At 62.6% G+C, this 56864-nt stretch carries 51 protein-coding genes and 1 pseudogene (1 of these 52 running past the window's edge); 13 read left to right on the top strand and 39 right to left on the bottom strand.

All coding sequences use genetic code 11. The features are described from left to right. Positions 1-667 carry the 3' portion of a LysR family transcriptional regulator gene (locus ABI582_RS24225; RefSeq protein WP_019470164.1) on the top strand. Its footprint begins 239 nt before the window's first position, so 667 of the gene's 906 nt are visible here — the last part of the coding sequence; its start codon lies off the left edge, out of view; its stop codon occupies positions 665-667. 55 nt (positions 668-722) lie between these two features. Beyond that, positions 723-2633 carry an FAD-dependent oxidoreductase gene (locus ABI582_RS24220; protein ID WP_442120517.1) on the top strand — a complete coding sequence of 637 codons (1911 nt, stop codon included), beginning with the start codon at positions 723-725 and terminating at the stop codon, positions 2631-2633. Between the two features lie 86 nt (positions 2634-2719). On the opposite strand, the gene ABI582_RS24215 is transcribed toward ABI582_RS24220, so the two are convergent. From ABI582_RS24215 to kdpF, 6 genes are all read right to left on the bottom strand, one after another. Then, positions 2720-3415, bottom strand: a complete 696-nt coding sequence (locus tag ABI582_RS24215; protein ID WP_338744664.1) for a response regulator — start codon at positions 3413-3415, stop codon at positions 2720-2722. Next, positions 3412-6066: a DUF4118 domain-containing protein gene (locus ABI582_RS24210; protein ID WP_442120516.1), complete on the bottom strand. Its 2655-nt coding sequence runs from the start codon at positions 6064-6066 to the stop codon at positions 3412-3414. The genes ABI582_RS24215 and ABI582_RS24210 overlap by 4 nt, the downstream gene beginning before the upstream one ends. Positions 6067-6147: 81 nt before the next feature. Next, positions 6148-6705, bottom strand: coding sequence for a potassium-transporting ATPase subunit KdpC (gene kdpC / locus ABI582_RS24205; RefSeq protein WP_338744666.1), 558 nt, complete (start codon positions 6703-6705; stop codon positions 6148-6150). A gap of 10 nt (positions 6706-6715) precedes the next feature. Next, complete coding sequence (gene kdpB / locus ABI582_RS24200) at positions 6716-8770, bottom strand: potassium-transporting ATPase subunit KdpB (RefSeq protein WP_442120515.1); 2055 nt, start codon at positions 8768-8770, stop codon at positions 6716-6718. A gap of 9 nt (positions 8771-8779) precedes the next feature. Further along, on the bottom strand, positions 8780-10474 hold the full coding sequence (kdpA, locus tag ABI582_RS24195) for a potassium-transporting ATPase subunit KdpA (RefSeq protein ID WP_442120514.1): 1695 nt from the start codon (positions 10472-10474) through the stop codon (positions 8780-8782). Positions 10475-10483: 9 nt separating this feature from the next. Further along, positions 10484-10573 (bottom strand): K(+)-transporting ATPase subunit F, encoded by a 90-nt coding sequence (gene kdpF / locus ABI582_RS24190; protein WP_003251485.1) that lies wholly within the window; start codon positions 10571-10573, stop codon positions 10484-10486. 212 nt (positions 10574-10785) lie between these two features. Between kdpF and ABI582_RS24185 the strand changes: the two genes are divergently transcribed. The 3 genes from ABI582_RS24185 to ABI582_RS24175 all read left to right on the top strand — a co-directional run bounded on the left by ABI582_RS24185 (position 10786) and on the right by ABI582_RS24175 (position 14830). After that, entirely contained in the window at positions 10786-11283 is a 498-nt protein-coding gene (locus tag ABI582_RS24185; protein ID WP_338744668.1) for an RNA polymerase sigma factor, read from the top strand. Positions 11284-11337: 54 nt separating this feature from the next. Further along, positions 11338-12312, top strand: a complete 975-nt coding sequence (locus ABI582_RS24180; protein WP_442120513.1) for a FecR family protein — start codon at positions 11338-11340, stop codon at positions 12310-12312. A 97-nt stretch (positions 12313-12409) separates the two neighbouring features. Continuing rightward, positions 12410-14830: a TonB-dependent siderophore receptor gene (locus ABI582_RS24175; RefSeq protein WP_442120512.1), complete on the top strand. Its 2421-nt coding sequence runs from the start codon at positions 12410-12412 to the stop codon at positions 14828-14830. Positions 14831-14883: 53 nt separating this feature from the next. On the opposite strand, the gene ABI582_RS24170 is transcribed toward ABI582_RS24175, so the two are convergent. The 8 genes from ABI582_RS24170 to ABI582_RS24135 all read right to left on the bottom strand — a co-directional run bounded on the left by ABI582_RS24170 (position 14884) and on the right by ABI582_RS24135 (position 20938). Then, positions 14884-15936 carry an AI-2E family transporter gene (locus tag ABI582_RS24170; protein ID WP_442120511.1) on the bottom strand — a complete coding sequence of 351 codons (1053 nt, stop codon included), beginning with the start codon at positions 15934-15936 and terminating at the stop codon, positions 14884-14886. Between the two features lie 12 nt (positions 15937-15948). Next, positions 15949-16743, bottom strand: coding sequence for a DUF4892 domain-containing protein (locus tag ABI582_RS24165; protein WP_442120510.1), 795 nt, complete (start codon positions 16741-16743; stop codon positions 15949-15951). Positions 16744-16852: 109 nt separating this feature from the next. After that, complete coding sequence (locus ABI582_RS24160) at positions 16853-17707, bottom strand: alpha/beta hydrolase (protein ID WP_258653404.1); 855 nt, start codon at positions 17705-17707, stop codon at positions 16853-16855. Further along, positions 17704-18492, bottom strand: coding sequence for an alpha/beta fold hydrolase (locus ABI582_RS24155; protein WP_442120509.1), 789 nt, complete (start codon positions 18490-18492; stop codon positions 17704-17706). The genes ABI582_RS24160 and ABI582_RS24155 overlap by 4 nt, the downstream gene beginning before the upstream one ends. A gap of 93 nt (positions 18493-18585) precedes the next feature. Next, complete coding sequence (locus tag ABI582_RS24150) at positions 18586-18972, bottom strand: hypothetical protein (RefSeq protein ID WP_338744674.1); 387 nt, start codon at positions 18970-18972, stop codon at positions 18586-18588. 101 nt (positions 18973-19073) lie between these two features. After that, positions 19074-19532 carry a phosphohistidine phosphatase SixA gene (gene sixA / locus ABI582_RS24145; protein ID WP_338744675.1) on the bottom strand — a complete coding sequence of 153 codons (459 nt, stop codon included), beginning with the start codon at positions 19530-19532 and terminating at the stop codon, positions 19074-19076. Then, on the bottom strand, positions 19529-19876 hold the full coding sequence (locus ABI582_RS24140) for a DUF4389 domain-containing protein (protein ID WP_016498711.1): 348 nt from the start codon (positions 19874-19876) through the stop codon (positions 19529-19531). Before ABI582_RS24140 ends, sixA begins: the two co-directional genes overlap by 4 nt. A gap of 36 nt (positions 19877-19912) precedes the next feature. Beyond that, positions 19913-20938: an NAD(P)H-dependent glycerol-3-phosphate dehydrogenase gene (locus ABI582_RS24135; RefSeq protein ID WP_338744676.1), complete on the bottom strand. Its 1026-nt coding sequence runs from the start codon at positions 20936-20938 to the stop codon at positions 19913-19915. Between the two features lie 241 nt (positions 20939-21179). On the opposite strand from ABI582_RS24135, the gene ABI582_RS24130 reads away from it, so the two are divergent. From ABI582_RS24130 to fabB, 5 genes are all read left to right on the top strand, one after another. Beyond that, on the top strand, positions 21180-23327 hold the full coding sequence (locus ABI582_RS24130) for a TonB-dependent receptor plug domain-containing protein (protein ID WP_442120508.1): 2148 nt from the start codon (positions 21180-21182) through the stop codon (positions 23325-23327). Next, positions 23327-24217, top strand: coding sequence for an ABC transporter substrate-binding protein (locus ABI582_RS24125; RefSeq protein WP_442120507.1), 891 nt, complete (start codon positions 23327-23329; stop codon positions 24215-24217). The genes ABI582_RS24130 and ABI582_RS24125 overlap by 1 nt, the downstream gene beginning before the upstream one ends. Then, positions 24214-26145: an ATP-binding protein gene (locus ABI582_RS24120; protein WP_442120506.1), complete on the top strand. Its 1932-nt coding sequence runs from the start codon at positions 24214-24216 to the stop codon at positions 26143-26145. The genes ABI582_RS24125 and ABI582_RS24120 overlap by 4 nt, the downstream gene beginning before the upstream one ends. Positions 26146-26352: 207 nt before the next feature. After that, positions 26353-26868: a 3-hydroxyacyl-[acyl-carrier-protein] dehydratase FabA gene (fabA, locus tag ABI582_RS24115; protein WP_016488267.1), complete on the top strand. Its 516-nt coding sequence runs from the start codon at positions 26353-26355 to the stop codon at positions 26866-26868. An 11-nt stretch (positions 26869-26879) separates the two neighbouring features. Next, positions 26880-28100, top strand: coding sequence for a beta-ketoacyl-ACP synthase I (gene fabB, locus ABI582_RS24110; protein ID WP_338744680.1), 1221 nt, complete (start codon positions 26880-26882; stop codon positions 28098-28100). A 107-nt stretch (positions 28101-28207) separates the two neighbouring features. Here fabB and ABI582_RS24105 read toward each other — a convergent pair whose 3' ends face one another. Continuing rightward, the gene (locus ABI582_RS24105) at positions 28208-29215 is read right to left on the bottom strand and encodes an amidohydrolase family protein (RefSeq protein ID WP_442120505.1); all 1008 of its coding nucleotides are present in this window, start codon (positions 29213-29215) and stop codon (positions 28208-28210) included. 117 nt (positions 29216-29332) lie between these two features. Between ABI582_RS24105 and ABI582_RS24100 the strand changes: the two genes are divergently transcribed. Further along, complete coding sequence (locus ABI582_RS24100; protein WP_442120504.1) at positions 29333-30196, top strand: pirin family protein; 864 nt, start codon at positions 29333-29335, stop codon at positions 30194-30196. Positions 30197-30296: 100 nt separating this feature from the next. Here the strand turns inward: ABI582_RS24100 and ABI582_RS24095 are convergent, their stop codons facing one another. The 4 genes from ABI582_RS24095 to ABI582_RS24080 all read right to left on the bottom strand — a co-directional run bounded on the left by ABI582_RS24095 (position 30297) and on the right by ABI582_RS24080 (position 34030). Next, positions 30297-31022: a dienelactone hydrolase family protein gene (locus ABI582_RS24095; protein ID WP_442120503.1), complete on the bottom strand. Its 726-nt coding sequence runs from the start codon at positions 31020-31022 to the stop codon at positions 30297-30299. 78 nt (positions 31023-31100) lie between these two features. After that, positions 31101-33005 carry a molecular chaperone HtpG gene (htpG, locus tag ABI582_RS24090; protein WP_338744684.1) on the bottom strand — a complete coding sequence of 635 codons (1905 nt, stop codon included), beginning with the start codon at positions 33003-33005 and terminating at the stop codon, positions 31101-31103. Positions 33006-33074: 69 nt separating this feature from the next. Then, positions 33075-33557: a PaaI family thioesterase gene (locus tag ABI582_RS24085; protein WP_442120502.1), complete on the bottom strand. Its 483-nt coding sequence runs from the start codon at positions 33555-33557 to the stop codon at positions 33075-33077. After that, the gene (locus ABI582_RS24080) at positions 33554-34030 is read right to left on the bottom strand and encodes a PaaI family thioesterase (RefSeq protein ID WP_338744685.1); all 477 of its coding nucleotides are present in this window, start codon (positions 34028-34030) and stop codon (positions 33554-33556) included. The genes ABI582_RS24085 and ABI582_RS24080 overlap by 4 nt, the downstream gene beginning before the upstream one ends. Before the next feature lie 153 nt (positions 34031-34183). Here ABI582_RS24080 and ABI582_RS24075 point away from each other — a divergent pair, with 153 nt between their 5' ends. Beyond that, positions 34184-34468 (top strand): hypothetical protein, encoded by a 285-nt coding sequence (locus ABI582_RS24075; protein WP_019472034.1) that lies wholly within the window; start codon positions 34184-34186, stop codon positions 34466-34468. A 67-nt stretch (positions 34469-34535) separates the two neighbouring features. On the opposite strand, the gene ABI582_RS24070 is transcribed toward ABI582_RS24075, so the two are convergent. From ABI582_RS24070 to sdhC, 11 genes are all read right to left on the bottom strand, one after another. Further along, on the bottom strand, positions 34536-35285 hold the full coding sequence (locus tag ABI582_RS24070) for a DUF599 domain-containing protein (RefSeq protein WP_442120501.1): 750 nt from the start codon (positions 35283-35285) through the stop codon (positions 34536-34538). Positions 35286-35659: 374 nt separating this feature from the next. Then, positions 35660-36973, bottom strand: a complete 1314-nt coding sequence (brnQ, locus tag ABI582_RS24065) for a branched-chain amino acid transport system II carrier protein (RefSeq protein WP_019472036.1) — start codon at positions 36971-36973, stop codon at positions 35660-35662. A 394-nt stretch (positions 36974-37367) separates the two neighbouring features. Then, positions 37368-38252 carry a succinate--CoA ligase subunit alpha gene (gene sucD, locus ABI582_RS24060; protein ID WP_003254203.1) on the bottom strand — a complete coding sequence of 295 codons (885 nt, stop codon included), beginning with the start codon at positions 38250-38252 and terminating at the stop codon, positions 37368-37370. Continuing rightward, the gene (gene sucC, locus ABI582_RS24055) at positions 38252-39418 is read right to left on the bottom strand and encodes an ADP-forming succinate--CoA ligase subunit beta (RefSeq protein WP_008091914.1); all 1167 of its coding nucleotides are present in this window, start codon (positions 39416-39418) and stop codon (positions 38252-38254) included. The genes sucD and sucC overlap by 1 nt, the downstream gene beginning before the upstream one ends. A 172-nt stretch (positions 39419-39590) precedes the next feature. After that, positions 39591-41027: a dihydrolipoyl dehydrogenase gene (gene lpdA, locus ABI582_RS24050; RefSeq protein ID WP_019472037.1), complete on the bottom strand. Its 1437-nt coding sequence runs from the start codon at positions 41025-41027 to the stop codon at positions 39591-39593. A 93-nt stretch (positions 41028-41120) separates the two neighbouring features. Next, positions 41121-42344 carry a 2-oxoglutarate dehydrogenase complex dihydrolipoyllysine-residue succinyltransferase gene (odhB, locus tag ABI582_RS24045; RefSeq protein WP_442120500.1) on the bottom strand — a complete coding sequence of 408 codons (1224 nt, stop codon included), beginning with the start codon at positions 42342-42344 and terminating at the stop codon, positions 41121-41123. Positions 42345-42386: 42 nt separating this feature from the next. Further along, positions 42387-45218 carry a 2-oxoglutarate dehydrogenase E1 component gene (locus tag ABI582_RS24040; RefSeq protein ID WP_016498693.1) on the bottom strand — a complete coding sequence of 944 codons (2832 nt, stop codon included), beginning with the start codon at positions 45216-45218 and terminating at the stop codon, positions 42387-42389. A gap of 245 nt (positions 45219-45463) precedes the next feature. Beyond that, positions 45464-46168: a succinate dehydrogenase iron-sulfur subunit gene (locus ABI582_RS24035; protein ID WP_008091906.1), complete on the bottom strand. Its 705-nt coding sequence runs from the start codon at positions 46166-46168 to the stop codon at positions 45464-45466. Positions 46169-46179: 11 nt separating this feature from the next. Continuing rightward, positions 46180-47952: a succinate dehydrogenase flavoprotein subunit gene (sdhA, locus tag ABI582_RS24030; protein WP_016488281.1), complete on the bottom strand. Its 1773-nt coding sequence runs from the start codon at positions 47950-47952 to the stop codon at positions 46180-46182. A gap of 3 nt (positions 47953-47955) precedes the next feature. Then, positions 47956-48324 (bottom strand): succinate dehydrogenase, hydrophobic membrane anchor protein, encoded by a 369-nt coding sequence (gene sdhD, locus ABI582_RS24025; protein ID WP_016498691.1) that lies wholly within the window; start codon positions 48322-48324, stop codon positions 47956-47958. Continuing rightward, the gene (sdhC, locus tag ABI582_RS24020) at positions 48318-48704 is read right to left on the bottom strand and encodes a succinate dehydrogenase, cytochrome b556 subunit (RefSeq protein ID WP_008091902.1); all 387 of its coding nucleotides are present in this window, start codon (positions 48702-48704) and stop codon (positions 48318-48320) included. Before sdhC ends, sdhD begins: the two co-directional genes overlap by 7 nt. Positions 48705-49056: 352 nt before the next feature. On the opposite strand from sdhC, the gene gltA reads away from it, so the two are divergent. Beyond that, entirely contained in the window at positions 49057-50346 is a 1290-nt protein-coding gene (gene gltA, locus ABI582_RS24015; RefSeq protein WP_016488282.1) for a citrate synthase, read from the top strand. A 100-nt stretch (positions 50347-50446) separates the two neighbouring features. Here gltA and ABI582_RS24010 read toward each other — a convergent pair whose 3' ends face one another. From ABI582_RS24010 to ABI582_RS23970, 9 genes and pseudogenes are all read right to left on the bottom strand, one after another. After that, positions 50447-51052: an START domain-containing protein gene (locus ABI582_RS24010; protein ID WP_442120553.1), complete on the bottom strand. Its 606-nt coding sequence runs from the start codon at positions 51050-51052 to the stop codon at positions 50447-50449. A gap of 33 nt (positions 51053-51085) precedes the next feature. Continuing rightward, positions 51086-51340, bottom strand: coding sequence for a YkgJ family cysteine cluster protein (locus ABI582_RS24005; RefSeq protein WP_009684718.1), 255 nt, complete (start codon positions 51338-51340; stop codon positions 51086-51088). Between the two features lie 129 nt (positions 51341-51469). Next, a complete protein-coding gene (locus ABI582_RS24000) occupies positions 51470-51946 on the bottom strand; it encodes a hypothetical protein (protein WP_338744689.1) in 477 nt (158 codons plus the stop codon). Between the two features lie 64 nt (positions 51947-52010). Further along, positions 52011-53453: an aminotransferase-like domain-containing protein gene (locus ABI582_RS23995; RefSeq protein WP_016498688.1), complete on the bottom strand. Its 1443-nt coding sequence runs from the start codon at positions 53451-53453 to the stop codon at positions 52011-52013. A 280-nt stretch (positions 53454-53733) separates the two neighbouring features. After that, the gene (locus ABI582_RS23990; protein WP_338744690.1) at positions 53734-54546 is read right to left on the bottom strand and encodes an OmpA family protein; all 813 of its coding nucleotides are present in this window, start codon (positions 54544-54546) and stop codon (positions 53734-53736) included. Then, positions 54543-54896, bottom strand: a complete 354-nt coding sequence (locus ABI582_RS23985; protein WP_258653422.1) for a DUF4398 domain-containing protein — start codon at positions 54894-54896, stop codon at positions 54543-54545. The genes ABI582_RS23990 and ABI582_RS23985 overlap by 4 nt, the downstream gene beginning before the upstream one ends. Before the next feature lie 9 nt (positions 54897-54905). Continuing rightward, positions 54906-55727, bottom strand: coding sequence for a substrate-binding periplasmic protein (locus ABI582_RS23980; RefSeq protein WP_442120499.1), 822 nt, complete (start codon positions 55725-55727; stop codon positions 54906-54908). Positions 55728-55802: 75 nt separating this feature from the next. Then, entirely contained in the window at positions 55803-56732 is a 930-nt protein-coding gene (locus ABI582_RS23975; RefSeq protein WP_063424508.1) for an electron transfer flavoprotein subunit alpha/FixB family protein, read from the bottom strand. Beyond that, positions 56733-56864 (bottom strand): annotated as a pseudogene (locus tag ABI582_RS23970) (electron transfer flavoprotein subunit beta/FixA family protein); the annotation flags it as partial.

Here is a 56864-nt window from a genome sequence, read left to right as displayed (position 1 = left end):
GGATGCCCAGGCCCTGCAACTGCACAAGGGCCTGGAAAAACGCCTGACCATCGCCATGGCGCCCGAGCTACAGACCGGCCGCTGGAGCCAGCCACTGGAAACCCTCGCCCAAGAGTTTCCCAGCCTGGAAATCGAGGTACGTTCGGCCACCCAGACCGAAGCCATTCGCCTGTTGCATGACGGCAGTGTGCAACTGGCACTGGTGTTCGAACGGCCCGGCATCGACGAACGTGAGTCGTTCCTCGAAGCCGGCAGCCAACTGCTGGTAGCCGTCGCCTCACCACGCCATCCGGCCGGGCAGAACAGCGGCACGCCACTGCCTGAAGAGGCCTTTGCCGAACAACGGCAGATCATCGTGGCCTCGGGCAAGGCCACCGGGTCAGACCCACGCATGGTGCTGTCGCGGCGCATCTGGCTGACCGACAGCTACCTGGCCACGCTGGACCTGGTGCAATCGGGGCTGGGCTGGGCCTACCTGCCGCAGCCGCTGGTTGAACCGCTGATTGCTTCCGGTGCACTGGCCGAGGTGCGCTTTGACAACATGGCCAGCCGCCTGCGCCTATGGGTAGACATCATCTGGATAAAGTCACGCCCGTTGGGCCTGGGCGCTCGACGTTACCTGGACGTCATGCGCCAATGCTTTGAAACAGAATCGCCAAGGTCCTGATCCATCGCCGACTACGCTTCGAGCAAGCCAACGGTTACCCAGTAAGGACACTGACATGACCATCACTCGACGCGACTTTCTCAATGGCGTAGCCCTCACCATCGGTGCAGGGCTCACCCCGCTGCAACTACTACAGGCCGCGCCGTCCGGCCGCTATTACCCGCCCGCCCTCACGGGCCTGCGCGGCAGCCATCCAGGTGCGTTCGAAGTGGCGCACCAGATGGGTTGGGAAAAGAAGGTATTCGACACCACCGGCCTGAAGGTTGAAGAGCATTACGATCTGGTGGTGGTCGGCGGGGGCATCAGTGGCCTGTCTGCTGCCTGGTTCTACCGACAGCAGCACCCGAAAGCGCGCGTGCTGATTATCGAAAACCACGACGACTTCGGTGGTCACGCCAAGCGCAACGAATTCCAGATGGGCAACCAGATGATCCTTGGCTACGGCGGGAGCGAGGCCTTTCAGTCACCCAAGCACCTTTACAGCGATACGGTGAACGGCCTGCTCAAGCAACTGAACGTGGATGTGGACCGTTTCCAGACCGCCTTCGACCGAAACTTCTACCCAAACCTTGGCCTGTCTCGTGGCGTGTTCTTCGACAAGACCGGCTTTGGCGAAGCGAAACTGGTCAGTGGCGACCCTACGCCAATGGTCGCCGATGATATTGCCCCAAACAAACTCAACGCGCGTAGCTGGCGCGCGTTCATCGGCGACTTCCCACTGCCGGAGGCCGACCGCCAGGCATTGATCGACCTGCACGAGGCACCCCGTGACTACCTGGCGGGCAAAAGCCTTGAACAGAAAGAGGCCTATCTGGCCAAGACCAGCTATCAGGACTTCCTGCGCAAGGACGTCGGGCTAAGCGAAGCCGCCGCGCGCTACTTCCTCAGCCGCACCAACGACTTTTCCGCACTGAGCATCGACGCCGTGGCCGCCGCCGACGCCTATGGCGTGGGCTTCCCAGGCTTTGCCGCCATGGGCCTCGCACCGGTCAGCGAAGCGCTGAAAGCCGAGATGGAGGAGCCCTACATCTATCACTTCCCCGACGGAAACGCCTCACTGGCACGGCTGCTGGTGCGCAGCCTGATTCCGGCTGTCGCGCCCGGCAACAACATGAACGACATCGTTTTGGCGCCTTTCGATTACGCCAGGCTGGACATTGCACAAAGCCCGGTGCGCCTGCGCCTGAACAGCACTGCGGTCAGTGTCGCCAACCGCAACGGTGGCGTCGACATCGGCTACAGCCGGGGCGGCGAGCTGCACCGGGTACGGGGCAAGCACTGCATACTGGCCTGCTACAACATGATGATCCCCTACCTGCTGCGCGACCTCTGCACTGAGCAGGCCCACGCGTTAGCGCAGAACGTGAAATTCCCGCTGGTGTACACAAAAGTGGTGATTCGCAACTGGCGCAGTTTCATGACATTGGGCGTGCACGAAATCTATGCACCGAACCAGCCCTACAGCCGCGTCAAACTGGATTATCCGGTAGACATCGGCGGCTACAGCCATCCCCGCGATCCGGATCAGCCCATCGGCCTGCACATGGTCTATGTACCCACCACACCCAACGCAGGCCTGGATGCCCGCAGCCAGGCCCGCCTCGGCCGCAGCAAGCTGTATGCGATGAACTTCGAGCAAATGGAAGGTATGGTGCGTGACCAGCTACAGGCCATGCTGGGGCCGGCGGGCTTCGACTACCACAAGGATGTCCAGGCCATCACCATCAACCGCTGGCCGCATGGTTACGCGTACTATGCCAACAGTCTGTTTGATGACCAGCAACAGAGTGAAAAACTGATGAACCTGGCCCGCCAGAAAGTCGGTAATGTTGCCATCGCCAACTCCGATGCCGCCTGGGAGGCCTATGCGCATGCGGCGATAGATGAAGCGTCGCGAGCGGTCAACGAGTTGCTCTCCGCTGTGGGTGTCGCTGACAGTGAGCGAATACATGAGCCTGATCGATGAAGCCATACAGGCGCGAACCGATGCGTTTCATCACCAGGCAGACCGCGGGTGAATCCCCTCCCACAGGATGTGCGCCTGGTCCTGAGTCAGGTAGTCGGCGCCACCAACCTGTACCCCACCCCTGCCTCGGTGATGATGAACCGTGGCGCCGTGGGGTCATCGCCCAGCTTCTGCCGCAGATGCCCGACCACGATCCGCAGGTAATGGGTGTCCTCCACATGGGTAGGCCCCCAGACGTCCTTGAGCAGTTGCTGCTGGGTAATCACCCGCCCGGGGTGCCCGGCCAAAAGCGCCAGCAAGGCATACTCCTTACGCGTTAACGCCACCTCCACACCGTCCAGGGTCACCCGGCGAAAGGCAAAATCCACAGTCAGCGGCCCAAAGCTGGCTGCCACTTCCGAGCCCCCGGCCTGTGGCACCTGGCGTAGCAGGGCCCGCACCCGCGCCAGAAATTCCTGGATGCCAAACGGCTTGGTCACGTAATCGTTGGCCCCGCCGTCCAGCGCATCCACCTTCTGCACCTCACTGGCGCGCACCGACAGCACCATCACCGGCACCGCGCTCCATTCGCGCAGCTCACGCAGCACCTGCTGGCCGTCCATGTCCGGCAGCCCCAGGTCGAGCACCACCAGGTCCGGCTTGCCCAGCGCAGCCTGGGCCAGCCCTTCAGTACCAGTGGCCGCCTCAAGCACCTTGTAGCCTTGCGAGGCCAGGCTGATGCGTAAAAACTTGCGGATCTGCGGTTCATCGTCGATGACCAACAGGGTGGCGGACTGGCTCATGGCGTTTCGCTTTCGGCTTCAGGTTGAGGGGGTAGCGGCAAGCATAGAGTGATGCCGGTGCCCTGGCCATCGATGCCTTCGCCCACCAGAATCTGCCCGCCATGGGCACCGATCATGCCCTGGCAGATTGCCAGGCCCAGGCCTGTGCCCTGCCCGCCGCGGTCACCACGGGCAGCGGTATAGAACATGTCGAAGATCTTCTCGCGGTCGGCGACAGGAATGCCGGGGCCCTGGTCGCTGACGGTAAAGCGCAACTGGTCTTCATGCACGGCCACCTGTAGCTCAAGCTGGCCATTGGCCGGGGAAAAGCGTGCGGCGTTTTCCAGCACGTTGACCAGCGCCTGTTCGATCAGCGCCGCATGCACGAACAGCAACGGCAGCTCGGCCGGCACATCGGTGTGCACCCGCAGCGGCGCCAGCACAACGCGCAGGCGGTTGAGCGCACTGCCGACGATGTCGGCCGGGGCTACCCAGTCGCGGGCCAGCTTGAGGCCGCCGTGGCCCAGGCGGGTCATGTCCAGCAGGTTCTGGATATAGCGGTCGAGGCGTTCGGCCTCGTTGCGGGTGCCCTCCAACAGCTCGCGGCGGTCCTCGGCCGGTATCGCTTCGCCCAGCGCCAGCAGGCTGTCGATGCTGCCGCGCATGGCGGTCAACGGCGTGCGCAGGTCGTGGGAGACGGACGCCAGCAAGGCGCTGCGCAGTTGCTCGGTTTCGCCGTGCAGGCGCGCGGCTTCCAGCTGTTCGGCCAGGCGAGCGCGGGCCAGGGCCTGAGCCAGTGGCTGGCCAAGAGCCGTCAGCAGGCGCCGGCGTGGGTCGTTGAGCGGCTGCCCGTTGCGCGGGCGCACACCCAGCAGTGCCAAAGGCTGTTCGTCCACCGCCAGCGGCCACCACCACCAGCGGCCATTGGGCAAGGTGTCGCTGCCATGGCCAGCGGCCTGGCCGTGCTGCCAGGCCCAATCGGCAGCCGCCCGTTCGGTGTCGCTGAAGGCATGGGCTTCGCCGCTGGCCACCTGCAGCCGGCCTTCGGCATTGCGCTCCAGCAGGCACACCTGCATGTCTTGCCGGCCGTCCAGATGCTGGCCGGCTGCATTGAACACGGCCTGGCGGTCGGTGGCCACGGTCAGCCGGCGCGACAGGTCGAGCAGCTGGCCGGTCTGCGCCTGGGTTTCGCGCAGCGCCTGCAACTGGCGGCGCTGGCGTGCGGCCAGGTTGCCGGTAAGCGCGGCCATCAGCAGGAAGAACACCAGTGTCAGCACGTCTTCTTCGCGCTGGATGCTGAACGAGAAATTGGGTGGAATGAACAGAAAATCGTAAGTCAGGAACGACAACGCGGCGCACGCCAGCGCAGGCCCCAGGCTGCTGCGCACCGCCACCAGCAACACCGCAGCCAGAAACACCAGCGAAATGTTGGGCAGCGCCAGCACACTCGACACCGCCCAGGCCAGCCCCGCCGCCATGACCGTGGCCAGCAGCGCCAGCAGGTAGTGGCGCCACACCCACACCCGCCGCACCGCCGACCGCGGTGCTTGCGGCTGTACGTCGCGGTCCAGCACGTTGATTTCCAGGCCATGGCTTTCGCGCAACAGCCGCGCGGCCACTCCGGCACCGAACAGGCGACGGCGCAAACGGTCGCGGGACTGCCCTACCAGCACCAGGCTGGCCCGCCGCTCGGCGGCATGCTGGATCAACGTGCGCGCCACTTCGCCAGCCCTTAGCAGCACCACCTCGCCGCCCAGGCGCTCGGCCAGCTGCTGCGCGGCCTGCAAGCGGTGACGTGCGGTTTCGTCGCGCAGGCGGCCGTTGTCCACATGCACCAGGCTCCAGGGCAGGTGCCGGCGCTGCGCCACGCGGCTGGCATGGCGTACCAGGCGCTCCGCCTGGTCGTCCCCGTCCACGCCCACCAGAAGCCGCCCGCGCAAGGCCGGGGCCTCTTCGCCACGCTGGCGATAACCATGGGCAAGGTCGGCATCCACCTGCGCGGCGGCCGTTTGCATGGCCAGTTCGCGCAAGGCGGTGAGGTTGGTTTGCGAGAAGTACGCATCGATGGCCGCCCGCGCCTGCTCGGGCACGTACACCTTGCCCTCGCGCAGGCGTTCGAGCAGTTCGCGGGGTGGCAGGTCGATCAGCACCAGTTCGAAGGCTTCCTGCAGCACCCAGTCCGGCAGGGTTTCACGCACTTGTACGCCGGTAATGTCGCGCACCTTGTCGTTGAGGCTTTCCAGGTGCTGGACGTTGACCGTGGTGTACACGTCGATGCCGGCGGCCAGCAGCTCCTGCACGTCCTGCCAGCGCTTGGCGTGGCGGCTGCCGGGGGCGTTGGTGTGGGCCAGTTCGTCGACCAGGGCCAAGGCCGGCGCGGCCTGGAGCAGGCCGTCGAGGTCCATTTCCTCCAGGGTGACGCCACGGTACTGGCTGCGCAGCAACGGCTGCTGCTGAAGGCCGGCGAGCAGCGCTTCGGTTTCAGCGCGGCCGTGGGTTTCCACCACCCCGGCCAGTACCTGCACACCCTGACGTTGCTGGGCATGGGCGGCCTGGAGCATGGCGAAGGTCTTGCCGACGCCGGGGGCGGCGCCAAGGAACACCTTCAGCCGGCCCCGGCCGGTGCGCGGGAGGTTAGCCAACAGCGCATCTGCGCGGGCGGAATCACTCATGTTTCATCCTTTGCTATTTCCAGCAATCGGCCAATTCAGAGACAGACACCGCTCCCACAGGCTCCCTGCCAGCTCTTCAATTCATCTCACATTGGCGAGATTTTCCAAGGCCCGGTTCAACGCCAGCACATTGACCACCGGTGGGCCGATCAATGGGTGGAGGGTGGCCTCTTCCTGCAAGGCTTGCAAGCGTTCCACCGGCAGCTGCCGCGCCGCTGCCACCCGCGCAATCTGATAGGCCACGGCCTCCGGTGGCAGGTGCGGGTCCAGGCCACTGCCCGAGGTGGTCAGCAACGCCTGCGGCACAGGCCCTTGCTGCGCCTGATACAGCGCAGCCGCCTCCCCCTTCACCCGCTCGGCCAGCGCCGGGTTGCTCGGCGACAGGTTACTGGCGCTGCTAGCCACGGTCGCATAGGCACCTGCCGAAGGCCGCGCATGGAACCAGCCATCGCCCTTGAAGTCCTGGGCGATCAATGCCGAACCGCGTACCTGGCCCTGGTCATCCCGCACCAGGCTGCCATTGGCCTGTGCCGGAAAAACAACCTGGGCGATGCCGGTCACCGCCAGCGGATACAGTGCGCCGGTCACCAGCGTCATCAACAGGGCCAGGCTCAATGCCGGGCGTACATAAGCATTCATGGTGGCCTCCTCAGACCAGGTTCAGGGCGTTGAGCAGCAGGTCGATCAGCTTGATCCCGGCAAACGGCACCACGATGCCGCCCAGCCCGTAGATCAGCAGGTTGCGCCGCAGCAGGTGCGCCGCACTGGCCGCCTGCACGCGCACGCCACGCAGCGCCAGCGGGATCAGCACGATAATGATCAGCGCGTTGAACACGATGGCCGACAGGATCGCGCTCTGCGGGCTGGCTAACTGCATCAGGTTGAGCACGCCCAGTTGCGGGTAGATGGCGGCGAACAGCGCCGGCAGGATGGCGAAGTACTTGGCCACGTCGTTGGCAATGGAGAACGTGGTCAACGCACCACGTGTCACCAGCAACTCCTTGCCCACCTGTACTACATCCAGCAGCTTGGTCGGATCGCTGTCCAGGTCGACCATGTTGGCCGCCTCGCGCGCGGCCTGGGTGCCATCGTTCATGGCCATGCCCACATCGGCCTGGGCCAGTGCCGGGGCATCGTTGGCGCCGTCGCCGCACATGGCCACCAGGCGGCCGTCGTTCTGCTCCTGGCGGATACGCGCCAGCTTCTTCTCGGGGGTGGCCTCGGCCAGTACGTCATCCACGCCCGCCTCTGCGGCGATGGCGGCGGCAGTCAACGGGTTGTCGCCGGTCACCATCACGGTGCGGATGCCCAACTTGCGGAGCTCGGCGAAGCGCTCGCGGATGCCGGGTTTGACCACGTCCTTGAGGTGGATCACGCCAAGCAGGCGCTTGTCGACACACACCAGCAGCGGCGTACCACCGCTCTGGGCAATACGTTCCACTTCGCGGGCCAGCGCCGGGGGCATTTCCAGGCGTTGCATGCCGACGAATGCCAGCACGGCATCCACGGCACCCTTGCGGTAGCGGTGCTGCTGGTAGTCGATGCCCGACAAGCGCGTTTCGGCGCTGAAGGCCACGGCTTCGAACTGACCGGCGGGAGGCTCGACGAAGTCGTGCAACTGGCGCAGGTACTCGACAATCGACTTGCCCTCGGCGGTATCGTCAGCCAGCGAGGCCAGCAAGGCGCCCTCCCCCAGTTCCTTGGCAGCGATGCCCGGTGCTGCATGCAGCGCGCTGCAGCGGCGGTTGCCGAAGGTGATGGTGCCGGTCTTGTCGAGCATCAGCGTATGCACGTCACCGGCGGCTTCCACCGCACGGCCCGAACGGGCAATGACGTTCAGCCGCACCAGCCGGTCCATGCCGGCGATGCCGATGGCTGACAGCAGGCCGCCGATGGTGGTGGGAATCAGCGTCACCAGCAACGCAGCCAGGAAGATCAGCGGCAGGCTGCCACCCACAAAGTGGGCGAACGGCTGCAAGGTCACCACCACGATCAGGAAGATCAGCGTCAGGCCGATCAGCAGGATGTCGAGGGCGATCTCGTTGGGAGTCTTCTGTCGCTTGGCACCTTCGACCAGGGCGATCATGCGGTCCAGGGTCGACTCGCCCGGGTTGCTGGTAATGCGGATCAGCAGCCAGTCGGAGACCAACCGGGTGTTGCCGGTGACCGCCGAGCGGTCGCCGCCAGACTCGCGGATCACGGGTGCAGACTCGCCGGTAATGGCGGCCTCGTTGACGGCCGCGATACCTTCAAGCACCTCGCCGTCACCGGGGATCATCTCGCCGGCTACCACGCGTACCACGTCGTCCTTGCGCAGCGCGCTGGCAGCAACCGTCTCGTAACTGCCATCACGCTGGCGACGCTGGGCAGTCAGGCCTTGGCTGCCGGCCTTCAGGCTGTCGGCCCGGGCCTTGCCACGGCCTTCGGCGAGGGCTTCGGCGAAGTTGGCGAACAGCACGGTGAACCACAGCCACAGGGCGATCTGCACGGCAACACCCGTGCTCACGCCATTGCCGGGGGCGAAGCACAGCACGGTGGTGAGCACTGCGGTCAGGGCCACCACCAGCATCACTGGCGAGCGTTTGAGCTGGCGCGGGTCGAGTTTGACGAACGCCTGCACCAGCGCCGGGCGCCACAGCGCGGCGAGGCGGGTCTGGTCCTTGGCAGTGTGCCGGGTGTTCACTTCAGGAATGGGCATGTTCATGATCGGTCCTCAAAAACCCAGGCTCAGGTGTTCGGCAATTGGCCCAAGGGCCAGGGTCGGCAGGAAGGTCAGGCCACCGACCAGCAGGATGGTCACCAGCAGCAGGCCGGTGAACAGCGGGCCGTGGGTGGGGAAGCTGTTCTGCCCCTGTGGCGCGCTTTTCTTCGCCGCCAGGCTGCCGGCCAAGGCCAGGATCGGCAGGATGTAGCCAAAGCGGCCAATGAGCATGGCCAGGCCGATCATCAGGTTGTGGTACACCGTGTTGGCGCCAAAACCGGCGAACGCCGAGCCGTTGTTGGCCGTGCCCGAGGTGTAGGCGTACAGCAGCTGGCTGAAACCGTGCGCCCCCGGGTTGCTGATTGCCCCCGCCGGGCCTGGCAGGCTGGCGGCGATGGCGCCAAGTACTAGCACGCCGACCGGCATCACCAGCAGGGTCGCCACCAGCAACTGCACCTCACGGGCCTGCAGCTTCTTGCCCAAGTATTCCGGGGTGCGGCCAATCATCAACCCGGCCAGGAACACTGCAATCAGGACAAACAGCAGCATGCCGTAGAGGCCCGCGCCGACGCCGCCGAAGATCACCTCGCCGACCATCATGTTGACCATCGCCACCATGCCGGTCAGAGGGTTCAGGCTGTCGTGCATGGCGTTGACCGAGCCGTTGGAGGCGGCGGTGGTGGTGACCGTCCACAGCACTGAACCGGTGGTGCCGAAGCGGCTTTCCTTGCCCTCCAGGGGCGCGGTCTGCTGCACCTGCGGGCTCTGCAGCGCCGGGTTGGGTTGGTGCTCGGACCACAACGCCGTGCTGCCACCGATCAGGAACAGGGCAAGCATGCAGGCGAGGATGGCGCGGCTCTGGCGCAGGTCCTTCACGTAGTGGCCGAAGGTGAACACCAAGGCCACCGGAATGAGGATGATCGAAGCCACCTCGAACAGGTTGCTCCAGGCCGTGGGGTTTTCGAACGGGTGCGCCGAGTTGACGCCGAAGAAGCCGCCGCCATTGGTGCCCAGTTGCTTGATGGCGATCTGGCTGGCAGCCGGCCCCAGTGGAATGCTCTGGTCAGCACCTTGCAAGGTCAGCGCATGGGCATAGTCGGCAAAAGTCTGCGGCACGCCCTGCCATACCAGCAACAGCGCCAGCAGCACACACAGTGGCAGCAAGCCATAGAGGGTGGCCCGGGTCATGTCGACCCAGAAGTTGCCCAGCGTCGACGTGCTGCGCCGGGCAATGCCACGGCACAACGCCACCAGCACGGCCAGGCCGGTGGCAGCACTGACAAAGTTCTGCACGGTCAGGCCGAGCATCTGGCTCAAGTAGCTGACCGAGGCCTCACCGCTGTAGGCCTGCCAGTTGGTGTTGGTCACGAAACTGACGGCGGTGTTGAACGCCAGCGACCATTCCTGGCCTGGCAGGTGCTGCGGATTCAGCGGCAGGTAGCCCTGCAACAGCAGCACGGCGAACAGCAGCAGGAACCCGGCCAGGTTGAAGGCCAGCAGGGCCAGGGTGTACTGCCGCCAGTTCTGCTCCTGGCTGGCGTTCACGCCCGCCAACCGGTAGCAGCCACGCTCGACCGGGCCCAGCAACGGCGAAAGCCAGGTGCGCTGGCCTTCCATGACCTTGAAGTAGAACCGCCCAAGCCAGGGTGCCGGTAGCAGCACGATGGCAAAGAACGCCAGGAGCAAGGCAAAATCGTAACTGTGCATGGTCGCTCCCTAGCTGCGATCGGCGCGCAGCAGCGCCACCAGCAGATAAAACGCCAAGGCCACTGCCAGCAGCAGTGACAGCCCGTCGAGCATGTTCATGAGTGGTTCTCCCCGTGGTACGGCTTGGGCCGCTTTGGGGAAATTGTCTTAGGGCGGGGCGTAAAGGGGCGAGATCGGGGGATGGGCGTGGGTATAAAGAATGCGTAAAGATCAGGTTTATTGGACTGATGCCCTGGCAAAAAGACCAATCAAAACAATTCTCATTTATGGTATTTTGCCGCCCTCGCTCAAATCCCTGCCAAGGTGGCTTCATGTCCGGCTCAGATCTCAAGGCACTCTACCTCGCCCACCGCGAAGAGATTCAGGAGTACCTGGACCGTCGCCTGCGCTGCAAGGAAACCGCCGCTGACCTGACCCAGGACACGTTCATTCGCCTTTCCGAGCAAATGGGCCGCAGCCGCATCGAGAACTTTCGTGCCTACCTGTTTTCCAGCGCACGCAACCTGTTCATCGACCACACCCGTCGCCAGCAGCACCGCAAGAGCGAGCCACTGGATTCGCCCGAAGCCAGCGCAGTTGCCCAACCAACGGCCACCCTGGAACAGGTCGCCATCGCCAACCAGCAACTTGCAGCCTTGAACACGGTGATCCAGAACATGCCTGAGCCCTGCCGCGAGGTGTTCCTGATGGTGCGGGTCGAAGGCATGACCTACGTGGAAATCGGCGAGCGCTTGAGCATTTCCCCCAAGACGGCCTACAGCCGCATGGTCAAGGCACTGGAACTGTTGAAACAGGGCATGTCACAGTGACGCCCTGCCTGCCACAATGCACCGCTTGTGCTGCCCCTGTGAAGCGTTGAAGCCATGAATCGCGAACCGCCGTCAAACGACCACGCCGCCCCGACTGCCGATGACATTGGTCATCAGGCCAGTGCCTGGTTCGCGCTGTTTCATGGCGGCGCGCCCTCCCCCGCACAACGCAAAGCGTGGGAAACGTGGATGGCAGCCGATGTGCGCCACGCCCAGGCCTATGCCGAACTGGAGAACCTGTGGGCCGCCTCCGCCCTGCTGTGCCAGCCCGCCCCGGTTGCGCCACGCGCGCCCGCGCGCCTGTCTCGTCGCAGGTTCATGGGCATGGGGCTTGCCGCCAGTGCTGCGGCGGCAAGCGCAGGCGCCGGCCTGTTCTGGCTCAAGGGCATGGACGCCCCATTCGCCGATTTGCGCACGGCAGTCGGTGAACGGCGTATCGCCCGCCTGCCGGATGGTTCGACGGTGGAAATGGCCGGGCACACGGCGATGAACCTGGACTTCTCAACCACCCGCCGCACGGTAGAACTGTTGCAGGGCCAAGCGTTTTTCATGGTACGCCCAAGCACTGCTGGCGACTTCACGGTCATTACCCAAGCCGGCCGACTGCGCACGGACGAGGCCGAGTTTTGCCTGTCGTGCAACCACGATACAGCGCAGGTAGCGGTTCATCGGCGCCGTGTACAGGTGCTGAGTACCAGCCAGCAGACTGACCTGGAAGAAGGCCTGTCTCTGCGCTTCAGCCCGCGCTCGACCGGCGAGATCCAGCGCGCGGAGCTGGAGCAGTTGCTGGCCTGGCGCAGTGGCCGCCTGGTGTTTTTCAACGAGCCTTTGCAGGCGGTAGTCGAGGAATTGCAGCGCTGGCGCGAAGGGCGCATTTTCATCATGGACAAGCAACTGGCCGCTCGGCGAGTCAGCCTGATCCTGAACCTTGAGCACCCCGAGCAGATGCTCGACGTGATGTCCAGAGCACTGGCCGTGCGCACGGCGCAATACACCGACCTGGTTACCCTGCTCTACCCCGCTGCCTGAAAAAACTTGCAGGCCCCATCAGATATTCAAATGCCTCATGCGTCTTAACGGCACTGAGAGTTATTCGCATATCTGCACTTGCATGGGGCACGCCTGAATGGCCAAGCGACACGACCAACACTCCACCCTTACCCTACGCTGGCAACAGGGCGCCCTGGGCGCAGCCATGGCGTGCTGCTTGCTGACCGGGGCAACCCAGGCGCATGCAGCGCCTGGCCAGCTTGCCACGCGCACAGCGCAAAAGCTGGCGCTGAACATTCCTGCCCAGCCCCTGCGTCAGGCGCTGTTGGTATTCAGCCAGCAGTCCGGGCAGAACGTGCTGCTGGACGGTAATGTCGATGCAAGCCTGCGCAGCACGGCAGTGGTCGGTAGCTACTCGCTGGAAGACGGCCTGGCCAGGTTGCTGCAAGGCAGCGGTTACAACTTTGCCCGCACCGACGCCAGCACACTGTACTTGCTGCCAGGCGCTGCACAAGGCGTCAGCAATGAAGTGACCCTGGCCCCCACGCAGGTGCAGTACCAACTGGCCCAGGCCGATGGCCAGAGCCGTGGTTATCAGGCCCGGCCTGCGTCCAGCACCACGCGCCTGGGCCTGAGCAACCGGGAAACGCCACAGGCCGTGTCGACTGTCACCCGCGAGCAGCTCGACGACTTCAAGCTCAACAGTGTGAAAGACGCGTTGCGCAACGCACCCACCGTTACGGTCGAACAGTTCGAAACCGACCGTACGGCCTTCACTTCACGCGGCTTCACCATCGACAACTTCGAGTACGATGGCATGGGCATGCCCTTCTCGTCCGGCGTGTTGCTGGGCGACCAGGACCTGGCAGAGTTCGAGCAGATCGATGTGCTGCACGGCGCCAATGGCCTGATGAGCGGCGCGGGCAACCCGTCGGCCACCGTCAATTTCGTGCGTAAACGGCCGACTGATACCTTGCAGGCCAAGCTCGGCACCAGCATCGGCGCCTGGGACAACCGCCGCGCAGACTTCGATGTCAGCGGCCCGCTGACCGACGACGGCAACGTGCGTGGGCGTTTGATCTACGCACATGACAAAGGCAATTCATACCTCGACCGTTACAGCCACGAACTGAATGTCACCGCAGGCGTGCTGGCTTTTGACCTGTCCTCGGCCGATACCCTCACCGTGGGTTTCTCGGAACAGAAGAGCGACGCCAATGGCAGTACCTGGGGCGCGCTGCCGATGGCCGACTACCTCGGCAACCCGATCCACTACAGCAGCCGCAGTTCCAGCATCGGCCAGCCCTGGACCTACTGGAACATCCACACGCAGCGGGCCTTTGCGGAACTGGCCCATGACTTTGGCGAGGGTTGGCGAGGCACGTTCACCGTAACCGGGGTCAACCAGCATCAGGATACCCAGATGCTCTATGCCATCCCTTTCACGGCCGATGACGTGCTTGCTTACATCAACCGTACCACCAGCACCGAGCACCAGGTAACCGGTGAAGCACAGCTTTCGGGCCCGTTCGCCCTGTTCGGCCGCCAGCATGAGCTGACCCTGGGTGCCAACTACGGGCGTAGCCGCCATGACGAACGTGGCTACTACCGCAACAGCTCGGGCAGCGAAGTGGTCAGCCTCGGCGACGCACTCGCCGGGGCTGTACAGAAGCCGCCGCTGACCTACACCGACGAACTCAACACCCAGCATTTCACCGACCGCCAGAAGAGCCTGTATGCCGGCGCCCGCTTCAGTCTGACCGATGACCTGCACTGGATTGCCGGGGCCCGCATGCTCAGCGCCGATGGTGAAGGTATGGGATACGGCTCGGCCCACGACACCCGGGTACATGGCAAAGTCACGCCCTACACCGGCCTGGTGTATGACCTGAACGCGCAATGGAGCGTGTATGCCAGCTGGACAGAGATCTTCAAGCCCCAGTACCTGCGCAGTACTGCAGGGGGCGTGATCGAACCTCTGGAAGGCAAGAGCACCGAGGTGGGTGTGAAAGGCAGCCTGCTCGAAGAGCGTCTGACCGTGAGCGCTGCGTTGTTCAAAACCGAGCAGCAGAACGTGGCCGTGACTACCGGCGAGATCATCGGCGGGCAGTATGCCTACCGTGGCGAGGACAACAAGAGTCACGGCGTGGAGCTGGAAGCGTCCGGTGAAGCCATGCCCGGCCTGGACCTGGCAGCGGGCTACACCTACGTGCACATCGAGGATGGCGACGGCGAGAAGACCCGCCGCTACGTACCCAGCCATAGCCTGCGTGGCAGTGTAACTTATCGCCTGCCCGCGTTGCCGCAGGCCAAGGTCGGGACGCGGGTACAGTGGCAGAGCGCGACCAGGGCTGACGGCAACCACCAGGTACGCCAGGAGGCTTATGCCCTGATGGACCTGATGGGCAGTTTCGACTTCGACGAGCACTGGAGTGCGTCACTGAACCTGAACAACGTGTTCGACCGCAAATACCTGTTGTCGCTGTATCAGTCGGCTGGGTCTACCAACTATGGCGCGCCGCGCAACCTCACGGCGTCGGTAACCTGGAAGTACTGAATCTGGCGCCGCCGCCTCTTCGCGGGCTTGCCTGCGAAGAGGCCATTACAGGATTAAGACTGAGGCGGCTGTTGCGCCGCGTTACGGCTCCAGTCCAGCAGCAGGCTGTAGCCGACCGCCAGCAAGGTCGGCCCAATGAACAGGCCAATGAAGCCAAAGGCAAGCAAGCCACCGAATACACCCAGCAGCACGATCACCAGTGGCAGGTTGCCGCCACGGCTGATCAGGTATGGCTTGAGCACGTTGTCCACGCCGCTGATGACGAAGGTGCCCCAGATACCCAGGAACACCGCCATGCCGTACTCACCCTTCCACACCAGCCAGGCAGTGGCCGGGATCCAGGCCAGTGGCGGGCCCATGGGGATCAGGCTGAGCATGAAGGTCACCAGGCCCAGCACGATCGCCCCGGGCACCCCGGCGATCAGGAAGCCGATCAGCGCCAGCAGGGCCTGCGCGGCCGCCGTGCCGATCACCCCGTTGACCACCCGCTGCACGGTACCGGCTACCAGCTCCAGGTAATACTCGGCGCGCTCGCCCATCAGGCGATGCAGCAAGCGCAACACGAAGGCTGCCAGGCGCGGCCCGTCGCGGTAGAAGAAAAACACGAACACCAGGCTCAGGGTCAGTTCCAGCACGCCGCTGCCTATCTGCGCACTGCGCGCCAGGAGCCAGTTGCCCACCTGCCCGAAGTAGGGCTTGGCCGAGGCCAGCAAGGCCGCGCCCTGCTGGTCCAGCGATTGCCACCCGTTGACCAGGCGCTCGCCTACGAATGGAATGCCACCCAGCCAGGCCGGCGCATCGGGCAGGCCATCGACCTGTACGTCACGTACAAACGCCGTGGCATCGCGAATGTGATCGGCCAGGTTGAACCCCAGCCACACCAGCGGCAGGGCCACGATCAGGATCCAGGCGAGGGTCAACAGGCTGGCTGCCAGGGTTTCACGCCCACCCAGCACGCGCGTCAGCAAGCGCATCAACGGCCAACTGGCAAAGGCCAGGATGGCCCCCCACAGCAATGCCGAAATGAACGGTGCCATCACCCACAGGCCGGCGCCCAGTAACGCCAGCAGCAGAATCTGGACCAGCAGGCGATCATTGTTAACCATGGTGGCGCTCGTTCAACGGATCAGTTCAAGGTGCAGGCCGTCTGTGGGCGCACTGCCGACCTCAAGGCGGCCATTGCGCACACCGGCCTTGACCAGCGCCTCGCGCCAGGCTTCGGCCTGGGCACCACTGAGGCTGGCGCGCAAGGTGCTGTCGAGGTTCAGGCTACGGGCCAGCAGGTTCACCCAGGTGTCTTGCGGTGCAGCAAGGTCAGGGTAGTCGAGCTTGCCGGTGTCACGCATTTCGCGCAGCACCGTGGCGGCGGTTGGCAACAGCTCGCCCAGCGGGCTGGCGGCGACGAACTCCTCCACATGCAGGTAGGCGCGGCGGTTGCCACGGGTAACGCTGTACAGCGCGACCAGCGTGTCGGCCTCCTCTGCCGAGCGGCGTAGCAGGATGAACGCCTGCTGCTCGTCACCACCGTTGAGGCGAGCGTTGGCGAACACATCGTTGGCCCACAGGCTGGCCTCGCCGCAATCGCGGCCCTGGCACCAGAACAACGGGTAACCGCCGTCGCGCTGCAGCTCTTCGCGGGCACTGGTGAAGGCTTCACGGGCCGTACGTTCGACCGGCAGTTCGTAGGTTACCGAGCTGACCTGGCCACGGCTCTCGACCTTGTTTTCGACCCGCAGGCGGCCGCTGATCTTGCGCAGAGGGCCCATGGGGTAGACGCGCTCCTGCTCCACGGCCGGGCGCTGGTCAACGACCTTGCCGTCCACCGGCACCGGCAGGCTGCCCGCCCACAACAAAGGGCTGGCCAGCGCCAGGCAGGCAGCGACAGCAGTACGGATGGCAACAGGCGCGCTCATTGGCGAACCAGGCGGCGCGCGGCGCCGAAGTGAAGCTCCAGGATGTCTGGCAGTTGCATGGTTGTCTCCCTGTTCAACCCGCCAAGCCTCGACACTTGTCCGGTGCAAGTCAAGCAAAGCCAAAGAAGCGATTGATACAGTCTGCGACAAGGGCCGCGCCCTGCTCATCATTCAGGTGCAGGTGATGGCCACCGGGCAGCGTCACCTGCTCAAAGGGTAGCTGCTCCAGCAACGCGGCGTGGCGCGCCAGCATGCCGTCAGCGGCCACCACCAACAGCGCCGGGCAGCTCACCCGGCGCACGTAGGCCATGGCCTGGGCTTCACTCAAACGCACCGGCGATGGCAGGGTGAGCCGGCTGTCACTGCGCCAGCTGTAACCACCGGGCACCGGCATCAGGCCACGCTGCGCCAGCAATTCGGCCGCCTCGCGGCTGACCGCGACCATGCCTTTCATTCGCGCATGCACGCCTTCTTCCAGCGTTGCGTACACCGACTTGCGTTTGCCATCCAGCCGCAACTGGGCTTGCAGTGCCATCCCCAAGCGCTCGCCTGCGTCCTGCTCGGCACCGGTCGGCGGGATGACGCCGTCGATCAACGCCAGGTGGCTGACCCGGTCGGGCAAGGCGCCGGCCAGTTGTACCGAAATGATTGCGCCCAGCGAGTGGCCCAACAGGGCGAAACGCTGCCAACCCAGCTGCTCGGCAACACGCAGCACGTCGTGGGCGTAATCGGCCAGTGCATAGCCGGCGCCAGGGGGGCGGTGTTCCGAGTAACCGTGCCCGGCCAGGTCCAGGGCGACGATACGCAGGCCCTTCAGTTGCGGCGCCAGGCGGGCGTAACTGTTGGCGTTATCCAGCCAGCCATGCAGGGCAATCACCGGCAGCCCGTCCTCGGGGCCGAACAGGTGCGCGGCCAGTTCGATATGGCCCAGGCTCAGGCGTACTTCCTGCACCTGCGCGCTCATGCCTGGCTCCAGCGGTCGAACAGGCCCTTGATCAGGCTGGCGGTGTCGGTCGGGCGCTCCAACGGGAACATATGCCCGCCGGGCACACTGTGATATTCGCCTTTGGGCATACCGCGCACCGCCAGGGTGTGGTGACGGCGAATGACGCTGCTGCGCTCGCCGCGCACCATGGCCAGCGGCACCTGCAATTGCCGTGCGGGCGCGGGGCTGGTGTGCGGGATGCTGCGGTAGATACTGATTTCGGTGGCAGGATCGAAGCGCAGTTGCAGCCCCTGCTCCATCGCCTGCAGGCCGTGTTCTACATAAGCTTCAAGGCAGTCGGGGTCAAAATGGCGAAACAGTGACTTGCCAGCAAAATAGTCCCGCGCACTGTCGCGATCATTGAAGACTTCGCGGCGCCCCAACGTGCGACCGGCCGGGGTAATGCGGTCAATGAAGCCGAAACGCTTGGCGGTGCGCAGCAGCCACTGGTCGGCACGGGTGAGTACCGGCGAGTCGAGCATCACCACCCCGCGGTAGTACTCGGGGCGCCGCAAGGCAGCGTGCAGGTGCAACACCCCCCCCAGCGAATGCCCGACACCCCAGATGGGCTGGTCCTGCTGCGCCACATGATGCAGCAGCTCATCGACCAGGCTCTGCCAGTTGTCGTCCACCGGAAAGCGCGGATCGTGGCCGTGCTGGGCCAGGTGCTGCACCTGGTAGTCCGGCGCCAGGGCAGCGAACAGCTTGCCGTAGGTGGCCGAGGGGAAACCGTTGGCATGAGCGAAGAAGATCTGCTGCGACATGGCGCCTGGTCCGGACGGAAGATGATGGCTCATTGTCGGCATCGGGGCGCCATTCAGCAACATTCGGAAAGGTCATCGACAAGGGCTATCAGGTCACGCCGAGCGATCGAAGCTGGCCAAAGACCGGCGCAAGCAGGCTTGCATGTAGGCCAACTGGCATTCCAGCGCCTCACGGGCCAGGCGCTGGTCCTGAAAGTCGAGTTGCAGACGGCGCAAGGCCAGGCAACTGGTTTGTAACAGGTGGGAGACTCGCAGGCAGGCGTCCTGCAGCGTGCGCAGGTCTTGCTCGCTTTGCTGCCTGGTAGCAGGCTCCAGGTTGCCGTTGCGGTTGACCTTGTGCAGCAGTTGGTAGAGCTTGGCGTCGGCCGAGTCGCGCAGCAGGCTGTACTGGGCAAAGTCCAGCGTGATGCCTTGCTCCACCTTGTCTACGGTGGGTTGCATGTCCAGGGAACTCAAAAGCTCCCGCATCTCACCGCTCATCCGCTGCTCCCTGCCTGATTGCTTTGTGGCAACGCTAGCAAGGGGCCATCAGGTGCGGCAACTGACAAAAATGCCAGTTGCCTAATCGATTTGCCGGGGAATCACACTGGTGGGTTGATCGCCCGAAGGGTCATCAGCCCGGCCAGTGGCCACTCCCCTTCCAGCTCCGCCAGGCTGGCAGTGCTCATGGCGGCTGGTTGCTGTTGGTGACCATGCTCCAGCGCACCGATCAAGTTCCCCACCAGCGGCTGATGGCTGACCAGCAGTACATGCTCCAGGCCCAGCCGTTCGATTTCGCCGATCACCTGCTGCACATCACTCTCTGGCGTCAACCAGGGCACCGTACGCACCGGCTCCCGGAAGCCCAGCGTGTCATGCACCAGCGCAGCCGTTTGCTGGGCACGCACGTAGGGGCTGGCGATAATCGCCTGCAGCGGCTGGCCCAACAGGCGAGCAGCGCTGTGCAGCACCTGCTCGCGGCCGTGGTCGGTCAGGCGGCGCTCGGCGTCGGTATTGGCCCGCGGCTCCGCCTCACCGTGGCGCAGCACCCACAGCTTCACAGCTTGGGTTCCTCGTCCCGCACCGGGTGCGGGGCCGGTGCCACGGCATGCGGCGCCTCGCCTTCCGGGGCACGCGGTGCTGGCCAGTCGGCAAATGGCCAGGGCTTCTGCTCAGTGTGGAAGCTGCCATAGCGGCCGATCTGCGCCAGGTACTGGCTCAGGCTGTCGCCGAAGTTCATCAGGCTGGCGCTGGGCGCGCCATACACCAGGCGGTAGATGAGTTGCACAAGCACCAGGCCGCCGAGCAGCAATTCGGCCAGTTGCCAGACCACCAGGAACACCAGCATCCACAGCACCCGCAGGATGATCGACTCGCGCTGGGCGCGTTCGGGCGTATCGTTCATGTGTTGCTCCTTGCTCGTGTCAGAGCCGCCAAGGGCTCAGTTGAAACCGCTGATGGAAATGAAATCGACATCGGTCTTGGGCTCGGCGCGCATCAGGTGCTCGATCACCTGGTTCAACGTACGGCCTTCGAACAGAATGGCATGCAGGCCCGCCACCAGCGGCATGTACACCTGTACCTCCTGCGCCTTGGCCTTGAGCACCTTGAGGGTGTTGACGCCTTCGGCCACCTCGCCCAGGCGGCTGACCGCCTGTTCCAAGGTCAACCCCTGGCCCAGCGCATGGCCCACCTGGTAGTTGCGGCTCTTGGGCGAGGAACAGGTGACGATCAGGTCACCGACACCGGCCAGGCCAAGGAAGGTCATGGGGTTGGCACCCTGGCTGACGGCGAAGCGGGTCATCTCGGCCAGGGCCCTGGTAATCAGCATGCTCTTGGTGTTCTCGCCCATGCCCAAGGCCACGGCCATGCCCGCGATAATGGCGTAGACGTTTTTCAGCGCCCCACCCAGTTCGACGCCGAAGCGGTCGGCACTGGCGTAGACGCGGAAGGTACGCCCATGCAGCACGGCCTGCACTTGCTGGCAGAGTTGTTCGTCCTCGCTGGCGACCACTGTGGCGGTCAGCGCATGTTCGGCGATCTCGCGGGCCAGGTTGGGGCCCGACAGCACCCCGATGCGGGCATCGGGGGCGATTTCTTCAAGGATCTGGCTCATCAGCTTGAAGCTCTGCGCCTCGATACCCTTGGTCAGGCTGACCACGCCCTTGCCCCGCAACAGCTCGGCGTGGGGCGCCAGCACACTGCGCAAGGCGCTTGATGGCAGGGCGACGAAAATCAACGCGCTGGCCTGCAAGGTGGCCAGCAGGTCGTTGACCGGCTCCACACCGTCATGCAGGCGGATGCCCTTGAGGTAGCGCGGATTCTCGCGATTGACGCGCATGGCCTCGGCCTGCGCCGGGTCGCGCATCCATTGGCGCACCGGCACACCGTTTTCTGCCAGCAGGTTCGCCACGGCGGTGCCGAAGCTGCCGCCTCCCAGAACTGCAACAGGTTGCTGTTCAGTCATATCCAATCCGTTAAAGCCAAAAGTTAAGTGGCGACCCCGCCATTATACGGCTCGCCTGCCTTGCGCCAAGGCCAGCAACGCAGATGACACTGTCCTGGCTACGTTGCAGCAACTGCAGGAGCAAGCTTGCTCGCGATGGGCCGCGCGGGCGGCGCTCGATTTCCGCCCCCATGAAAGCGTCAAGGCAGACACGCTGCAAAACCGCCGCAGATCACTGGAAAATACGCCAAGGTCAGTTACCATGCCTGTTTCAATCCTGATACAAGGCCGCCCCGTGTTCCCTGGCTCGCCCCCGTTCCCGCGCCTGCTGATAGTGACTGCCCTGCTCGCAGGCCCAGCCATGGCCGACGACCTGTTCATCGACAACAGCGACCTGCCGCAGGTTCTGACCGCCACACGCCTGAAACAATCCCCGGCGGCAGTCCCGGGCAGCATGACCGTGCTCGACAGCGAGCTGATCCGCGCCAGCGGCGCCCGCGACATCCCCGAACTGCTGCGCCTGGTACCGGGCATGATGATCGGCTACGGCGCCGGCAACCAGCCGACGGTCAACTACCACGGCAGCAACGCCAGCGAAGCGCGGCGCATGCAGGTGCTGATCGATGGCCGCTCGGTGTACCGGGCTGGCCTGGCCACGGTGGACTGGAGCGACATCCCCCTGGCCATGGAAGACATCGAGCGCATCGAGGTGTTCCGCGGCCCCAACACGGTCAGCTACGGTGCCAATGCGCTGATGGCGGTGGTCAACATCCTCACCCGCAACCCCGCCGACAGCCATGGCACACGATTGAAAGTGACCCGCGGCGAGGACGGCATCAACGACTTCTATGCCAGCCACGGCTTCGGCTGGGATGGCGGCGACATGCGCCTGTCGTTGTCGGGCCAGCAGGACGACGGTTTCGACCACGACCAGTTCGGCCAGGATTACCGGGACAGCCGCCGGCTGACCCGCTTCAACCTCAGTGCCAGCCACAACCTGTCGTTGAACCAGACCCTGGAATGGCAACTGGCGGCAAAAGAAGGCAGCAACCAGCGGCCCTATACCTACCAGCCGGTATTCCCCTATGTCACCCAGCGCGGCGACAATGCCGACGTCAATGCCAAGGACTACGCAGGGTCGGTGCGCTGGAACATCGACTTCAACCCCGATCACAGCCTGTATGTGCAGGGTTCGGCACAACACTTCGACCGCCAACAGGTGTGGCGGGCCTGTGATGCCGCACTGTCGTTCAGCCCCGAACTGACCCGGCTGTGGCAGATGAACCCCAATTACGCCGAGTTGGTGGCACGCGGTGCCAACAACCCGCCACCCAGCAGCAACCCGGTAGAACAAGCGCTGGTCGATGCCATCAAGGATCAGTGGAACAACCAGGGCGGCAGCAGCGTGGTGTGCGGCGATGTCGACCAGAGCACCCGCGAAACCCGCTATGACCTGGAAATCCAGGACACCCTGAGCCTGACCGACAGCCTGCGCCTGCTCAGCGGCGTGAACTACCGCTATGATCGTGCCGACTCGCAGACCTACTTCAACGGCAGCCTCGACGACCAGACCTGGCGCCTGTTCGGCCAACTGGAATGGCGCGCCGACGAGCATTGGGTCCTGCAGGGTGGCGCCATGTTCGAGGATTCGCGGCTGTCTGGCAGCTCGCTCACCCCGCGCGTCGCGGTCAACTACCTGATTACCCCGCGCCACGGCCTGCGTGCGGTGTATTCCGAGGCAGTGCGCTCGCCCGACATGTTCGAGAACAACATCAACTGGAGCTACACGGTCAAGAACCTCAGCCCCAATGCGTTCGGCCAACAGCACGGTGAGTATTTCGTCAAGACCCGCGGCCCGGGCGACCTCGACCAGGAGCGTATGCGCTCGCGCGAACTGGGTTACAACGGCTACTTCAGCGACATCGACCTGAGCATGGATGTGAAGCTGTTCTACGACGAGATCACCGGCATGATCAGCGAGCCCCTGAAGAACAACCAGTACGTCGCCAGCAACGCCAACAAGGCCCGGTTCAGCGGCAGCGAGACGCAACTGGACTGGCGCCCCACCCTGCGTGACCGCCTGCGTCTGACCTATGCCTATGTCGATGCCTGGGCCAGCAACCCCGACGACCGTCGCCTCACCGCCCGCAACAGCGGCTCGGCCGGGTGGATGCGCGAATGGGGCGATGGCTGGTCGAGTGCGCTGTTCTACTACGGTGACGATGCGCTCAACCAGTACCGCTACCAGCGCGTGGACCTGCGCTTGGCCAAGCGCCTCAAGGTGCAAGGCAGCAACCTGGAACTGGCGGCGCTGTGGCAGCAGCGCCTTGACGACGAGCCGACCACGACCGCGCAGAACCGCTACGACAGCCGCCACCGCCTCAGTTTCAGCGCGGAGCTGGCGTTCTGATGGCCCTGGTGCTGCGCCTGTTGCTGCTGTGCCTGTGGCCCTTGGGGCCGTTGTCCGCCAGCGAAATTCTGCTGGTAGGCGCGCAAGACCAGCCCGGCATCCGCAGTTTCGTCGCCGCACTAGAAAGCCGTCGGCCGTACGATCAGGTGCGTTTCCAGACCACTGCCGACCTGCCTGCCCCTGGCAAGCTTAAACCCGACCAGCGCCTGGTTCTGCTGGACAATGACGCCCTGGAATGGCGGCTGGGTGAAAACGCCGGCCCGCCAGCCTTGGCCATGCGGGTAAGCCGGGTACAGGCTGAGCAGCGCCTGGGAAAGTCGCGTCCAGCGTTCCTCACCCTGCTGTGGAGTGACCCACCGTTGGGCCGACAACTGCGCCTGGCGCGCTACCTGCTGCCGCAGGCACAACGCATTGGTGTGCTGTACGGCGAGCACAGTGGTTTCCTGATTGAAGAACTGCGCCATGCAGCTCGCCCGTTAGGCTTGGAGATCATTGCCCAGGACTGGCCCGACCTGCGTGACAGCAGGCCCCTGCAGCACCTGCTAGGTAACAGCGATGTGTTGCTGGGCCTGGATGACCCAGACCTGTACAACTCCAAGACTGCAAAGAACCTGCTGTTGAGCAGTTATGGCCGGCAGATGGCGTTGATCGGCCCGAACGCCGGCTTTGTTCGCGCCGGCGCCCTGGCCAGCACCTACAGCGACCAGGAGGACTGGCTGGCAGTACTTGACCAGTTGCTCGACCAGCCGCCGGGGCGCTGGCCGCGCAGCCTGTATCCGGCCCGTTTCGGCGTCAGTGGCAACCAGCAGGTGGCGCGCGCCCTGGGCCTGCAACCCATCGATCCGTCCGCCGCCGCCAAGGCCCTGGCCGAAGGAGAGCCCACCCCATGAGCAAAGGCCTGAGCTGGGACATCCACACCCGCACGCAAATCATCAGCCTGGGCCCTGCCCTGCTGCTGACCTTGCTGCTGATCAGCTTCTTCACCTTCGTGCGCATCCAGGACTTGCGCCAGGAACTGAACCACACCGGGCAATTGATCGCCAACCAGTTGGCCCCGGCTTCGGAGTACGGGGTGATCTCGGGCAACAACGAAGTGCTCGAAGGCCTGATGCGCGCCACCCTCAGCATCCCGCACGTGCGCTTCCTCGAGGTGCAGGACAGCCGCAACCACATCCTGGTGTATGTCGAGCAGTCCGACGAAAGCGCCAACCGCGCGCAACGCGTCGAAGTGTTCCAGGCGCCCATACGCCTGCAGCAAATCCGCCTGGACAGTGACTTCCTGCAGCAGGGCAAGGCCGCCACACCCGCCATCGGCGACGACTACCTGGGCCGGGTGATCGTTGGCATGTCCGATGACGCCTTCAGCCAACGCCAACAGGAAATCGTGATCAAGGCCGGTATCCTGGCGCTGTTCGCCTTGCTGTTCACCTTTTTGCTGGCGCGTCGCCTGGCACTTAGCCTGGCCAAGCCGATCAGCGACATGGGGCATGCGGTCAAGGCCATACAGCAGGGCCAGTACAACACCCCGCTACCCGTGGTCGATGATAGCGAGCTGGGCCACCTGGCCCGCCATATCAACAACCTGGCCAACGCCCTGGAGCAGGCCAGCGATGAACAGAAGCAGGCCATTGCCGAGCTGATCCAGGCCCGCGAGGAAGCCGAACAGGCCAACAGAGCCAAATCGGACTTCCTGGCGATGATGAGCCATGAGCTGCGCACCCCGATGAATGGCGTGCTGGGCATGCTGCAGTTGCTGGAAACCACGACACTGAGCAATGAACAGGCCGACTACACTGCCGTGGCCAGCGAGTCCACCGGGCATTTGTTGAAAGTCATCAATGACATCCTCGATTTCTCGCGCATCGAGCGCGCTGCGCTGCAGCTGGAGCACATCGATTTCAACCTCGGCGAGCTGATCACCAGCAGCGTCCAGTCATTCCAGCACAGCGCTCAACAGCGCGGCCTGGGCCTGCACCTGCAATTGCCGGCGGGTATCGAGCAGTTGCAAGTGAACGGCGACCCCACGCGCATCCGCCAGATCCTGCTGAACCTGGTCGGTAACGCACTGAAGTTCACCGAACGCGGCCAGGTTCAGGTCGAAGCACGCTGGCAGGTGCTCGACCGGCAGTTGATCTGGCTCACCTGCAGCGTGCGCGACACGGGTATCGGCATCGACAGCGACCGCCTGGAAATGATGTTCGTGGCCTTCCAGCAGGCCGACAGCTCGATCTCCCGCCGTTATGGCGGCACCGGGCTGGGCCTGTCGATCGCCCGCACCCTGGCCGAGCGCATGGGCGGCAAGCTGCGCGGTGAAAGTCGCGAAGGCCTGGGTTCTACATTTACCCTGGAAATGCCGCTGGCCCTGGCCAGCCCTTCCCCAAGCCCGCCGACATTGCCAACGCACGCGAAAACGACGGCACCCGGCAGTGATCAGGTGCTGCTGGTAGAGGACAATCCGGTCAACCAGAGCGTCATCGAAGCCATGCTGCGCAGCCTGGGCCTGGCGGTATGCACAGCCGAAGATGGCCTTGAGGCCGTCGACCTGGTCAGCCGCCAGCGCTTTGCCGCCGTGCTGATGGACTGTCGCCTGCCGCACCTGGACGGCTATGAAGCTACCCGGCGCATACGCCAGCTGCCCAACGGCGCCGGGCTACCGATCATCGCCCTGACGGCCAACGCCTTGCAGGGCGACCGCGAGCGTTGCATGGCCGCCGGCATGGACGATTACCTGAGCAAACCCTTGCGCCGCACCGAACTGCAGCGGGTGCTGCAACGCTGGTTACCCGGTCAGACAACCGCGACTGGCGATAAATGCTAAAGTGCGGCAGTCTTAAACACTGGACAGGACCATCATCGGACCTGAAAATAGACGTTTCAGTGCACACCTGTACTTCTTTCAGCAGGTGCGCTGTGACTTTCACCACAACGCAATAGTCTACCTGTAGGCTGCCGTCTCGAAGCCGTTGGTTTTCGGGCCGGCCGGGAAGATTCATCCCCTGCCACAGGGGGTTATTGAGGAGCTCGCATGACCAAACAACACGCCTTTACTCGGGAAGACCTGCTGCGCTGCAGTCGCGGTGAGCTGTTCGGCCCAGGTAATGCGCAACTGCCCGCGCCGAACATGCTGATGGTCGATCGCATCACCCATATCAGCGAAGAAGGCGGCAAGTACGGCAAAGGTGAATTGGTCGCCGAGCTGGATATCACCCCGGACCTGTGGTTCTTCGCCTGCCACTTTGAAGGTGATCCGGTCATGCCGGGCTGCCTGGGCCTCGACGCCATGTGGCAGCTGGTAGGCTTCTTCCTCGGCTGGCAAGGCCTGCCGGGCCGCGGCCGTGCCCTGGGCTCGGGCGAGGTTAAATTCTTCGGCCAGGTACTGCCCGAAGCCAAGAAAGTTACCTACAACATTCAGATCAAGCGTGTCCTGAAGGGCAAGCTGAACATGGCCATCGCCGATGGCTCGGTCAGCGTCGACGGCCGTGAGATCTACACTGCCGAAGGCCTGCGGGTCGGCGTGTTCACTTCCACTGACAATTTCTAAGGGTTATTCGCATGCGCCGCGTCGTTATCACTGGTCTGGGCATCGTATCGTGCCTGGGCAATGACAAAGCTACCGTCACCGAAAACCTGCGCAACAGCCGTCCGGGTATCCGTTTCAACCCGGATTACAAGGAAATGGGGCTGCGTAGCCAGGTTTCCGGGTCCATCGACCTCAACCTCGAAGAACTGATCGACCGTAAGGTCTACCGCTTCGTCGGCCACGCCGCTGCCTACGCCTACCTGGCAATGCAGGACGCGATCAAGGACGCCGGCCTGACCGAAGAGCAGGTTTCCAGCCCGCGTACCGGCCTGGTGGCTGGCTCCGGCGGCGCCTCGACCCTGAACCAGATGGAAGCGCTGGACACCCTGCGCGAGAAAGGCGTCAAGCGCGTCGGCCCATACCGCGTTACCCGCACCATGGGCAGCACCGTTTCGGCGTGCCTGGCAACCCCGTTCAAGATCAAGGGCATCAACTACTCGATCTCGTCGGCTTGCGCCACCTCGGCACACTGCATCGGCACCGCCCTGGAGCAGATCCAGTGGGGCAAACAGGACATCGTCTTCGCCGGTGGCGGTGAAGAAGAGCACTGGAGCCAGTCGTTCCTGTTCGATGCCATGGGCGCCCTGTCGACCAAGCGCAACGAAACCCCGGAACTGGCCTCGCGCGCCTACGACGCCGACCGTGATGGCTTCGTCATCGCTGGCGGTGGCGGCATGGTGGTGGTCGAGGAGCTGGAACACGCCCTGGCCCGTGGCGCCAAGATCTACGCCGAAATCGTTGGCTACGGCGCTACTTCCGACGGCTACGACATGGTTGCCCCGAGCGGTGAAGGTGCCATCCGCTGCATGCAGCAGGCACTGGCCACCGTCGACACCCCGATCGATTACCTGAACACCCACGGCACCTCGACCCCGGTCGGTGACGTTGCCGAGATCAAGGGCGTTCGCGCAGTATTCGGCGACAAGGCACCGAAGATCAGCTCGACCAAGAGCCTGTCGGGCCACTCGCTGGGCGCCGCTGGCGTGCACGAGGCAATCTACTGCCTGCTGATGATGGAAAACAACTTCATCGCCGGCTCTGCCAACATCGACGAGCTGGACCCGGAGGTCGCCGACCTGCCGATCCTGCGCAAAACCGAAGAAAACGCCAAGATCGATACGGTCATGAGCAACAGCTTCGGCTTCGGCGGCACCAACGCCACCTTGGTGCTCAAGCGCTGGGAAGGCAAGTAAGACGCTGATGCGGTAATCGAAAACGCCCCGACTGGTTCGGGGCGTTTTCATTTGTGTTGCCTGTACCGGCCTATTCGCGGGCATGCCCGCGAAGAGGCCGGCACAGGCTATTGATGAACCTTGGGCAACACTGCCAGAAAATTCTCCCGGGCCACTTTATTAGCTACCTGTTCTGGCAATGCATCCAGAAACGGCCTGAACCCGTGCATCTGCTCCCCCAGGCTGCCAAACCGCCCCACCACATCCGACCCCAGCATGAACCGCTCCGGGTACCGCTCGACCAATGCCACCCAAGCCTTGCGCGGCACGCCCTTGTCATCCAGCAGATAGGGCTGCAGCACACTCCACGACAGGTCGACATACAGGTTCGGGTAATCCTCCAGCAACCGCGTCAGCACCGGGAGCAAAAAGTCCATCTGCGTCTGGTGCCGGTGGATCTCCATGCTGCTGCCGGCGTGCGCCCAGATGAACCGCGTGTGCGGGTGATTGCGCAGCGGCTCTTCGATCTCGGCCAGGTACAGCGGATTGCGCTCGCGCTTGGAGGTGATATTGGAATGCAGCAGCACCGGCAAGTCGCGCTCCGCCGCCAGGTGGTAGATTCGCGTCATGGCTTCGTTGTTGGCGCGGGGCGTGTCGCCACTGGTCAACGCCGTCAGGTCGTCGTGACGGGTGAACACCTCGCCAATGCCTTGCCACAGCCCTGGATACATGTCGAGCATGCGCTCGATATGGCTGACGGCGTTCTTGTCCACCGGGTTGAAGCCGGTCAGGAACGGATGAAAGCGTTTGCGCTGCTCTACCGGCAACTGCTGCAGGGCGGCCGCCACGTAGGTATCGGTGGCGCTGTACCAGTAGGCATCGGCATCGTCACCGGCGTAATAACGCGGGCGCTTGGGCTCGTCTTCATGCCATTTCTTGGCCACCGGTATGCCGGAAATCATCGACTGCTCGATGCCTGCGGCATCCATGGCCTTTAGCAACGCCGGCATGCCTTCGCTCTCCTGGAAGAAGTCGACGTAGTGCAGGTGGGCATCGCTGTAGCGGTAGTCGCGTGCCTGTGCCGCCTGGCACAGCCAGCCAGACAACAACACGCAGGCCAGCGCTCTGGCAATCATGGGCAGCTTCCTTCTACGGGTATGGAAACAGTAGACCGGCCGGCAAACGATACGGTTCAGCCGCAACAGGCAAACCGCTATGCTTGAGGCATTTCCACCGCGCCTGGAGCCCACCCCATGAGCAGCCCCCTGATCATCCGCCCACGTGCCGAATCGGTCGAGGGCCAGCCGATCCTGCGCCCGCTGCCGGCAGCACAGTGCCGTAGCGTCGGCCCGTTCGTGTTCTTCGACCATATGCTCGAAACCGACTATGCCCCAGGGCATGGCATGGACATCCGCCAGCACCCGCACATCGGTCTGTCGACCCTGACCTACCTGTTCGAAGGGGCAATCCTGCACAAGGACAGCCTCGGTTCAGAGCAGCGCGTGCTCCCCGGCGATGTCAGCTGGATGACGGCTGGCAGCGGCGTGGCCCATGTCGAGCGTACGCCGGCAGATGCCCTGGCCCATGGTTCGCGCCTGCACGGCTTGCAAGTGTGGCTGGCTTCGCCGCGCGCGCACGAACAAGGCCCGGCGAGCTACAGCCACCACCCGGCGGCGAGCCTGCCGGTCAGTGACCACCTGGGGGTACGCATCTGCATGATTGCTGGCACCGGGTTCTGCCTGGAGTCACCGGTGCCGGTGCTCTCCCCTACCCTTTATGCGCACGTACAGATGCAACCGGCGACGACGCTGCTGATACCGGCTGAACACGTGCAGCGGGCGCTTTATCTGCTGGATGGCGAGTTGCTGCTGGGCGATGAGGATGTGGAGCCTTGCAGCCTGGTGGTGCTGCCGGAGGGCGAGGACGTGACGCTGTATGCAGAGGGCGAGAGCCAGCTGGTGCTGATTGGCGGGGAGCCACTGGATGGGCCGCGGCGGATGAACTGGAATTTCGTGGCCAGTGACCCGGAACTGATCGAGCAAGCCAGGGCGCGATGGGCTGCGGGGGATTGGCCGGTGGTACCGGGGGAAACCTCAAGGATCGAGTTGCCCCGGTAAATCTGGGGCTGCTCTGCAGCCCATCGATTACAGGGGAACGCGTAACCCTTGTAGGAGCGGCCTTGTGTCGCGAAGGGCCGCAAAGCGGCCCCCTGCATTGTCAGCGCTGGAACACTTCAGTCAGCAGATTGTGCATCGAGCGGAAGGCCCGCTCCGAAGTGCGACGGTCATACTGCATCTTGCCCGGTACATTGGCATTCGGGTCGGTAAACGAGTGCACCGCCCCGCCATAGCTCAGCAACTGCCAGTCGACCTTGGCCGCGTTCATCTCGTCCTCGAACGCTGGCAACTGCTCTTTTGGCACCAACGGGTCGGAGGCACCATGCAACACCAGCACCGAGCCCTTGATATGCTTGGCATCTTCAGTGTTCGGCGTGTCCAGGGTGCCATGGAACGACACCGCCGCACGCAGGTCGGCGCCACTACGGGCCAACTCCAGGGCACAGCAGCCACCGAAGCAGAAGCCGAAGGTGGCAACCTTGCCAGGCTCCAGCAGCGCCTTCGACTGCCCCAGCAGTTGCGCCAGGGCTTCCTGCATACGCTTGCGCAACTCGCCACGGTCGTTTTTCAGCGGCATCATCGCCGCACCGGCCTCGTCGGCATTGGACGGGCGTACCGATTGGCCGTACAGGTCGGCAATCAGCACCACATAACCCTTCTCGGCCACTTCCTTGGCGATGCGCTCGGCACCTTCGCCAATACCCATCCAGTTCGGCGCCATCACCAGGCCTGGGCGGCCCAGCGCCCCTTGCTCATAGACCAGGCGGCTTTCGTAAGCCTTGCCGGACAGGTGATAAACCAGCGATTCGACGATTACCTTGCTCATCAAGCACTCCTTAGGCACTTTCGATAAAAAGCCCGCCATGAAAAAAGCCCGCCGAGGCGGGCTTTCCTTTACATCAACTCAAGCAGACAGCTCTACCAGCAGCTTGTTCAGGCGACGAACGTAGGCCGCCGGGTCCTTCAAGCTGTCACCGGCCGCCAGGGCCGCCTGATCGAACAGGATGTGCGACAGCTCGGCGAAGCGGTCTTCGCTCTGCTCGTTGTCCAGTTTCTCGATCAGCGGGTGGCTTGGGTTGAACTCGAAGATCGGCTTGGACTCCGGTACCTTCTGCCCGCTGGCTTCCAGAATCTGGCGCATCTGCAAGCCCAGGTCCTGCTCGCCAATGGCCAAAATCGCCGGGGAGTCGGTCAGGCGGTGCGACACGCGCACGTCGGCCACGCTGTCACCCAGCGCGCCCTTCAGGCGCTCAACCAGGCCTTCCTTCTCCTTGGCGACTTCTTCCTGGGCTTTCTTGTCTTCTTCCGAGTCCAGGTTGCCCAGGTCCAGGTCGCCACGGGCGACGTCGACGAAGGCCTTGCCGTCGAACTCGTTGAGGTAGCTCATCAGCCACTCGTCGATACGGTCGGTCAGCAGCAGCACTTCGATGCCTTTCTTGCGGAAGACTTCCAGGTGCGGGCTGTTCTTGACCTGCGCGTACGACTCGCCGGTGAGGTAGTAGATCTTGTCCTGGCCTTCCTTGGCGCGAGCCAGGTAGTCGGCCAGGGCAACGCTCTGCTCGCCGCTGTCGTCGTGGGTGGAGGCGAAGCGCAGCAGGCCGGCGATCTTCTCCTTGTTGGCGAAATCTTCGGCCGGGCCTTCCTTCAGCACCTGGCCGAAGTTTTTCCAGAAGCCCTTGTACTGCTCGGGTTCGTTTTTCGCGAGTTTCTCCAGCATGTCCAGCACGCGCTTGGTCAGCGCGGTTTTCATCGACTCGATGATCGGGTCTTTCTGCAGGATTTCGCGGGACACGTTCAGCGACAGGTCGTTGGAGTCGACCACACCTTTGATGAAGCGCAGGTACAGCGGCAGGAACGATTCGGCCTGCTCCATGATGAACACGCGCTGCACATACAGCTTCAGGCCGCGCGACGCTTCGCGCTGATACAGGTCGAACGGTGCGCGGGCCGGCACGTACAGCAGCGAATTGTACTCAAGCTTGCCTTCGACCTTGTTGTGGCTCCAGGTCAGCGGGTTTTCAAAGTCATGGCCAATGTGCTTGTAGAACTCCTGGTATTCCTCGTCCTTGATCTCGGTACGCGGACGGGTCCACAGGGCGCTGGCGCGGTTGACGGTTTCCCACTCTTCGGCTGGCTGCTCCTCGCCTTCGGCGGCAGCCTGCTCCTTCGGCAACTGGATAGGCAAGGCGATGTGGTCGGAGTACTTCTTGACCACGTTGCGCAGGCGCCAGCCATCAGCGAACTCTTTCTCTTCCTGCTTCAGGTGCAGGACGATGCGGGTACCGCGCTGTGGCTTGTCGATGGTGGCCACCTCGAACTCGCCCTCGCCTTTCGACGACCAGTGCACGCCTTCGGCAGCAGGCTGACCGGCGCGACGGCTGTACACGTCGACCTTGTCGGCCACGATGAACGCGGAGTAGAAGCCCACACCGAACTGACCGATCAGGTGCGAGTCTTTCTTCTGGTCACCGGTGAGGTTCTTCATGAAGTCGGCGGTGCCGGACTTGGCGATAGTGCCAAGGTGAGCGATGACGTCTTCGCGGCTCATGCCGATGCCGTTGTCCTCAAGGGTAACGGTACCGGCATCCTTGTCGAAGCTCAGGCGAATTTTCAGTTCATCGCCACCTTCAAGCAACTCTGGCTTGGCCAGGGCTTCGAACCGCAGTTTGTCCACCGCGTCGGAGGCGTTGGAAATCAGTTCCCGCAGGAAGATTTCCTTGTTCGAGTACAGCGAATGAATCATGAGGTGCAGCAGTTGCTTTACCTCGGTCTGGAAGCCCAGCGTTTCCTTTTGTGTTTCCACAGTCATGGTCTTCGAAACTCCGATCTGATGGCAGTGACGCCTGGCGGCCGGTTTGGCCTGCGTTAATGGCGGATGTCATTCAGATGGGGGCTGCCCGGATGATTTCAAGGGCTTTTCCGGCTCGATCTTGAAATGCGCACGGGCAGTGGCAATTGGCGCCTGCCTGTCGCCCTGCCAGGCGGTAATGGCCACGTTGGTCACCCGGCGGCCCTGGCGCCACAGCTGGCATTGGGCGTAGGTATCGCGAAAATGCCCGGCGCGCAGGTAGTCGATGGAAAAGTCGATAATCTTCGGAATGCTCGCGCTTTCGCTGTAGATCAGCAGGTACAGCGCGGCGGAAAGCTCCATAAAACCCGCAATTACGCCACCATGGATGGCGGGAAGTAACGGGTTGCCGATGTTGTCCGGATTGGCCGGCAGGCGGAACAGAAGGTCACCGCCCTGGCGCTCGCATTCGATGCCGATCAGCCCTGCGTAGGGGATCAGCGCCAGTAATGGCCGGTAATCACCGACTGCGTGGGCGGCGTTGAGTTGCTGGCGAACCGCATGCGGAATCATGCACCGCCCTCCTTCAGGCTATTACCGAAACGGATACCACCCTTGATCTCCTGGCCCAGACGCATGAACGTCCCCACCACTTGGCAGATAGGCTGGTCAGGGTCGTCCTGGTAGGCGGTGCCGCGGGTGAAGATCACGTCACGGGTAACGCGGTAGCACTGGGCGTAACCGTAGATGTCCTTGCCGGCTTCGGCCGGGTGCATATAGTCGATGCGCAGGTCCAGTGTGGGGCACACTTCGAAGCGCGGCAACACGCACAGCGTGGCCATGCCGCAGGTGGTGTCCATCAGCGTGGTCAGCGCTCCGCCGTGCACGGCGCCGGTTTGTGGGTTGCCGACAATGGCGGGTGACCAGGGCAAGACCAAGGTCATGCCCTCAGCGTCGGCCTGCGCCACACGCACCTGCAACAGCTGACAATGTTTTAACGCCGAAAGAAAACGCTCGGCCCTCGCCATCAAGGTTGAATCGCTCATGCTCTGTTCCACCGGCCGCCACGCGGCTGCATAAATTCGTTAAAAAATCCATATAGAACACGGCGTTATATATCTGTAATCTTCGTGGAACTTATTCCGCGCAGTTAGACTCGAAGGAACAAGTCACTTATTCCACCAAGGAGAAACACACCCATGCGTAAACCTTTTGCTTTTGCTCTGATGCTGGCTGCTGCCATGGGCCTGGCCGCTTGCGATAAAGCGAGCGAAGACAAAGCCCAAGACGCACAGGAACACGCCGAGCAAGCCCAGGAAAAGATGGGCGAAGCTCAGGATAAAATGAACGACGCTGCCAAGGAAAACGCCGAAGCCGCCAAAGATCAGGCCGAAGCCGAGCAGAAGGCTGCCGAAGAAGCCGCACCGGCTACTCCGGCACCAGAAGCCGCGCCTGCTACTCCGGCCGAACCAGCCAAGCAGTAATTGGCTAAACCAAAAAAACCCGACGATGTCGGGTTTTTTTGTGCCTGCAACTTTTCGATTAAACGTTTCAGTTTCCGACTGCGGCACTTTCCTTGGCAGGCTCCGCCGATACACTTTCGGTCGGCGTGAACACCATCACATCCAGTACATCCGAATGGAACTCTCGACGGTACAGAATCTGCACTACCCCCACACTCATCGCCATGAACAACCACGGGCTGATGAACCAGCTCAACATGGCCATGCCGAAGTAATACGAACGCAGACCGAGGTTGAACTGGTTGGCGGCAAGTGACAGCACCCGTGCCGCCCGCGAGGCGAATGCCTTGCGCTCCAGCTCGTTGACCAGCCGCTCCCCGATCATGGGCGCCGACCCCACCAGCACTGCGGCAAAGTTGTATTGGCGCATGCACCAGCTGAACGTGAAAAAGGCGTAGACGAAGACCGTGGCCAGGCACAGCAGCTTGATCTCAGACATGCCTTGGGAAGTCTGCTGCACCAGCGGCAGGTCGGCCAGCAGCGACAGCGCCCGGTCGGAGGCACCGAGCACGGTAAGGATGCCGGCGAGGATGATCAGCGTGCTGGAAGCAAAGAACGACGCGTTGCGCTCAAGGTTGCCGATCACGCTGGCATCGGCAATGCGGTTGTCGCGTAGCAGCATGCGGCGCATCCAGTCCTCGCGGTACAGGTGCAACACACTGGCAAGGCACGCAGTGTCGCGGCCCTTCCAGATGGCATAGCGGGTATAGCCACCCCAGCACAGGGCGAACCAGGCGATGGCCAGCAGGTTGTTGAGGTTGCTTTGGATGAAGTTCATGCAGGGTTCCCAAAAGGGCCAGGTGCCTAGAGGATAGGGACCAGGTTTCGACGCTGGCAAGCGGCAAAAGACACAGCTGCACTGTGAAATATGCTTACACAGCTTTTGGGCTGACGCGGTCTGTGTAGGAGCGGCCTTGCGTCGCGATAGGGGTGCGCAGCGCCCCCAGGATTTCAGCTTCGCAGAATAGATTGCCGGGGCCGCTTTGCGGCCCTTTCGCGACGCAAGGCCGCTCCTACACAGGCTGCGCAAGGCAAAGAGGGTGGCACAAAAAAGCCCCGCATCCTTGGGGACACGGGGCTTTCGAGTCTAGACCTTTGGCGAGCACCCTTCGGCTTGTGGCCGGTGCCGCCCTCGGGCTTCGACTTGTCAGGTCAAGCCAGCGCTTCGCGCGGCTTGCCGAGCATGCGGTCGCAGGCCACGGCACCAACCAGGGTCACCACCGACGGCACCAGCCAGGCAAGGCCCTGGTCGCTCAACGGCAAGTGCGCCATGAAGTCCGGCAGCACGTGGGCGATGCTGCTGCCCTTGATTGCGTCGACCATGCCGAACAGCAGGGACACCAGCATTACCGGCGCCAAGATGCGGGCTGGCGAGTTCCACAGGTCTTTCACGAAACTCAGCCCGACCACCACGATGCAGGGTGGATAGATGGCGGTGAGCACCGGAATGGAGAACATGATCAGCTTGGTCAGGCCCAGGTTGGAGATCAACAGCGAGAAGCCCGCAAGGATCACCACCAGCGCACGGTATGACAGCGGCAGCACCTGGCTGAAGTACTCGGCGCAGGCGCAGGTCAGGCCGACCGCAGTCACCAGGCAAGCCAGCGCGATGAGGACGGCGAGGAAGCCGCTACCCAGCGAACCGAAGGTATGCTGCACATAGGCATGCAGTACCGCCGCACCGTTGGTAGCGTCAGCCGCGATATCGTGGCTGCCGGCACCCAGACGGAACAGGCTGATGTACACCAGCGCCAGGCCAACACCGGCGATCAGGCCGGCGATGATGGCATAGCGGGTGATCAGCTTCGGCGACTCGACACCGCGCGAGCGGATGGCGTTGACGATGACGATACCGAACACCAGGGCACCCAGGGTATCCATGGTCAGGTAGCCATCGGAGAAGCCTTTGGAGAACGCGGCAGCGGCATAGGCCGGCTGTGCCTCACCAATGGTGCCGGCGGGCAGCGCGAAGGCAGCGATGCCCAGCACGGCCAAGGCGATGATCTTCAACGGTGCCAGGAAGCGGCCGACGGTGTCGAGCAGCTTGCCCGGGTACATGGACACGGCCAGCACCACGGCGAAGTACACCAGGCTGTAGATGAACAGCGCCAACGGGCTTTCACCGGTCAGCGGCGCAACACCTACTTCGAACGACACGGTCGCCGTACGCGGGGTGGCGAACAGCGGGCCGACCGACAGGTAGCACACAGCCGCCAGCAGGCCGCCGAAGAACTTGCCGATCGGGCTGCTCAGTGCATCCATACCACCACCGACCTTGGCCAGGGCGACCACGGTGATGACCGGCAGGCCGACGGCAGTCACCAGGAAGCCCAGTGCTGCCATCCATACGTGCGGGCCAGACTGCAGACCGACGATAGGCGGGAAGATGATATTGCCCGCGCCAACGAAAAGCGCAAACGTCATAAAGCCAAGCGCCAGGATATCCTGGCCTTTGAGAACTTTCATTTAAGGTAGTACCACACTGCTGAAATCGGGATTCGAGAGGGGATTTCCCTTTGGATGAGGGGAAATGCTGCCCGGCTTGATAGGCCAGACCCGTTTAGCGTGTCGTTCCCTTTTGGGGTACGGGCACAGAGTGAACGCGTAATGTAACTGTTTTGTCAGTCAAACGCACTGGCACAGTGCTGCTTGTCCGATGTGCGTACATGTTTGTCGTCTGTGCGACCGAGGACAGTAGGAATTATCCTCGGATTGAAACATTGGTCTGCGTGAAAATTCCTATCAAACCTATCGAAAAATCTTTATTGCCTGCGAAGAGGCCGAAACAGGAAAACCCAGACCCATGAACGACAAAGGCCACCCGAAGGTGGCCTCTGTGCGCGTGGGGGGTGTAGCAGTATTACTTCTTGGCTTCCCAGCCAGTCAGCTCGGCCAGGGCCTTACCGATGTCAGCCAGCGAACGCACGGTCTTCACACCAGCGTCCTGCAGGGCGGCGAACTTCTCGTCCGCAGTGCCCTTGCCGCCGGAAATGATGGCGCCAGCGTGGCCCATGCGCTTGCCCGCAGGTGCAGTAACACCAGCGATATAGGAAACAACTGGCTTGGTCACGTGGGCCTTGATGTAGGCCGCGGCTTCTTCTTCAGCCGAACCGCCGATCTCACCGATCATGACGATCGCTTCGGTCTTCGGGTCTTCCTGGAACAGCTTCAGGATGTCGATGAAGTTGGAGCCCGGGATCGGGTCACCGCCGATGCCGACGCAGGTCGACTGGCCGAAGCCGGCGTCGGTGGTCTGCTTCACAGCTTCGTAGGTCAGGGTGCCGGAGCGCGAAACGATACCGACCTTGCCTGGCAGGTGGATGTGGCCTGGCATGATACCGATCTTGCACTCGCCCGGGGTGATGACACCTGGGCAGTTAGGGCCGATCAGGGTCACGCCCAGCTCGTCGCACTTGACCTTGGCATCCAGCATGTCCAGGGTAGGAATGCCTTCGGTGATGCAGACGATCAGCTTGATGCCGCCGAAGGCAGCTTCCAGGATCGAGTCTTTGCAGAACGGAGCCGGTACGTAGATGACCGAAGCGTCAGCGCCGGTAGCTTCCACGGCTTCCTTGACGGTGTTGAACACCGGCAGGCCCAGGTGGGTGGTGCCACCCTTGCCTGGGGTTACGCCGCCGACCATCTTGGTGCCGTAGGCGATGGCTTGTTCGGAGTGGAAAGTACCCTGCGAGCCGGTGAAGCCCTGGCAGATGACTTTGGTGTCTTTATTGATCAGGACGCTCATTACTTGCCCTCCGCAGCTTTGACAACTTGTTGAGCAGCGTCGGTCAGGCTGGTTGCCGCAATGATGTTCAAACCGCTTTCTGCCAGTACTTTAGCGCCCAGTTCGGCGTTGTTGCCTTCGAGGCGAACTACAACCGGAACTTTAACGCCGACTTCTTTCACTGCACCGATGATGCCTTCGGCAATCATGTCGCAACGAACGATGCCGCCGAAGATGTTGACCAGAACGGCCGCGACATTGCTGTCGGACAGAATGATCTTGAACGCTTCGGTAACGCGCTCTTTGGTAGCACCGCCGCCAACGTCGAGGAAGTTGGCTGGCTTGCCGCCATGCAGGTTGACGATATCCATGGTACCCATGGCCAGGCCGGCACCGTTGACCATGCAGCCGATGTTGCCTTCCAGGGCCACGTAGTTCAGCTCGAAGCTGGCAGCGTGGGCTTCACGAGGATCGTCCTGCGACGGGTCGTGGAAGGTTTTCAGCTTAGGCTGACGGTACATGGCGTTTGCGTCGATGTTGATCTTCGCATCCAGGCAGTGCAGGTCGCCGTCGGCCTTGATGACCAGCGGGTTGACTTCCAGCAGGGCCAGGTCGTGTTCTTTGAACAGCTTGGCCAGGCCTACGAAAATCTTGGCGAACTGTGCAACTTGCTTGCCTTCCAGACCCAGCTGGAATGCCAGTTCACGACCCTGGAACGGCTGAGCGCCGACCAGTGGATCGATAGTAGCCTTGATGATCTTCTCAGGAGTTTCGTGAGCGACTTTCTCGATGTCCACGCCACCTTCGGTGGAGGCCATGAACACGATACGGCGGCTCGAGCGATCGACTACAGCGCCCAGGTACAGCTCTTTGGCGATGTCAGTGCAGGATTCGACCAGGATCTTGGTCACTGGCTGACCGTTGGCGTCAGTCTGGTAGGTTACCAGGCGCTTGCCCAACCATTGCGCAGCGAACGCCTTGGCGTCTTCCTTGCTGCGAACCAGCTTGACGCCGCCCGCTTTACCGCGACCACCTGCGTGAACCTGGGCTTTTACAACCCACTCGGAACCGCCGATCTTGTCGCAAGCTTCTGCTGCAGCTTCAGGGGTATCGACTGCGAAACCCTTGGAAACTGGCAGGCCGTATTCAGCGAACAGCTGCTTACCCTGATACTCGTGAAGATTCATGCTTTTTACCGTCTTCGTTAGGTACTGCGCTTCGGCGCTGCGCCATTACTGGCGCCGCACCACCTGTGACCGTTGACCCCGGGTTTTCCCGTGTGATCCGGTCCGGCGGACGTTCCGCGGTGAGTCATGCACGCAAGACTCACGACGGGCTGCCCGCCGTGGTTTCTTATAATTAACGCTTCTTACGGTTGGCCACGTGAATGGCGCCGCCATTCACCGCCAGCGCTGCTTCATGCAACGCTTCGGACAGGGTTGGATGGCTGAAGACCATCATGCCCAGATCCTCGGCACTGGTGCCGAATTCCATTGCGATTGCACCCTGCTGAACCAGTTCGGCAGCGGATGGGCCAATCACGTGTACACCCAGAACGCGGTCGGTCTTGGCATCGGCGATGACCTTGACGAAACCACCGGTGTCGTTGGCTGCCATCGCACGGCCGCTGGCCGCGAACGGGAAGGTGCCTACGTTAACCTCAACACCCTCGGCCTTCAAGGACTGTTCGGTCTTGCCGACCCATGCAATTTCCGGGTGGGTGTAGATAACCGACGGGATCAGGTCATAGTTCATCTGGGCCTTGTGGCCCTTGATGCGCTCGACAACCATGATGCCCTCTTCCGAGGCCTTGTGGGCCAGCATCATGCCGCGTACCACGTCACCGATGGCGAACACGCCCGGAACGCTGGTGGCGCAGTGATCGTCGACGAAGATGTAGCCACGCTCGTCGATGGTCACGCCGCTGTCGGAAGCCAGCAGGTCGGTGGTGACAGGACGACGGCCGACCGCAACGATCAGCTTGTCGAAGGTGATCTTCTGCTCGCCTTCGGCGTTGGTGTAGGTCACTTCGACTTCGTTGCCGTTGACTTTCGAGCCGGTGACGCGAGCGCCCAGCTTGATGTCCAGGCCTTGCTTGGTCAGGGTCTTCTGGGCTTCTTTCGACACGGCAGTGTCGGCAGCCATCAGGAAGGTGTCCAGGGCTTCCAGGACGGTGACTTCAGCACCCAGGCGAGCCCATACCGAGCCCAGCTCCAGGCCGATCACGCCGGCACCGATAACGCCCAGGCGCTTCGGTACGGTCTGGAATTCCAGGGCGCCGGTGGAGTCGACGATGACGTTCTGGTCGACCGGAGCCGGCGGAATGTCGATCGGGCGCGAGCCGGAAGCCAGGATCACGTTGTCAGCTTCGATGACTTCGGTGGTGCCGTCAGCCTTGGTGACTTCGACTTTCTTGCCAGCCAGCAGCTTGCCGTGGCCCTGGATCGAAGTAACGCCGTTGGCCTTGAACAGGGTGGCAACGCCGCCGGTCAGGTTCTTGACGATGCCAGCCTTGCGGCCAACCATCGCAGCAACGTCCATCTTCACTTCGCCAGTGGAGATACCGTGGACGTTGAAGCTCTCTTTGGCTTCCTTGTACTTCCAGGAGCTGTCCAGCAGCGCCTTGGAAGGAATGCAACCTACGTTCAGGCAGGTGCCGCCCAGGGCCAGCTTGCCCTCGGCGTCAGTGTACTTCTCGATACAGGCAGTCTTCAGACCAAGTTGGGCAGCCTTGATGGCAGCAACATAGCCGCCAGGACCTGCACCAATCACCACTACGTCGAATTTCTGGGTCATAAAAGATTCCTTATCAGCAACTAGCTACAAGCCGCGAACCGCGCGGCATGGCTTCTCGCGAAGCCAGGGCCGGCACGGTACGCAGCCAGAGGGTTAGATGTCCAGCAGCAGGCGGGACGGATCTTCCAGCAGGTTCTTGATAGTGACCAGGAAGGTTACCGCTTCCTTGCCGTCGATCAGGCGGTGATCGTACGACAGCGCCAGGTACATCATCGGGCGAATCACGACTTGGCCATTGATGGCCATCGGGCGCTGGATGATGTTGTGCATGCCGAGAATGGCGGCCTGCGGCGGGTTGACGATCGGGGTCGACATCATCGAACCGAAGGTACCACCGTTGGTGATGGTGAAGGTGCCACCGGTCATCTCTTCGATGGACAGCTTGCCGTCACGGGCCTTCTTGCCGAAGGTAGCGATGCCGTTCTCGATTTCAGCCAGGCTCATCGACTCGGCGTTACGCAGCACCGGTACCACCAGGCCACGGTCGCTGGACACGGCAACGCCGACGTCGGCGAAGCCGTGGTAGACGATGTCGTTGCCGTCGATCGAGGCGTTGACTGCCGGGAAGCGTTTCAGGGCTTCGGTAGCTGCCTTGACGAAGAACGACATGAAGCCCAGGCGCACGCCATTGTGGGTCTTCTCGAACAGGTCCTTGTACTTCGAACGCAGGGCCATGACTTCGGTCATGTCCACTTCGTTGAAGGTGGTCAGCATCGCCATGTTGGACTGGGCTTCGACCAGACGCTCGGCGATCTTGGCACGCAGGCGGGTCATCGGCACACGCTTCTCGGTGCGGTCGCCAGCAGCGACGACAACCGGGGCAGCAGCGGCAGCGGCAGGCTTGGCAGCCGGGGCAGCGGCAGGTGCCGACTTCTTGTTGGCAACAGCAGCAACCACGTCTTCCTTGGTGACGCGACCGCCTTTACCGGTACCGGCAACGGTAGCCAGGTCGATGCCGTTTTCTTCAGCCAGCTTGCGCGCGGCCGGGGCAGCAACCGGGTCATCTTCGCCAGCATCGGCGGCAGCGGCAGCCGGAGCAGCAGCAGGCGCGGCTGCGGCGGCAGGCGCTGCGGCAGCACCACCTTCAACAATCGAACCCAGCAGTTCGTCGGACAGGACGGTGTCGCCCTCGCCCTTGACGATGTCGCCCAGCACGCCATCGGCGGTAGCCAGTACTTCCAGGACAACCTTGTCGGTCTCGATGTCGACGATCAGCTCGTCACGCTTGACGGCGTCGCCCGGCTTCTTGTGCCAGGTGGCAACGGTGCCATCGGCAACCGATTCCGGGAAGGTTGGGGCTTTGATCTCGATAGCCATTATCTGTGTTTCCTTAAATTCGGTTTCAGGTGCGCGAAGGCGTTAGACAGTGAAGGCGTCTTGCAGCAGTTTTTCCTGCTGTTCGGCGTGCTTCGAAGCGTAACCACAGGCTGGTGCGGCAGACGCGTCGCGACCGGCGTATTCCAGGACCAGTGCCTTGTTGTGGCGGCCCAGGATACGACGCATGTGGTGCTGGCTGCTGTACCAGGCGCCCTGGTTCATCGGCTCTTCCTGGCACCATACGGCATGCTTGAGGTTGCTGTATTGCGCCAGGATTTCGACCAGGTCGTCTTCCGGGAACGGGTACAGCTGCTCGAGACGCAGGATGGCGATGTCTTCGCGGCCTTCGGCACGGCGTTTTTCCAGCAGGTCGTAGTAGACCTTGCCGCTGCACAGCACCAGGCGCTCGACCTTGGCCGGATCGATTGCGTCGATTTCCGGGATCACGGTCTGGAACGAGCCTTCTGCCAGTTCTTCCAGGGTCGAGATGGCCAGCTTGTGGCGCAACAGCGACTTCGGCGTCAGGACTACCAGCGGCTTGCGCAGCGGGCGGATGACCTGGCGACGCAGCAGGTGGTAGATCTGTGCCGGAGTGGTCGGTACGCAGACCTGGATGTTGTGCTCGGCGCACAGCTGCAGGTAACGCTCCAGACGCGCGGAGGAGTGCTCCGGGCCCTGCCCTTCGTAACCGTGTGGCAGCAGCATGGTCAGACCGCACAGGCGGCCCCACTTGTGCTCACCGCTGGTGATGAACTGGTCGATCACCACTTGCGCACCGTTGGCGAAGTCGCCGAACTGGGCTTCCCAGATCACCAGCGCGTTCGGCGTGGTGGTGGAGTAGCCGTATTCGAAGGCCAGCACCGCTTCTTCCGACAGGAAGGAGTCGTACAGGTCGAAGCGCGGCTGGCCCGGGAACAGGTTCTGCAGCGGAATGTAGGTGCTGGCGTCCTTCTGGTTGTGCAACACCGCGTGACGGTGCGAGAAGGTGCCACGGCCGATGTCCTGGCCGGTCATGCGGATCGGGTGACCTTCGAACTGCAGGGTGGCGTAGGCCATGGTCTCTGCATAACCCCAGTTGATCGGCAAGCCACCGGCCTGCATCTTCTGGCGATCTTCGTAGATCTTCGAGACCTGACGCTGAACGACGAAGCCTTCTGGCAGTTCCAGCAGCTTGGCCGACAGGTCCTGCAGGGTCTTGAGGTCGAAGCGGGTGTCGTGACGCGCAGTCCAGGCGTGGCCCAGGTACGGACGCCAGTCGACGAACAGCTCGCGGTTCGGCTCCTTGACCAGGCTTTTCACAACGTGCAGGCCATTGTCCAGCGCGTTGCGGTACTCGTCGATCTTGGCCTGAGCGCGCTCGGCGTCGATACGACCGGCCTGGATCAGCGCCTCGGCATACAGCTCACGGGTAGTGCGCTGCTTGCTGATCTGCTGGTACATCAGCGGCTGGGTGCCGTTCGGTTCGTCAGCCTCGTTGTGGCCGCGACGGCGGTAGCAGACCAGGTCGATGACCACGTCACGCTTGAACTGCATGCGGTAATCGATGGCCAGCTGGGTGACGAACAGCACTGCTTCCGGGTCATCGCCGTTCACGTGCAGGATCGGCGCCTGGATCATCTTGGCAACGTCGGTGGCGTACTCGGTGGAGCGCGCGTCCAGCGGGTTGCTGATGGTGAAACCAACCTGGTTGTTGATCACGATGTGCACGGTACCGCCGGTCTTGAAACCGCGGGTCTGCGACATCTGGAAGGTTTCCATGACCACGCCCTGGCCGGCGAATGCTGCGTCGCCGTGGATCGAGATCGGCAGCACCTTGTCGCCGACGGTGTCGTTGCGACGGTCCTGACGGGCGCGCACCGAACCTTCAACCACTGGCGAGACGATTTCCAGGTGGGACGGGTTGAACGCCATGGCCAGGTGAACTTCGCCACCGGTGGTCATCACGTTCGAGGAGAAGCCCTGGTGATACTTCACGTCACCGGAGCCCAGCTCGTTCATCTTCTTGCCTTCGAACTCGTCGAACAGCTCGCGCGGGTTCTTGCCGAAGGTGTTCACCAGCACGTTCAGGCGGCCACGGTGGGCCATGCCGATCACGACTTCCTTGGTGCCGTAAGAGCCGGAACGCTGGATCATTTCATCCAGCATCGGGATCAGGCTCTCGCCGCCTTCAAGGCCGAAGCGCTTGGTGCCCGGGTACTTGGTGCCCAGGTACTTTTCCAGGCCCTCACCGGCGGTCACGCGCTCGAGCAGGTGAGCCTGCACGTCAGCGGAAAACTCCGGACGACCGCGCACGCTTTCCAGACGCTGCTGGAACCAGCTGCGCTGCTCGGAATCGACGATGTGGGTGAATTCGGCGCCAATGGTGCGACAATATGTCTTCTGGAGTGCATCGAAGATGTCGCGTAGGCTCGCCTCCTCTTTGCCGATGAACAGGTCGCCGGCACGGAAGGTCGTATCAAGATCGGCATTGGTCAAGCCGTAGTGATTGATCGACAGGTCTACGGGCGCTGGACGCTGCCACAACCCCAACGGGTCAAGCTTGGCAGCCTGATGGCCGCGCATACGATAGGCCTGGATCAGTCGCAGAACTTCAACCTGCTTCTTCTCGTGTTCACTGCTCACGCTCCCGGCGGATACCGGTTGGGCGCGGCGCTGGTTCTTTGCCAGCAGTACGAAATGGTCGCGGATTGTCGAGTGCGATACATCAGTAGCGGTGCTGCCGTCGGCTGGCAACTTCTGGAAGTAAGTGCGCCACTCTTCTGGCACAGCGTTAGGGTCGTGCAGGTAGAGCTCGTAGAGCTCTTCCACATATGCAGCGTTACCACCTGAAAGGTGGGCGCTATCCCACATGCGCTGCATCACGCTTTCTTGCATGCTTGGTCACCCTCGATTAGGGGACTGATCGGCGAGAGCCACAGCAAACCTGGAAAAGTCCGAATAAAGCGACTGAACCACGCCACTTGGATCCTGCTGATTTTCCGGGTACCAGCCCGGAAAGCCCCTGCTGGTCTCATATCTTCATAGGTATGAACGCGGGCTTTGTGGGCCCTTGTTCGGGTTTTACCTCAGTGCGGGCTCAGCACCCGCACCTCGGCTTACTGCAGTTACAACACTTTGTATCAGGTGCCGCTTTGCAGCAGCATGTTACGTACGTGACCGATTGCCTTGGTCGGGTTCAGACCTTTCGGGCAAACGTTTACGCAGTTCATGATCCCGCGGCAGCGGAATACGCTGAACGGGTCATCCAGGGACGCCAGGCGCTCCTGAGTCTTGGTGTCACGGCTGTCGGCCAGGAAGCGGTAGGCCTGCAGCAGTGCGGCGGGGCCCAGGAACTTGTCCGGGTTCCACCAGAACGACGGGCAGGAAGTCGAGCAGCAAGCGCACAGGATGCACTCGTACAGACCGTCCAGCTTGTCACGTTCTTCAGGCGACTGCAGACGCTCGATGGCCGGGGCCGGCGTGTCGTTCTGCAGGAATGGTTTCACCTTCTCGTACTGCTTGTAGAAGATGCTCATGTCGACGACCAGGTCACGAATGACCGGCAGGCCCGGCAGCGGGCGCAGAACCAGCTTGTTGCCCTTGACCACGCCCGACAGCGGGGTGATGCAGGCCAAGCCGTTCTTGCCGTTCATGTTCATGCCATCGGAACCGCACACGCCTTCACGGCAGGAGCGACGGTACGAGAAACCCTCGTCCTTTTCCTTGATCAGCGCCAATACATCGAGAACCATCAGGTCCTTGCCGCCGGTATCGACGTCGAACGACTCCATCTTGGGCGCCGAGTCGGTGTCGGGGTTGTAACGATAAACTTCGACTTTCAACATAGCAGCCACCCTTAGTAAGTCCGGATTTTTGGCTCGAAGGCCGGAACGGTCTTCGGCGCAAAGTTGACGCCGCGCTTGGCAACGCGCTTCTCACCCGGGTAGTACAGGGTGTGGCACAGCCAGTTTTCGTCGTCACGGTCTTCGAAGTCTTCACGGGCGTGAGCGCCGCGGGACTCTTTACGGGCTTCGGCCGCGATGGCGGTAGCTTCGGCGACTTCCAGCAGGTTCTGCAGCTCCAGCGCTTCGATACGCGCGGTGTTGAAGGCCTGGGACTTGTCGTTGATCTTGACGTTGGCGATGCGGTCACGCAGGCCAGCCAGTTGCTCGATACCCTTGAGCATGTACTCGCCGGTACGGAATACACCGAAGTAGTTCTGCATGCAGCTCTGCAGCTCGCGCTTGAGGCTGGCAACGTCTTCGCCAGTGGAGCGCTCGTTGAGTTTGTTCAGGCGGTTCAGGGCAACTTCGATGTCGGTGTCGCTGGCGTCGAGGTGCTCGATGCCGTCGCTCAGCGCCTTCTCCAGGTGCAGGCCGGCAGCACGGCCGAACACCACCAGGTCGAGCAGCGAGTTGCCGCCCAGACGGTTGGCACCGTGAACCGATACGCACGCCACCTCACCTACGGCGAACAGGCCAGGGATGATGTGATCCTTGCCTTCTTCGTCCATGGTGATGGCCTGGCCATGAATGTTGGTGGCAACGCCGCCCATCATGTAGTGGCAGGTCGGAACGACCGGCACCGGCGCGACGACCGGGTCGACGTGGGCGAAGGTCTTGGACAGTTCGCAGATACCTGGCAGGCGGCTGTGCAGCACTTCCTCGCCCAGGTGATCCAGCTTCAGCAGTACGTGGTCCTTGTTCGGGCCCACGCCGTTGCCGGCGATGATTTCCTTGACCATGGAACGGGCAACCACGTCGCGGCCGGCCAGGTCTTTCGCGTTCGGCGCGTAACGCTCCATGAAGCGCTCGCCGTGGGCGTTGATCAGGTAACCACCTTCACCGCGGCAACCCTCGGTGACCAGTACACCGGCGCCGGCGATGCCGGTCGGGTGGAACTGCCACATCTCGATGTCCTGCACCGGAACACCGGCACGCAGGGCCATGCCGATACCGTCGCCGGTATTGATCAGGGCGTTGGTGGTGGAGGCATAGATACGGCCCGCACCGCCAGTGGCCAGAACGGTGGCCTTGGACTTGATGTACATGGTTTCGCCGGTTTCGATGCAGATCGCGATCACACCGACAAAGGCGCCTTCCTGGTTCTTCACCAGATCAACGGCATAGTACTCGTTGAGGAAGGTGGTACCGGCCTTCAGGTTGCCCTGGTACAGGGTGTGCAGCAGCGCGTGTCCGGTACGGTCGGAAGCGGCACAGGTACGGGCGGCCTGGCCACCTTTACCGAAGTCCTTGGACTGGCCACCGAACGGACGCTGGTAGATACGACCGGTTTCGGTACGCGAGAACGGCAGGCCCATGTGATCCAGCTCGAAGACCGCAGCCGGGCCTTCCTGACACATGTATTCGATAGCGTCCTGGTCACCGATGTAGTCGGAACCTTTGACGGTATCGTACATGTGCCAGCGCCAGTCGTCGTTCGGGTCAGCCGAAGCGATGGCGCAGGTGATGCCGCCCTGGGCGGATACAGTGTGCGAGCGGGTCGGGAAGACCTTGGTGACTACGGCAGTCTTGTGGCCGCCTTGAGCCAGTTGCAGCGCAGCACGCATGCCGGCGCCGCCGCCACCGATGATGATGGCGTCGAAGGAAATGGTTGGAATGCTAGCCATGGATCAGATACCCCAGAGAATCTGCACACCCCAGACGAAGTAAGCGAACATCGCAACGCCGCATACCGCCTGGAACAGGAAACGAATCGCAGTTGCCGACTTGCCGAACGACATAGGCGTCAGGTAGTCGGTTGCAATGGTCCACATGCCGACCCAGGCGTGAGCGCCCAGGGCAACGAGGGCCAGCAGACTGAAGATCCGCATCGCGTTGTTGGAGAACAGACCATGCCACTGGGTGTAGTCGATGCCTGGGTGGGCGATCACGTAGCCGATCAGGAAGAGGAAGTAAGCCGCGAGAACGACCGCAGAAACGCGCTGCGCCATCCAGTCATAGAGGCCCGAACGCGACAGGTTCGTGACATTGGTTACCATACCCAAACTCCCACCAGAACGATCAGCACCACGGAGATGACGATCACGATTTTCGAGCCCAGCTTGCCGCCTTCCAGCGTCTCACCGATGCCCATGTCCATGATCAGGTGACGAACACCTGCCACGAGGTGATAAAGCAGGGCAGACAGCAGGCCCCAGGTCACGAATTTGGCCAGCGGGCTGGTCAGACACGCCTTCACCTCACCGAAGCCTTCCTCGGAACCCAGCGACTTGCCCAGTGCATAAAGCATGATGGCAAGGCCGATGAACAGGATGACGCCGGAGATACGGTGCAGAATGGACGTGTACGCAGTGACAGGGAGCTTGATGGTCCTTAGGTCTAGGTTTACAGGTCGTTGGCTTTTCACGGCTTTTTTCACACTGAAGAGCCCCTAGCGAATCAGGGCAAAGTTGTTGGTAAGTGTACTGGTCAGGTACCCACCACCCAGGGAACGGCGACCCCCAGCAGTTCGGGCTTGCAAGCCCCTGGCGGTCGGGTGCCGAGTATAGACAGTTAGGCTGCTTATGACAACGTGACGGGGTAGCCCAAATAGCGCATTGCCTTTAACGAACAAAAGGCGTAAATGGGCGAGAATTTCGGGAAAAATCAGGCTTGAAAGCCTGATTCAACAAGCCTTTAGGCAAATTGACATCTGAATTTATCCCTCTATAGTGGTGCGGGCCCTGCGTGGGGGGTCTGTCTGATGATTTCTAGCATTAATAGGAGGCCACATGGCTGACAAAAAAGCGCAGTTGGTCATCGAGGGCGCTGCCCCCGTCGAGCTGCCCATTTTAACCGGCACCGTTGGTCCTGATGTAATCGACGTCCGCGGGTTGGGGGCCACTGGTCACTTCACCTTCGACCCTGGTTTCATGGCGACTGCCTCGTGCGAGTCGAAGATCACCTACATTGACGGCGACAAAGGTATCCTGCTGCACCGCGGCTACCCGATCGAGCAACTCGCCGAACAATCCGACTACCTCGAAACCTGCTACCTGCTGCTCAACGGCGAACTGCCGAATGCCGAGCAGAAGGCGCAGTTCGTCAGCACCGTAAAGAACCACACCATGGTTCACGAGCAGCTGAAGTCCTTCTTCAACGGCTTCCGCCGCGACGCTCACCCGATGGCGGTGATGTGCGGCGTGGTCGGCGCCCTGTCGGCGTTCTATCACGACTCCCTGGACATCAATAACCCGCAACACCGCGAAATTTCCGCGGTGCGCCTGGTCGCCAAGATGCCGACCCTGGCGGCGATGGTTTACAAGTACTCCATGGGCCAGCCGATGATGTACCCGCGCAACGACCTGTCGTACGCGGAAAACTTCCTGCACATGATGTTCAACACCCCGTGCGAGATCAAACCGATCAGCCCGGTGCTGGCCAAGGCAATGGACCGGATCTTCATCCTCCACGCCGACCACGAGCAGAACGCCTCCACCTCCACCGTCCGCCTGGCCGGCTCGTCGGGTGCCAACCCGTTCGCCTGTATCGCCGCCGGCATCGCCGCACTGTGGGGCCCGGCCCACGGCGGTGCGAACGAAGCCGTCCTGACCATGCTCGATGAAATCGGCGATGTCTCGAACATCGACACCTTCATCGCCAAGGCCAAGGACAAGAACGACCCGTTCAAGCTGATGGGCTTCGGTCACCGCGTGTACAAGAACCGCGACCCGCGCGCCACCGTGATGAAGCAGACCTGCGACGAAGTCCTGCGCGAGCTGGGCATCAAGAACGACCCGCAGCTGGAACTGGCCATGCGCCTCGAAGAGATCGCCCTGACCGATCCGTACTTCATCGAGCGCTCGCTGTACCCGAACGTCGACTTCTACTCGGGGATCATCCTCAAGGCGATCGGCATTCCGACCAGCATGTTCACCGTGATCTTCGCCCTGGCACGTACCGTGGGCTGGATCTCGCACTGGAAAGAAATGCTCTCCAGCCCTTACAAGATCGGCCGTCCGCGCCAGCTGTACACCGGCGAGCAAAAACGCGACATCACTGCACTGAAAGACCGCAAGTAAGCTTTTTAGCCGAACGCAAGAAGGCTGCCCTCGGGCAGCCTTTCTTATTCCAGGTCCTGGTGGTCGCAGTTCGCCCCTTGTGGGAGCACCGCGTTAATCCTCAGTTCTTCTCAGCCCGCTCTCGCAAGCCTTTCAGGGTATTGAACGGCGCATCCACCACGAACTTGTTGGCCACCATCGCCGGCACGCTACCACCCGGCTCGGTGTGCACCTGGTAGGTCACTTCCGTGCTGTCGCCCTTGGGCACCAGCTTCCAGAACCCCTCAACCTTGGATACCCGCACAAAGCCCTTCTCTTCCGGCAGATAGGTCGGCTCTTCCTTCAGGTTACGCACCAGGCTGCCGTCCGCTCCCTTGACAGTGGTCACGTGCAGAATCGAATCTCGCGGCGTTACCGGCCATGGCGTATTGAACTGGGTGTAGGTCCAGCTCTGGTCACCGTCATGCTTGAGCAGCTTCTGCGACTTGCACTCGTGAATCCATGCGCAGGCCCCGACCACGTCTTCCTGCAACGCCTGCACCTTGGCCAGCGGCGCCTTGATCACGGTGACACCCTGATAAGCCTTGTACTTGGAGCCTGCCACTTCGCTGAGGGAAACCTTGATCCCCTCCTCGTCCTTGGCCACCTGCCAGTTTTCGGCCCAGGCCGCAGGCGACAGCAGAACACCCACGCCACACAGCAGTGCAATACGCTTGAACGATCTCATCATGTTTATCCTTGTTGTCGAAGATCCAGCCTGTCACGCCGCCGTCATCTGCTCCCACCAGCCAAGAATCCTGATTGCCTCGTCACGGTCACTGCCGCACACCTCGACATCTGCCTTGAAGCCGCCACATACCGCCGGCCGCTCGGGCTTGCCGAACAGGTCGCAGAGGTTGGCAGCCGTCAGGTGCAGGCAGCGCTCGCCAGCCGGCTTGCCATTGGGCATGCGCGGCATCGCAGAAGTGATGGACGGGGCGATGCAGCAGGCACCACAGCCCTCACGGCAATTCATGGTTATTCACCAAAATCAGGACTCCCTGGAACAAAACGGGACGAACGTCCCTGGATAGTAACCGCTCAAACAGGCGTTTGAAATTACTGGCACGATGAAATTTGCCGTGACCCGGCAGTCAGTTCCCGGTTACTGGCGATACTCGAAATCGATGGCTGCCCCTTCCACGTCATGACGGCTGTCATTACGCAACTGCAGCTGCATTTCGTTATTGATCAACCGGCCGTTGAGCTGGAACGGGCTGTCGCTGGTTTCCGGCTTTTCGGTAAACATGGGCGGCAGCAAAGGTTTGCGCCGCTGGATGGGCGACGGGGTACCCACATTCGGCTCCAGATTGTTGACCATGTCGACTGGCAGGCTGAGGTCCAGCTTTGCCTTGGGCAATGGTTTGGCAACCGCTTTGCTGACCGGCTTGTGCGCCTTGGCCTTGCTGCTGGTCTTTTTCACCACCTGCTTCGGCGCAGGCTTGGCTGCCGCCTTTTTTTGCACGTGCTTGCCCTGGCTCGCCTGCGCCTGGCCTGCCGGCTGCGCAGCCGAGGCAGGACTGCCCAGGTAACAGAGCGGTGCAAGACACAAGATCAGGGCAAAACGGCGCAAAGCATTCATGGCAAATGGACAGACTGGCAAGAAAGGTGCGTATGCTCCATGTTCCACAGGCGGCTGGCAAGCCTTACAAAAGTGTGAGTGCAGGCTCCCTGCACAACTGCTGAGCCAGCAAACCCAGCGTAATCACTGCCCGCTCGGCCTCTTTGTTCCACGGGATGCCGCAATTGAGACGGATGCAATGGTTGAACTGTTCGGTGTTACTGAAGATCAGCCCCGGCGCAATGCTGATGCCCTGCTCCAGCGCCCGCACATGCAACTCCTGGGTATTGACCCGCCCCGGCAAGCTGATCCAGAGGATGAACCCGCCCGTTGGCCGGGTCATCTGGGTGCCCTCGGGGAAGTGCTGCTGCACCGCCAACTGGTAGGCGCTGAGGTTCTTGCGATACTCCTGGCGGATGTAGCGCAGGTGCCGGTCGTAACCGCCATTTTCCAGATAGGCCGCCACCCCCATCTGCGTCACGCTACAGGCCGAATGGGTGGTGAAGGTCTGCAGGCGCTGAATCTCGTCCTGATAGCGCCCGGCGATCATCCAGCCTACGCGCACACCAGGGGACAGGGTTTTGGAAAAGCTTGAGCAGTAGATCACCCGGTCCAGCCGGTCGAATGCCTTCAGCGCCTTGGTCTTGCCTTGCTCGAACATCAACTCGCCATAGATGTCGTCCTCGATGATCTGAATATCGAAGTCCGAGGCCAGGCGCAACAATTGCTTTTGCCGCTCTTCAGGGACCGTGCCACCCAGCGGATTGCTCAGGCGCGCCGTCAGTACCAGGGCCTTGATTGACCACTGGTTGGCCGCCAGTTGCAAGGCTTCAAGGCTGATCCCGGTGGACGGGTCGCTGGGGATTTCGATCACTTTCAGGCCCAGCAAATCGGCCAGTTGCAGCAACCCGTAATAGGTCGGCGACTCGGCAGCGATCAGGTCGCCCGGGCGGGTCAACACGCGCAGGGACATTTGCAGGGCATCGACGCAGCCATGGGTCACGATCACTTCACGCGGGTCGACCAGCACGCCGGCATCGCGCATGCGAATGGCGATCTGCCGGCGCAGCGGCTCGAAACCGGGGCTGAACATGTAGCTGAAGGCGCGCGGGCTGTGAAAGCGGGTGACCTTGGCAATTTGCTGATGCAGGGCACGCACTGGCAGGTAGTCGACATGCGGCACCGCGGCGCCGAACGGGAACACGCCATCACGGCGCGCCTCGGTCAGCACTTGCTGGATGATGCTGGCACGAGTGACCAGGCCCGGGCGCTCCACCCGGGCAATGTCCGGGGTTTGCGCGGTCAAGGCCGGCGTCTGGTGCACGTAGTAGCCCGATTGTGGCCGCGCGCGGATCAGCCCTTGGTCTTCAAGGTTGGCATAAGCCTGCAGCACCGTGGCATGGCTGACATTGAGCTGGGCACTCATCTTGCGCACGGAGGGTACCCGCTCGCCTGGCTGGTAGACACCGCGACGGATGTCATCGGCCAGTTGCTGGGCGATACGCTGGTACAGCAGCAGGTTGGTCATGGCGGCGGCTCGTTGTTCTTGTACGGCTCAGTGACGGTAGAGGATACCGTAACAGTTGCAAAGTGTACTGGGACAGAATGCAACATAGTCGACAATACAATAGCGTGACAGCTATCGAAACGACTAAGCCGACAAAAAGCGGGGCCGCATTGCGGCCCTTTCGCGGCACAAGGCCGCTCCTACAGGTTCTGCACATGCCCTGGGCTTGACACTACCCCTGTGGGAGCGGCTTTAGCCGCGAACACCGGCAAAGCCGGTGCCATGCTCCGCACGCCAGCGATCAGCGCGCAGGCGCGAGTTTGCCCTTGTCGTCGGAGAAGACGATCTCCACCCGGCGGTTCTGCGCCCTGCCCCGTTCAGAGGCATTCGCCTCGATCGGGTACTGGTCGCCGTAACCCTCTACCTGCAGGCGTTTTTCGTCGATACCAAGATCCACCAACATGTCGGCCACCGCCTGCGCGCGGTCGCGAGACAGTTTCAGGTTGTCTTCGGCTGCGCCAGTGCTGTCGGTATAACCCTCGATACGCACCACCCGCCGCGGGTTGAGCTGAAGGAACTGCACCAGCTTGAGCACGGTACGGCTGGCCGAATTCTTCAGGTCGGCACGGCCAGTATCAAAAAGCACGTCACCCAGGGTCATCACCAGGCCACGGTCGGTCTGCTCCGAAGCCAGTGCAGCGATCTGCGACTCGACCCACTTGCCCTGCTGCTGCACGCTGGCCAGCTTGGCCTCGCGCAAAGCCAGCTGCAGGCGCTGGCGCTCGAGGTCAAGCTTGGCCTGGCGCTCCTGGCTCAACGCCAGCTTGGCATGCTCACTGGCAATCTCGCTGTAGCGCTGGCTCAGGTAAGCGTAATGACGCACATCAGAACCGGTGCCGATATAGCTGGACAGGCGCTCGGCACGGGCCAGCGACTCGCCCGCGCGGATCACGTCACGCGGTGCACTGCGCAGCACATCGGAATCATCCTTGACCTTGGCGAAGGTGGCACTGGCTTCATCCAGCGCAGCAGAGCTGCGCTGGCTGGCACAACCTTGCAAGCCCGCTGCCAGCGCCAGCAACGCCAGCGCGGCCAATGGTGTACGGCGCATCATGGCTGCACCTCCAGTTGCTTGCGCAAGCGCTTGACCCGCGACTGCAGCAGTTGCAGCTGCTCTTCGCTTTTCTGGTTCAGCACCTGGGCCTCGGCCAGGCGGGCATCAAGCTCTGCCTGCTCGGCGCGCATGCGCGCATCACGGTAGTCCTGGGTCAGCATGTTGGCCTTGGCCCGGGCCAGCTTGTCTTCAGCCATCTGCAGCGTTTCGACCTGCTCGGTGGCACCTACGGCCTTGGCCTGCTCCAGTGCCTGTTCGGAAATGCGCATCTGCTCGTCAGGGGCCGGATCGTTGGCGCAGCCAGCCAGGCCGAGCACGGCCAAGGCAAGGATTAGTGGTTGGGTTCTCACGCAATCTTCCTAGTGTTTGGGGGCGTCCGCCGGCACCTGCAGCTGCGCTTTCCAGCGCTCGACATTACGTTGCAGGACGGCTTCGGACGCACCGGAGATCGGCAATTCTGTCAGTTTTTTTGCGAGTTGCCCACGCAACCAGCTGTCATTGCATGCCGAGTTGTGCGAAAGCACCAGGTACAGGCCTGGCCGATCCACCGGCAGGCCGCGGGCGATCAGGTCATTGCTCATACCCAGGCTCTGGGCCATGGCCATGCCCGAATAGCGGCCGGCGAGCACATAGTCCACCTGGCCAAGCACCAGTTTCTGGAACGCCTGGGTCAGGTTCTGCGCCGGCACCAGCTTCAACTGGGCCTTGGCGAACGCGGTAAAGGCCGGGGTCAGGCGCGCGCGCTCGGACAAGCTGCCCTGGTATTGGGCCAGGTCCGCCGGGCCATCGAAGGTCAGCGTGGCATCGTGGCGTGTCCACACCAGGTATTCGTTGAGCTGAAGGGGTGGGTGGATGTAGTCCAGCGCGGTCAGTTGTTCCACCTGCATCGGCGTATCGAGCAGCAGGTCCATACGCCCGCTGCGCACTTCCTCCAGGGCCTGGTCGCGACGACCTGCATTGAGCACCTCCACCTTCACCCCCAGCTCGCCAGCCACCTGGCGCAGCAGGTCGACGTTGGCGCCGATCAGGCGTTTCGGGTCTTTCGGGTCCTGCCACGAATAGGGCGGTGCATCAGGGCTGCCGGTTGCCACCAGGCGCTCGCACTTGCCTGCTGCCATGGCCAGTGGCGACACCAACGCCGCCATGCATGCCAGCACCCTGCCCGTTCCGCGCAACGTCATCCCTCACTCCTCAACCCATAAAAAAACCCGACCCTCAATGCGAGGGCCGGGTTCTTTATAAGTGAAGCAGGCGGATCAGACCAGCTTTTCCAGCTCCGGAACCGCTTCGAACAGGTCGGCGACCAGGCCGTAGTCGGCTACCTGGAAGATCGGCGCTTCTTCGTCCTTGTTGATCGCAACGATCACTTTGGAGTCTTTCATGCCGGCCAGGTGCTGGATCGCGCCGGAGATACCGACGGCGATGTACAGCTGTGGCGCAACGATCTTGCCGGTCTGGCCGACCTGCATGTCGTTCGGCACGAAGCCTGCGTCGACTGCGGCGCGCGAAGCGCCGACGGCAGCGCCGAGCTTGTCGGCCAGGCTGTACAGGTGCTTGAAGTTGTCACCGTTGCCCATGCCGCGGCCGCCGGAAACGACGATCTTGGCGGCGGTCAGCTCTGGGCGGTCGGACTTGGCCAGCTCTTCACCGACAAAGGCCGAGATACCGGCGTTGTGCGCGGCACTCACCGCTTCAACAGCCGCCGAGCCACCTTCGGCAGCGACTGGGTCGAAGCCGGTGGTACGCACGGTGATGACCTTGATCGAAGCGCTCGATTGCACGGTGGCAATGGCGTTACCGGCATAGATCGGGCGCTTGAAGGTGTCGGCGGACTCGACCGAGATGATTTCGGAGATCTGGTCCACGTCCAGCAGCGCGGCAACGCGCGGCAGGATGTTCTTGCCATTGGTGGTAGCCGGGGCCAGCACGTGGCTGTAACCCTTGGCCAGCTCGACGATCAGCGGCGCGACGTTTTCCGGCAAGGCGTGGGCGTAGGCGGCGTTATCGGCAACCAGGACCTTGGCCACACCCGCGATCTTGGCAGCGGATTCAGCAACGCCGCCGACGTTCTGGCCAGCGACCAGCACGTGCACATCACCACCGATCTTGGCGGCTGCGGCGACAGTGTTCAGGGTGGACGGGGCTACTGCACCGTTCTCGTATTCAGCGACAACCAGGATAGTCATTTAGATTACCTTCGCTTCGTTCTTCAGCTTCTCGACCAGTTCGGCCACCGACTTGACCTTGATGCCAGCGCTGCGGGCAGCCGGCGCTTCGACTTTCAGGGTCTTGTTGGTGGAGGCGAGGGAAACGCCCAG

Origin of the sequence: Pseudomonas sp. SAS7 (assembly GCF_052112345.1) — a bacterium.
In the GTDB taxonomy this organism is placed as follows: domain Bacteria; phylum Pseudomonadota; class Gammaproteobacteria; order Pseudomonadales; family Pseudomonadaceae; genus Aquipseudomonas; species Aquipseudomonas putida_Q.
This window is presented reverse-complemented; position numbering and strand designations above follow the sequence as displayed.

Excerpts from the sequence above, each read along its gene's own strand:
- sdhD (WP_016498691.1), bottom strand. The coding sequence starts at position 48,324 with ATGGTAACCAATGTCACGAACCTGTCGCGTTCGGGCCTCTATGACTGG.
- brnQ (WP_019472036.1), bottom strand. The coding sequence starts at position 36,973 with ATGAAAGTTCTCAAAGGCCAGGATATCCTGGCGCTTGGCTTTATGACG.
- ABI582_RS24175 (WP_442120512.1), top strand. The coding sequence starts at position 12,410 with ATGGCCAAGCGACACGACCAACACTCCACCCTTACCCTACGCTGGCAA.
- kdpA (WP_442120514.1), bottom strand. The coding sequence starts at position 10,474 with ATGCACAGTTACGATTTTGCCTTGCTCCTGGCGTTCTTTGCCATCGTG.
- ABI582_RS24070 (WP_442120501.1), bottom strand. The coding sequence starts at position 35,285 with ATGAACTTCATCCAAAGCAACCTCAACAACCTGCTGGCCATCGCCTGG.
- ABI582_RS24095 (WP_442120503.1), bottom strand. The coding sequence starts at position 31,022 with ATGAGCAAGGTAATCGTCGAATCGCTGGTTTATCACCTGTCCGGCAAG.
- ABI582_RS24135 (WP_338744676.1), bottom strand. The coding sequence starts at position 20,938 with ATGACTGAACAGCAACCTGTTGCAGTTCTGGGAGGCGGCAGCTTCGGC.
- ABI582_RS24215 (WP_338744664.1), bottom strand. The coding sequence starts at position 3,415 with ATGAGCCAGTCCGCCACCCTGTTGGTCATCGACGATGAACCGCAGATC.
- ABI582_RS24100 (WP_442120504.1), top strand. The coding sequence starts at position 29,333 with ATGAGCAGCCCCCTGATCATCCGCCCACGTGCCGAATCGGTCGAGGGC.
- ABI582_RS24080 (WP_338744685.1), bottom strand. The coding sequence starts at position 34,030 with ATGAGCGATTCAACCTTGATGGCGAGGGCCGAGCGTTTTCTTTCGGCG.
- ABI582_RS24105 (WP_442120505.1), bottom strand. The coding sequence starts at position 29,215 with ATGATTGCCAGAGCGCTGGCCTGCGTGTTGTTGTCTGGCTGGCTGTGC.
- ABI582_RS24085 (WP_442120502.1), bottom strand. The coding sequence starts at position 33,557 with ATGATTCCGCATGCGGTTCGCCAGCAACTCAACGCCGCCCACGCAGTC.
- ABI582_RS24180 (WP_442120513.1), top strand. The coding sequence starts at position 11,338 with ATGAATCGCGAACCGCCGTCAAACGACCACGCCGCCCCGACTGCCGAT.
- ABI582_RS24000 (WP_338744689.1), bottom strand. The coding sequence starts at position 51,946 with ATGAATGCTTTGCGCCGTTTTGCCCTGATCTTGTGTCTTGCACCGCTC.
- fabA (WP_016488267.1), top strand. The coding sequence starts at position 26,353 with ATGACCAAACAACACGCCTTTACTCGGGAAGACCTGCTGCGCTGCAGT.
- ABI582_RS24160 (WP_258653404.1), bottom strand. The coding sequence starts at position 17,707 with ATGAGCGCGCAGGTGCAGGAAGTACGCCTGAGCCTGGGCCATATCGAA.
- ABI582_RS24155 (WP_442120509.1), bottom strand. The coding sequence starts at position 18,492 with ATGTCGCAGCAGATCTTCTTCGCTCATGCCAACGGTTTCCCCTCGGCC.
- ABI582_RS23975 (WP_063424508.1), bottom strand. The coding sequence starts at position 56,732 with ATGACTATCCTGGTTGTCGCTGAATACGAGAACGGTGCAGTAGCCCCG.
- sdhA (WP_016488281.1), bottom strand. The coding sequence starts at position 47,952 with ATGGCTAGCATTCCAACCATTTCCTTCGACGCCATCATCATCGGTGGC.
- ABI582_RS23990 (WP_338744690.1), bottom strand. The coding sequence starts at position 54,546 with ATGATGCGCCGTACACCATTGGCCGCGCTGGCGTTGCTGGCGCTGGCA.
- ABI582_RS24130 (WP_442120508.1), top strand. The coding sequence starts at position 21,180 with ATGCCTGTTTCAATCCTGATACAAGGCCGCCCCGTGTTCCCTGGCTCG.
- ABI582_RS24185 (WP_338744668.1), top strand. The coding sequence starts at position 10,786 with ATGTCCGGCTCAGATCTCAAGGCACTCTACCTCGCCCACCGCGAAGAG.
- ABI582_RS24150 (WP_338744674.1), bottom strand. The coding sequence starts at position 18,972 with ATGAGCGGTGAGATGCGGGAGCTTTTGAGTTCCCTGGACATGCAACCC.
- ABI582_RS24210 (WP_442120516.1), bottom strand. The coding sequence starts at position 6,066 with ATGAGTGATTCCGCCCGCGCAGATGCGCTGTTGGCTAACCTCCCGCGC.
- ABI582_RS24140 (WP_016498711.1), bottom strand. The coding sequence starts at position 19,876 with ATGAACGATACGCCCGAACGCGCCCAGCGCGAGTCGATCATCCTGCGG.
- ABI582_RS24010 (WP_442120553.1), bottom strand. The coding sequence starts at position 51,052 with ATGAGATCGTTCAAGCGTATTGCACTGCTGTGTGGCGTGGGTGTTCTG.
- ABI582_RS24170 (WP_442120511.1), bottom strand. The coding sequence starts at position 15,936 with ATGGTTAACAATGATCGCCTGCTGGTCCAGATTCTGCTGCTGGCGTTA.
- kdpC (WP_338744666.1), bottom strand. The coding sequence starts at position 6,705 with ATGAATGCTTATGTACGCCCGGCATTGAGCCTGGCCCTGTTGATGACG.
- ABI582_RS23995 (WP_016498688.1), bottom strand. The coding sequence starts at position 53,453 with ATGACCAACCTGCTGCTGTACCAGCGTATCGCCCAGCAACTGGCCGAT.
- ABI582_RS24075 (WP_019472034.1), top strand. The coding sequence starts at position 34,184 with ATGCGTAAACCTTTTGCTTTTGCTCTGATGCTGGCTGCTGCCATGGGC.
- gltA (WP_016488282.1), top strand. The coding sequence starts at position 49,057 with ATGGCTGACAAAAAAGCGCAGTTGGTCATCGAGGGCGCTGCCCCCGTC.
- ABI582_RS23980 (WP_442120499.1), bottom strand. The coding sequence starts at position 55,727 with ATGACGTTGCGCGGAACGGGCAGGGTGCTGGCATGCATGGCGGCGTTG.
- odhB (WP_442120500.1), bottom strand. The coding sequence starts at position 42,344 with ATGGCTATCGAGATCAAAGCCCCAACCTTCCCGGAATCGGTTGCCGAT.
- lpdA (WP_019472037.1), bottom strand. The coding sequence starts at position 41,027 with ATGACCCAGAAATTCGACGTAGTGGTGATTGGTGCAGGTCCTGGCGGC.
- ABI582_RS24220 (WP_442120517.1), top strand. The coding sequence starts at position 723 with ATGACCATCACTCGACGCGACTTTCTCAATGGCGTAGCCCTCACCATC.
- sucD (WP_003254203.1), bottom strand. The coding sequence starts at position 38,252 with ATGAGCGTCCTGATCAATAAAGACACCAAAGTCATCTGCCAGGGCTTC.
- kdpB (WP_442120515.1), bottom strand. The coding sequence starts at position 8,770 with ATGAACATGCCCATTCCTGAAGTGAACACCCGGCACACTGCCAAGGAC.
- ABI582_RS24035 (WP_008091906.1), bottom strand. The coding sequence starts at position 46,168 with ATGTTGAAAGTCGAAGTTTATCGTTACAACCCCGACACCGACTCGGCG.
- ABI582_RS24125 (WP_442120507.1), top strand. The coding sequence starts at position 23,327 with ATGGCCCTGGTGCTGCGCCTGTTGCTGCTGTGCCTGTGGCCCTTGGGG.
- fabB (WP_338744680.1), top strand. The coding sequence starts at position 26,880 with ATGCGCCGCGTCGTTATCACTGGTCTGGGCATCGTATCGTGCCTGGGC.
- ABI582_RS24005 (WP_009684718.1), bottom strand. The coding sequence starts at position 51,340 with ATGAATTGCCGTGAGGGCTGTGGTGCCTGCTGCATCGCCCCGTCCATC.
- ABI582_RS24120 (WP_442120506.1), top strand. The coding sequence starts at position 24,214 with ATGAGCAAAGGCCTGAGCTGGGACATCCACACCCGCACGCAAATCATC.
- htpG (WP_338744684.1), bottom strand. The coding sequence starts at position 33,005 with ATGACTGTGGAAACACAAAAGGAAACGCTGGGCTTCCAGACCGAGGTA.
- ABI582_RS24165 (WP_442120510.1), bottom strand. The coding sequence starts at position 16,743 with ATGAGCGCGCCTGTTGCCATCCGTACTGCTGTCGCTGCCTGCCTGGCG.
- sucC (WP_008091914.1), bottom strand. The coding sequence starts at position 39,418 with ATGAATCTTCACGAGTATCAGGGTAAGCAGCTGTTCGCTGAATACGGC.
- kdpF (WP_003251485.1), bottom strand. The coding sequence starts at position 10,573 with ATGAACATGCTCGACGGGCTGTCACTGCTGCTGGCAGTGGCCTTGGCG.
- ABI582_RS24040 (WP_016498693.1), bottom strand. The coding sequence starts at position 45,218 with ATGCAAGAAAGCGTGATGCAGCGCATGTGGGATAGCGCCCACCTTTCA.